51 protein-coding genes, 1 other RNA gene and 1 pseudogene (2 of these 53 running past the window's edge) are annotated in these 55,649 nt (G+C 62.9%); 31 read left to right on the top strand and 22 right to left on the bottom strand.

The features are described 5' to 3' along the window. The 3 genes in view from dapF to ACF8FB_RS05745 are tightly spaced (at most 9 nt apart) and all read right to left on the bottom strand, a layout consistent with a single transcriptional unit that may run on beyond the window. Positions 1-126 carry the beginning of a diaminopimelate epimerase gene (gene dapF, locus ACF8FB_RS05755; RefSeq protein WP_049588339.1) on the bottom strand. Its footprint begins 705 nt before the window's first position, so the window shows 126 of its 831 coding nt (coding positions 1-126); the start codon lies at positions 124-126; its stop codon lies beyond the left edge, outside the window. 4 nt (positions 127-130) lie between these two features. After that, complete coding sequence (gene lysA, locus ACF8FB_RS05750) at positions 131-1,378, bottom strand: diaminopimelate decarboxylase (protein ID WP_392509910.1); 1,248 nt, start codon at positions 1,376-1,378, stop codon at positions 131-133. A 9-nt stretch (positions 1,379-1,387) separates the two neighbouring features. Continuing rightward, positions 1,388-1,606 carry a lipoprotein gene (locus ACF8FB_RS05745; protein WP_010955745.1) on the bottom strand — a complete coding sequence of 73 codons (219 nt, stop codon included), beginning with the start codon at positions 1,604-1,606 and terminating at the stop codon, positions 1,388-1,390. Between the two features lie 239 nt (positions 1,607-1,845). Here ACF8FB_RS05745 and cyaY point away from each other — a divergent pair, with 239 nt between their 5' ends. From cyaY to rnk, 3 genes are all read left to right on the top strand, one after another. Next, complete coding sequence (gene cyaY, locus ACF8FB_RS05740) at positions 1,846-2,178, top strand: iron donor protein CyaY (protein WP_004575827.1); 333 nt, start codon at positions 1,846-1,848, stop codon at positions 2,176-2,178. 1 nt (position 2,179) lies between these two features. Continuing rightward, the gene (locus tag ACF8FB_RS05735) at positions 2,180-2,404 is read left to right on the top strand and encodes a DUF1289 domain-containing protein (protein WP_003253651.1); all 225 of its coding nucleotides are present in this window, start codon (positions 2,180-2,182) and stop codon (positions 2,402-2,404) included. A gap of 146 nt (positions 2,405-2,550) precedes the next feature. Beyond that, a complete protein-coding gene (gene rnk / locus ACF8FB_RS05730; protein ID WP_003253652.1) occupies positions 2,551-2,961 on the top strand; it encodes a nucleoside diphosphate kinase regulator in 411 nt (136 codons plus the stop codon). A 69-nt stretch (positions 2,962-3,030) separates the two neighbouring features. Here the strand turns inward: rnk and ACF8FB_RS05725 are convergent, their stop codons facing one another. Beyond that, the gene (locus ACF8FB_RS05725; RefSeq protein ID WP_104962781.1) at positions 3,031-5,886 is read right to left on the bottom strand and encodes a class I adenylate cyclase; all 2,856 of its coding nucleotides are present in this window, start codon (positions 5,884-5,886) and stop codon (positions 3,031-3,033) included. Between the two features lie 166 nt (positions 5,887-6,052). Here ACF8FB_RS05725 and ACF8FB_RS05720 point away from each other — a divergent pair, with 166 nt between their 5' ends. Next, positions 6,053-6,505, top strand: a complete 453-nt coding sequence (locus ACF8FB_RS05720) for a YaiI/YqxD family protein (RefSeq protein WP_014592810.1) — start codon at positions 6,053-6,055, stop codon at positions 6,503-6,505. A gap of 203 nt (positions 6,506-6,708) precedes the next feature. Here the strand turns inward: ACF8FB_RS05720 and elbB are convergent, their stop codons facing one another. Next, positions 6,709-7,368: an isoprenoid biosynthesis glyoxalase ElbB gene (gene elbB, locus ACF8FB_RS05715; RefSeq protein WP_392509908.1), complete on the bottom strand. Its 660-nt coding sequence runs from the start codon at positions 7,366-7,368 to the stop codon at positions 6,709-6,711. Positions 7,369-7,480: 112 nt separating this feature from the next. On the opposite strand from elbB, the pseudogene ACF8FB_RS05710 reads away from it, so the two are divergent. After that, positions 7,481-8,107 (top strand): annotated as a pseudogene (locus tag ACF8FB_RS05710) (sterol desaturase family protein); the annotation flags it as partial. A 501-nt stretch (positions 8,108-8,608) separates the two neighbouring features. On the opposite strand, the gene ACF8FB_RS05705 reads toward ACF8FB_RS05710, so the two are convergent. Continuing rightward, positions 8,609-9,253, bottom strand: coding sequence for a DedA family protein (locus ACF8FB_RS05705; protein WP_010955740.1), 645 nt, complete (start codon positions 9,251-9,253; stop codon positions 8,609-8,611). Between the two features lie 213 nt (positions 9,254-9,466). On the opposite strand from ACF8FB_RS05705, the gene ppk1 reads away from it, so the two are divergent. Next, on the top strand, positions 9,467-11,710 hold the full coding sequence (gene ppk1, locus ACF8FB_RS05700; RefSeq protein ID WP_049588332.1) for a polyphosphate kinase 1: 2,244 nt from the start codon (positions 9,467-9,469) through the stop codon (positions 11,708-11,710). On the opposite strand, the gene ppx is transcribed toward ppk1, so the two are convergent. Beyond that, on the bottom strand, positions 11,697-13,199 hold the full coding sequence (gene ppx / locus ACF8FB_RS05695) for an exopolyphosphatase (protein ID WP_010955738.1): 1,503 nt from the start codon (positions 13,197-13,199) through the stop codon (positions 11,697-11,699). The two genes, ppk1 and ppx, sit on opposite strands and share 14 nt — an antisense overlap. Before the next feature lie 253 nt (positions 13,200-13,452). On the opposite strand from ppx, the gene trxA reads away from it, so the two are divergent. The 5 genes from trxA to ACF8FB_RS05670 all read left to right on the top strand — a co-directional run bounded on the left by trxA (position 13,453) and on the right by ACF8FB_RS05670 (position 18,807). Further along, complete coding sequence (trxA, locus tag ACF8FB_RS05690; protein ID WP_003253660.1) at positions 13,453-13,782, top strand: thioredoxin TrxA; 330 nt, start codon at positions 13,453-13,455, stop codon at positions 13,780-13,782. A 227-nt stretch (positions 13,783-14,009) separates the two neighbouring features. Next, complete coding sequence (gene rho / locus ACF8FB_RS05685; RefSeq protein WP_003253661.1) at positions 14,010-15,269, top strand: transcription termination factor Rho; 1,260 nt, start codon at positions 14,010-14,012, stop codon at positions 15,267-15,269. Positions 15,270-15,475: 206 nt separating this feature from the next. Beyond that, positions 15,476-16,942, top strand: a complete 1,467-nt coding sequence (gene ubiD, locus ACF8FB_RS05680; RefSeq protein WP_020192776.1) for a 4-hydroxy-3-polyprenylbenzoate decarboxylase — start codon at positions 15,476-15,478, stop codon at positions 16,940-16,942. Further along, on the top strand, positions 16,942-17,910 hold the full coding sequence (locus ACF8FB_RS05675; RefSeq protein WP_010955736.1) for a CDP-6-deoxy-delta-3,4-glucoseen reductase: 969 nt from the start codon (positions 16,942-16,944) through the stop codon (positions 17,908-17,910). The genes ubiD and ACF8FB_RS05675 overlap by 1 nt, the downstream gene beginning before the upstream one ends. 246 nt (positions 17,911-18,156) lie before the next feature. Then, complete coding sequence (locus ACF8FB_RS05670) at positions 18,157-18,807, top strand: gamma-glutamylcyclotransferase (protein WP_020192777.1); 651 nt, start codon at positions 18,157-18,159, stop codon at positions 18,805-18,807. Between the two features lie 84 nt (positions 18,808-18,891). On the opposite strand, the gene ACF8FB_RS05665 is transcribed toward ACF8FB_RS05670, so the two are convergent. Further along, positions 18,892-19,869: an NADPH:quinone oxidoreductase family protein gene (locus ACF8FB_RS05665; protein ID WP_392511107.1), complete on the bottom strand. Its 978-nt coding sequence runs from the start codon at positions 19,867-19,869 to the stop codon at positions 18,892-18,894. A 157-nt stretch (positions 19,870-20,026) separates the two neighbouring features. Here ACF8FB_RS05665 and ACF8FB_RS05660 point away from each other — a divergent pair, with 157 nt between their 5' ends. Further along, the gene (locus ACF8FB_RS05660; RefSeq protein ID WP_003253671.1) at positions 20,027-20,431 is read left to right on the top strand and encodes a flagellar basal body-associated protein FliL; all 405 of its coding nucleotides are present in this window, start codon (positions 20,027-20,029) and stop codon (positions 20,429-20,431) included. 483 nt (positions 20,432-20,914) lie between these two features. On the opposite strand, the gene ACF8FB_RS05655 is transcribed toward ACF8FB_RS05660, so the two are convergent. The 4 genes from ACF8FB_RS05655 to ACF8FB_RS05640 form a co-directional block, all read right to left on the bottom strand. Beyond that, a complete protein-coding gene (locus ACF8FB_RS05655; RefSeq protein ID WP_392509905.1) occupies positions 20,915-22,027 on the bottom strand; it encodes an ABC transporter permease in 1,113 nt (370 codons plus the stop codon). Position 22,028: 1 nt separating this feature from the next. Further along, positions 22,029-24,749, bottom strand: coding sequence for a ribosome-associated ATPase/putative transporter RbbA (gene rbbA, locus ACF8FB_RS05650; RefSeq protein ID WP_392509904.1), 2,721 nt, complete (start codon positions 24,747-24,749; stop codon positions 22,029-22,031). After that, on the bottom strand, positions 24,746-25,705 hold the full coding sequence (locus ACF8FB_RS05645; RefSeq protein WP_350298444.1) for an HlyD family efflux transporter periplasmic adaptor subunit: 960 nt from the start codon (positions 25,703-25,705) through the stop codon (positions 24,746-24,748). The genes rbbA and ACF8FB_RS05645 overlap by 4 nt, the downstream gene beginning before the upstream one ends. A 95-nt stretch (positions 25,706-25,800) precedes the next feature. Continuing rightward, positions 25,801-26,250, bottom strand: a complete 450-nt coding sequence (locus ACF8FB_RS05640; protein WP_392511106.1) for an EVE domain-containing protein — start codon at positions 26,248-26,250, stop codon at positions 25,801-25,803. A 178-nt stretch (positions 26,251-26,428) separates the two neighbouring features. Between ACF8FB_RS05640 and ACF8FB_RS05635 the strand changes: the two genes are divergently transcribed. Then, positions 26,429-26,581: a hypothetical protein gene (locus ACF8FB_RS05635; RefSeq protein ID WP_003253683.1), complete on the top strand. Its 153-nt coding sequence runs from the start codon at positions 26,429-26,431 to the stop codon at positions 26,579-26,581. A gap of 20 nt (positions 26,582-26,601) precedes the next feature. On the opposite strand, the gene ACF8FB_RS05630 is transcribed toward ACF8FB_RS05635, so the two are convergent. From ACF8FB_RS05630 to ACF8FB_RS05615, 4 genes are all read right to left on the bottom strand, one after another. Then, complete coding sequence (locus tag ACF8FB_RS05630) at positions 26,602-27,210, bottom strand: 5-formyltetrahydrofolate cyclo-ligase (RefSeq protein WP_104962771.1); 609 nt, start codon at positions 27,208-27,210, stop codon at positions 26,602-26,604. Between the two features lie 124 nt (positions 27,211-27,334). Then, positions 27,335-27,514, bottom strand: a non-coding RNA gene (ssrS, locus tag ACF8FB_RS05625) — 6S RNA. 17 nt (positions 27,515-27,531) lie between these two features. Next, positions 27,532-27,852, bottom strand: coding sequence for a cell division protein ZapA (locus ACF8FB_RS05620; protein ID WP_010955726.1), 321 nt, complete (start codon positions 27,850-27,852; stop codon positions 27,532-27,534). Then, on the bottom strand, positions 27,849-28,031 hold the full coding sequence (locus ACF8FB_RS05615; protein ID WP_029886233.1) for a TIGR02449 family protein: 183 nt from the start codon (positions 28,029-28,031) through the stop codon (positions 27,849-27,851). Before ACF8FB_RS05615 ends, ACF8FB_RS05620 begins: the two co-directional genes overlap by 4 nt. 181 nt (positions 28,032-28,212) lie before the next feature. On the opposite strand from ACF8FB_RS05615, the gene ACF8FB_RS05610 reads away from it, so the two are divergent. The 10 genes from ACF8FB_RS05610 to gcvP all read left to right on the top strand — a co-directional run bounded on the left by ACF8FB_RS05610 (position 28,213) and on the right by gcvP (position 40,632). Beyond that, positions 28,213-28,767, top strand: coding sequence for a YecA family protein (locus tag ACF8FB_RS05610; protein WP_010955725.1), 555 nt, complete (start codon positions 28,213-28,215; stop codon positions 28,765-28,767). A 21-nt stretch (positions 28,768-28,788) separates the two neighbouring features. After that, positions 28,789-30,123 (top strand): Xaa-Pro aminopeptidase, encoded by a 1,335-nt coding sequence (pepP, locus tag ACF8FB_RS05605; RefSeq protein WP_274143906.1) that lies wholly within the window; start codon positions 28,789-28,791, stop codon positions 30,121-30,123. Continuing rightward, positions 30,120-31,319 carry a 2-octaprenyl-6-methoxyphenyl hydroxylase gene (gene ubiH / locus ACF8FB_RS05600; RefSeq protein WP_010955723.1) on the top strand — a complete coding sequence of 400 codons (1,200 nt, stop codon included), beginning with the start codon at positions 30,120-30,122 and terminating at the stop codon, positions 31,317-31,319. Before pepP ends, ubiH begins: the two co-directional genes overlap by 4 nt. Continuing rightward, entirely contained in the window at positions 31,316-31,798 is a 483-nt protein-coding gene (locus ACF8FB_RS05595; RefSeq protein ID WP_010955722.1) for a DUF4442 domain-containing protein, read from the top strand. The genes ubiH and ACF8FB_RS05595 overlap by 4 nt, the downstream gene beginning before the upstream one ends. Before the next feature lie 9 nt (positions 31,799-31,807). Further along, complete coding sequence (locus tag ACF8FB_RS05590; RefSeq protein ID WP_164721831.1) at positions 31,808-33,025, top strand: 2-octaprenyl-3-methyl-6-methoxy-1,4-benzoquinol hydroxylase; 1,218 nt, start codon at positions 31,808-31,810, stop codon at positions 33,023-33,025. 115 nt (positions 33,026-33,140) lie between these two features. Next, positions 33,141-34,142, top strand: coding sequence for an extracellular solute-binding protein (locus ACF8FB_RS05585; RefSeq protein WP_004575832.1), 1,002 nt, complete (start codon positions 33,141-33,143; stop codon positions 34,140-34,142). A 152-nt stretch (positions 34,143-34,294) separates the two neighbouring features. Beyond that, positions 34,295-35,917, top strand: coding sequence for an iron ABC transporter permease (locus tag ACF8FB_RS05580; RefSeq protein ID WP_274143909.1), 1,623 nt, complete (start codon positions 34,295-34,297; stop codon positions 35,915-35,917). A 127-nt stretch (positions 35,918-36,044) separates the two neighbouring features. Continuing rightward, on the top strand, positions 36,045-37,127 hold the full coding sequence (gcvT, locus tag ACF8FB_RS05575) for a glycine cleavage system aminomethyltransferase GcvT (RefSeq protein ID WP_010955719.1): 1,083 nt from the start codon (positions 36,045-36,047) through the stop codon (positions 37,125-37,127). Between the two features lie 51 nt (positions 37,128-37,178). Continuing rightward, on the top strand, positions 37,179-37,562 hold the full coding sequence (gene gcvH / locus ACF8FB_RS05570; protein ID WP_020191591.1) for a glycine cleavage system protein GcvH: 384 nt from the start codon (positions 37,179-37,181) through the stop codon (positions 37,560-37,562). A 196-nt stretch (positions 37,563-37,758) separates the two neighbouring features. Beyond that, complete coding sequence (gcvP, locus tag ACF8FB_RS05565) at positions 37,759-40,632, top strand: aminomethyl-transferring glycine dehydrogenase (protein ID WP_010955717.1); 2,874 nt, start codon at positions 37,759-37,761, stop codon at positions 40,630-40,632. Between the two features lie 65 nt (positions 40,633-40,697). Here the strand turns inward: gcvP and ACF8FB_RS05560 are convergent, their stop codons facing one another. From ACF8FB_RS05560 to ACF8FB_RS05550, 3 genes are all read right to left on the bottom strand, one after another. Continuing rightward, on the bottom strand, positions 40,698-41,012 hold the full coding sequence (locus tag ACF8FB_RS05560; RefSeq protein ID WP_003253711.1) for a DUF2388 domain-containing protein: 315 nt from the start codon (positions 41,010-41,012) through the stop codon (positions 40,698-40,700). Positions 41,013-41,100: 88 nt separating this feature from the next. Further along, positions 41,101-42,774: a GspE/PulE family protein gene (locus ACF8FB_RS05555; protein ID WP_392511105.1), complete on the bottom strand. Its 1,674-nt coding sequence runs from the start codon at positions 42,772-42,774 to the stop codon at positions 41,101-41,103. Between the two features lie 107 nt (positions 42,775-42,881). After that, entirely contained in the window at positions 42,882-43,187 is a 306-nt protein-coding gene (locus tag ACF8FB_RS05550; RefSeq protein WP_010955715.1) for a hypothetical protein, read from the bottom strand. Between the two features lie 126 nt (positions 43,188-43,313). Between ACF8FB_RS05550 and ACF8FB_RS05545 the strand changes: the two genes are divergently transcribed. Then, positions 43,314-43,784, top strand: coding sequence for an Lrp/AsnC family transcriptional regulator (locus ACF8FB_RS05545; RefSeq protein WP_010955714.1), 471 nt, complete (start codon positions 43,314-43,316; stop codon positions 43,782-43,784). A 94-nt stretch (positions 43,785-43,878) separates the two neighbouring features. Here ACF8FB_RS05545 and ACF8FB_RS05540 read toward each other — a convergent pair whose 3' ends face one another. Next, entirely contained in the window at positions 43,879-45,246 is a 1,368-nt protein-coding gene (locus ACF8FB_RS05540; protein WP_010955713.1) for an inorganic triphosphatase, read from the bottom strand. Between the two features lie 116 nt (positions 45,247-45,362). On the opposite strand from ACF8FB_RS05540, the gene argE reads away from it, so the two are divergent. Further along, the gene (gene argE / locus ACF8FB_RS05535) at positions 45,363-46,505 is read left to right on the top strand and encodes an acetylornithine deacetylase (protein WP_350298452.1); all 1,143 of its coding nucleotides are present in this window, start codon (positions 45,363-45,365) and stop codon (positions 46,503-46,505) included. A gap of 124 nt (positions 46,506-46,629) precedes the next feature. Next, on the top strand, positions 46,630-47,928 hold the full coding sequence (argA, locus tag ACF8FB_RS05530) for an amino-acid N-acetyltransferase (protein ID WP_003253723.1): 1,299 nt from the start codon (positions 46,630-46,632) through the stop codon (positions 47,926-47,928). Positions 47,929-48,080: 152 nt separating this feature from the next. Here the strand turns inward: argA and ACF8FB_RS05525 are convergent, their stop codons facing one another. Both ACF8FB_RS05525 and ACF8FB_RS05520 read right to left on the bottom strand, forming a co-directional pair. Then, positions 48,081-49,457 carry a glutamine synthetase family protein gene (locus tag ACF8FB_RS05525; protein ID WP_010955711.1) on the bottom strand — a complete coding sequence of 459 codons (1,377 nt, stop codon included), beginning with the start codon at positions 49,455-49,457 and terminating at the stop codon, positions 48,081-48,083. Positions 49,458-49,729: 272 nt separating this feature from the next. Continuing rightward, a complete protein-coding gene (locus tag ACF8FB_RS05520) occupies positions 49,730-49,990 on the bottom strand; it encodes a hypothetical protein (RefSeq protein WP_350298453.1) in 261 nt (86 codons plus the stop codon). Between the two features lie 41 nt (positions 49,991-50,031). Between ACF8FB_RS05520 and ACF8FB_RS05515 the strand changes: the two genes are divergently transcribed. The 5 genes from ACF8FB_RS05515 to potA form a co-directional block, all read left to right on the top strand. Beyond that, positions 50,032-51,390: a glutamine synthetase family protein gene (locus ACF8FB_RS05515; protein ID WP_010955710.1), complete on the top strand. Its 1,359-nt coding sequence runs from the start codon at positions 50,032-50,034 to the stop codon at positions 51,388-51,390. 48 nt (positions 51,391-51,438) lie between these two features. Beyond that, a complete protein-coding gene (locus tag ACF8FB_RS05510) occupies positions 51,439-52,800 on the top strand; it encodes an aspartate aminotransferase family protein (protein ID WP_392511104.1) in 1,362 nt (453 codons plus the stop codon). Between the two features lie 168 nt (positions 52,801-52,968). After that, positions 52,969-54,066 (top strand): polyamine ABC transporter substrate-binding protein, encoded by a 1,098-nt coding sequence (locus tag ACF8FB_RS05505; protein ID WP_014592782.1) that lies wholly within the window; start codon positions 52,969-52,971, stop codon positions 54,064-54,066. Positions 54,067-54,222: 156 nt separating this feature from the next. Beyond that, positions 54,223-55,317 (top strand): polyamine ABC transporter substrate-binding protein, encoded by a 1,095-nt coding sequence (locus tag ACF8FB_RS05500; protein WP_010955707.1) that lies wholly within the window; start codon positions 54,223-54,225, stop codon positions 55,315-55,317. Positions 55,318-55,388: 71 nt separating this feature from the next. Continuing rightward, a protein-coding gene (potA, locus tag ACF8FB_RS05495) for a polyamine ABC transporter ATP-binding protein (protein ID WP_010955706.1) crosses the window boundary here: on the top strand, positions 55,389-55,649 show its 5' portion. The gene runs 882 nt beyond the window's last position; only the first 261 of its 1,143 coding nucleotides appear in the window; the start codon lies at positions 55,389-55,391; the stop codon falls past the right edge of the window.

The raw sequence follows: 55,649 nt of genomic DNA, 5'->3' as shown, positions 1-55,649 counted from the left end.
GACACCGGTATGGCGGTCACCCCATTGCTTGGCGTGCTTGGGCTGGATGTGCGCGTGCTGGCTGACCAGGTCCAGGACCATGAAGTCGTTGCCCAGCCCATGCATCTTGGTAAAACGCAGCAGCATGGGCTTACTCCGGCAGCAGGCTTTCGCCAGCATACAGTTCGGCGACGGTCTCGCGGCGGCGTACTTCGAACGCCTGGTCGCCGTCGACCAGGATTTCAGCGCAACGGCCGCGGGTGTTGTAGTTGGAGCTCATGACAAAACCATAGGCGCCCGCGGACTCTACGGCCAGCAGGTCACCTTCGGCCAGGTTGAGGACGCGGTCCTTGCCGAGGAAGTCGCCAGTCTCGCAGATAGGGCCGACCAGGTCGTAGGCACGGCCTTCGCCTGCACGTGGCTTGACCGCACTGACACCCATCCAGGCCTGGTACAGGGCCGGGCGGATCAGGTCGTTCATCGCTGCATCGATGATGGCGAAGTCCTTGTGTTCGGTGTGCTTGAGGTATTCCACGCGGGTCAGCAGCACGCCAGCGTTGGCGACGATGTAGCGGCCTGGTTCGAACACCAGGGCCAGGTCGCGCTCGCCCACGCGCTCGCGGATGGCCTTGATGTAGTCGGCCACCCGTGGTGGCTGTTCGTCGCGGTAGCGCACGCCGACACCGCCACCCAGGTCCAGGTGGCGCAGGTGTATGCCGCACTCGGCCAGGCGGTCGACCAGCACCAGCAGGCGGTCGAGGGCGTCGAGGAATGGCTCGACGGTGGTCAGCTGCGAGCCGATGTGGCAGTCGACACCGACCACTTCCAGGTTCGGTAGCTGTGCGGCGCGTACGTAGATGGCCTCGGCATCGGCAATGGCGATGCCGAACTTGTTTTCTTTAAGGCCGGTGGAGATGTACGGGTGGGTACCGGCATCGACGTCCGGGTTGACCCGCAGCGACACCGGGGCAACCTTGCCCATTTCGGCGGCGACTACTTGCAGGCGCTCCAGCTCGTCGGTGGATTCGACGTTGAAGCAGTGCACGCCAACTTCCAGGGCGCGGCGCATGTCTTCACGGGTTTTGCCGACGCCGGAGAACACCACGCGGTCGGCACGCCCGCCAGCGGCCAGCACACGCTCCAGTTCACCACCGGAGACAATGTCGAAGCCTGCGCCCAGGCGCGCCAGCACGTTCAGCACGCCAAGGTTGGAGTTGGCCTTGACCGCGAAGCACACCAGGTGCTCGGTGCCTTGCAGGGCGTCTGCGTAGCTACGGTACTGGGCCTCGATGTGGGCGCGCGAGTACACGTAGGTGGGGGTGCCGTAATGTTCAGCAATGGCCGACAGGGCCACGCCTTCCGCGAACAGCTCACCGTCGCGGTAGTTGAAAGCGTTCATCTGGTTTCCTTACTGCGCTGGCGACTGCTCGGGCTCGGACTCGGACTGCAGCTCGGGCTGCTGTTCTTGTGCCGGGGCCGGCTTGGCTTTTGGCTGGTGCTGGTGCGACGTGTGCGCTTTGCCGTTATCGCCATCTTCAGGCAGATACAGCGGGCCTTTCTGGCCACAGGCCGAAACGAGGCAGGCAACAGCGACCAGCGCCGCGAAGGAGGAAATCAGGCGCTTCATGGGTGAAATCCTTAGAAAAATGCAGTATTGCGCCCGAGTATACCGAGCGACCGGCGGCTTGCCTATGCAAGGACCGGTCCGCCGGGCGGGCTATGCTTAGCCTCTGCGCAGCCCCCTGTAGGAGCGGGCTTGCCCGCGAAGAGGCCGGTGAAGGCAACGGCTAAACCTTTGCATTCGGCGGCAAGCGCCCGTATCTTGCCCGGCTTGCCTGTAACGCAGCCAATTTCGAGGTTCCTGCAATGAGTTTGAGTGAAGCGCGTTTCCATGATCTGGTCGACGCGACCCAACAGGCCCTGGAAGATCTGTTCGACGAGAGCGGCCTGGACCTGGACATGGAGAACTCCGCCGGTGTCCTGACCGTCAAGTTCGAGGGCGGCGCCCAGCTGATCTTCAGCCGTCAGGAGCCACTGCGCCAGCTGTGGCTTGCCGACCGCTCCGGTGGTTTCCACTTCGATTACGACGAAGACAGCGGCAAGTGGGTGTGCGAAAAGAGCGAAGAGTTGCTGGGGGAAATGCTCGAGCGTATCGTCTGGGAGCGGGCCGGCGAGAAGCTGGACTTCGACGAAATCTGACATGAGTAGCGCCCAGGCCCGGCCGCCCAAGCCGCTTTACAGCAACGTCAGCCCTGCAGTGCCGTCACCGTGCATCAGCGTATGCCGGCTGGACGAACAACGGGTGTGCACCGGTTGCCATCGGCATGTCGAGCACATTCGCGAATGGCGCTCGGCCGATGACGAACGGCGCCGGCAGATCTGCCGCGAGGCCCAGGTCTTGCGCGAGCAGGCTAAGGCACACTGAGCGCAGGGGCTTGAGTATTTGCCCGGCTGTGGTAGTGTCGGGTTCTGCGTCGGTGACGCCAAAGCCTTCTCAAACCCCGCCCTTGGGCGGGGTTTTGCTTTATTTGCACATTGAAAACTGCCTGTTCAAAGGAGTCTGACTGGATCATGAGCACCAAGCCTTCCCTCATCCTCACCCGATTGGACGTACAGCGTCTGGAGCGTCTGATCGACAGCCTCGACGAGAGTACGCCGGGTGTGCTCGCCCTGCAGGACGAGCTTGACCGCGCCGAGCAGGTGGTCGGTCACGAGGAAGTGCCGGCGGGCGTGGTGACCATGAACTCGCGGGTGCACTGCCGTGAGGAAGCCAGCGGCAAGGACTACCACCTGACACTGGTGTACCCCAAGGATGCCGGGCCGGAAGGCAAGGTCTCGATCCTGGCGCCGATTGGCTGCGCCTTGCTCGGGCTGTCGGTGGGCGAGCAGATCGATTGGCCGGCACCGGGGGGCAAGACCCTCAAGCTGAAGCTGCTGGAAGTGGAGTACCAGCCGGAAGCAGCGGGCGATTACGACCTGTAAGGGCCAGGGGGCCGCTTCGCGACCCATTTGCAGCACAAGGCTGTTCCACAGCAGTCTTGTGCTGCGAGTTCAGGCGCCCTGCGCCAAAACCTGTTCCAGCCCCTCATTCAAAGCCTGCTCCAGCACCCGCTTGTAGCTCAGGTAGACCTGCGTTGCCCCCAGCCGGTCATCCAGCAGCTCGGACAAATCCAGGTCGGTGATATAGCACCGGTACCGCTCTGCGCCACGGCGCTGACCGATGATCTGCCGGGCCACCACCGCGTACAGCTGCTCACCATGTTCCAGTTCGGAAAACTCCTGCTGGTCGCAGTACAACGTCACATGCGCCACACCCGCCACACCGGCCTGGATAATCGCCTGTACCTCATAGTAAGGCTGGTCGCTGCCCTCGGCCGGGGCCAGGCGCGGCTCGATGCTGCGTGCCTTGCCTGGGCCGGTGGGCAACAGCTGCGCGAAGTGGATATCCAGCGAGGCGGGCCGCAGGCTATCGAGGGGCAGGCGTGCATCGCGGCGCATCACCACCGAACGCAGAAAGCGTTGCAGTGGCAACAGCAGATGCGCTTCGTCATGCAGCGGCAGGCGTTGTTGCCACAATGCGTTGTATTCATCCAGCACATACACGTCGGCCCAGCCGCCCTGCAGACGGTAGAACACCTGAATGCAGGCTGGCCGGCCTTGCTCCAGCACCAGGCGCAGGTCGTGATCCTGCAGGGCATTGGCATCCAGGTACAGCGGGCTGTAGGCACTGCGTTCTTCGCCCAGGTAGGCCAGCAGCGCCTCATGCTCGGCCAGGGTCGTCAGGCTGACATGCTCGGGCAAAAGCTCCAGCACATGGGTGTGTTGGGCCACTTGTAGCAGGTAGCGGTGGTGGAGCCCTTGGTCCCGCAGCAGCTGCACAGTGTCGAAAATTTCCTCTACGCGCTGGCCGATAGGCTGGGCGCGGCTTTGGCAGAAGCAGCGTACCCGCACCCGTGGCCGGTGGCCGCGCTGCGCCGGGCTGTTGAGGAAGTCGCGCAGGCAGCGCACCAGCGCGTGTTCGCCGTCATAGCGCTGGACCAGCACCTCGTTCCAGCTGTTGACGGTGACCTGGTCCAGGGTCAGCACCAGGTTTTCGCGCACGCCAGCGTAGCTCAACGCGTCGGTGCGCTCTGTGGTCATCAGCACGTTCAGGTCGCGGTGGTGGCGCAGCGGGTCGACGCCGACGTTGACCAGCAACAACACCTCATCGGCAACGCTGGGCTGCAAAAGGCGCACTTCGCTGACGGTCGGCAAGGGCAGGGGGATACTTTGCCGCAGACAGCCCAGCAGGTTGAACAGCTCGAACTCCCCGAGGTCGCTGGCCCCTGGATGCAGTGCCATGCGGGTGCTGCTGTCGATCACCCCGTTGCGATGGGCCCAGGTCAGCAGTTCGAGTAGCTCGCGGCAGCGCTTCATCGGGCTGAAGTGCTGTACCTCATGGGTGCTCAGGTTGCCGCTGTACAGCTCCCAGTGGTAGCTGCCCGGCTCCTTGCGGTTGGGTGCCTGGACCAGCGTCAGGGTGTCTTCGGCGAGGTCAGGGGCGATGCCGGGGTTAATCACTTCGACCTTGCCGGCGCGGCGCTCGAAGGCGGCGTACAGGCGCCGGCCCAGCACATTGAGGTCGCGCTGGTCGGCGCGGCTGCTGGCGTTCTGGGTGCGGGCGAACTGGCTGAGGAAGCGATAACTGAGGTTAAGCTCGGCCACCAGCTCACGCCGCTCGACGGCGACCTGCTGCACTTTCCATTGGCTGCGGCTGTCCAGCAGGGCCAACTGGCGCTGGTCCCAGCCCCATTCGTCGGCCAGGCGCTGCAGCAGCCGACGTTGCCAGCCATGGCTGCGGCCCTGGTCGCTGAGCTTCTTGTTCACCTTCAGGTACAGGCTGCGTCTTACCAGCTCCAGGCGCGCGGTTTCGCCGCGTTGCAGCAGGTAACGTTCGATGCGCCGGTAGACCATCACGTAGGGGTCCAGCTCGTCGAGGTCGAGCTGGTTGGCAAACACTGCCTGCTTGTAGTCCAGGCTCAGGCAGCGCACCGCAGGGTGTTCGCTGGCGTAGGCTTCGGTCAGCAGCAGTTTGAGCAGCGATTTGTAGGGCGAGTCGATGCCTTTGAACAATTGCCACAGGCCAGCGCCGACGAACTCGCCGGGCGGAATGTGCGCCAGGTTGCCGAGGTCAAGGGCTTCCTGGCTGCGGATGAAGCGCTTGGACAGCAACGTCTGGGTGTAGCTGTAATAGTTGTGCTCCTCGTACACCGGTACCAGCCACCACAGCGGCGTGCGCCCGGCCAGCCACAGGGTGGTGCGGTAGAACTCGTCCAGCAGCAGATAATGCTGGGTGGTGCCGCAGTCGTCGGAGCCGAGCTGGCCATCGCGCTGACCTTGGGCGAAGCCCTGTGTGTCGATCAGGAAAAAGTGTGCTTCGGCGCCCAGGCTTGCCGCCCAGGCCTCCAGCAGCTGGCACTTGCGGCGCAGCTCACCCAGCAGCTGTTCGGGCAAGCCGGGTGCATGGCACACCCACAGGTCCATGTCGCTGTGCTCGGCCTGCGCCAGCGAGCCCAGGCTGCCCATCAGGAACAGGCCGTGGATCGGGCGTGGCGGGTTGCCATGCTGGGCCTTGTAGGTGAACGAGCGTGCCAGGCGTTGGGCATCTGCCACCAGCTCGGCGCTTGGCTCGTAAGCCGATACGCCCGCGGGGGTGCTGCCGGAGACGTAACCCGGCAATAGCGGGTGGTTCACGTGAAACAGCAGCGGCAGCAATGACAGTACCTGTTGCTGGCGCGTTGACAGGCCTTCCTTAGCCCGCTGCAGTCGGCCCTGGTTCAGATGCAGGAAGCGCGCACGCAATGTCGCCAGGACCTTGCGGTCGATGCCTTCGTCCAGGTCAGGGCGGATTTCGTGAGGGTGGTTCATTGCGCGCTCGGGCAGGCCATTGAAGCTGTGGCGAGTTTAGCCTGAGTGGCGGGGTCGGATAAGCGGTAATTGAATTTTTGGCGCCATTTTTCCAGCGCTGGCCTGCTCCAGCTTTCGCTGCGCTTCAGGCATGATGGGCGCATTGAGTTCATGTAGAGAGTGTCCAATGCGTGTATGGATCGATGCCGACGCCTGCCCCAAGGCGGCCAAGGATCTGATCGTCAAGTTCGCCCTCAAGCGCAAGTTCGAGGTGGTGATGGTGGCGGGGCAGGCGGTGGCCAAGCCGGCGTTCGCGATCGTGCGCCTGATCGTGGTGCCCAGCGGCATGGATGCGGCCGACGACTACATTGTGGAGCACGCCGTGCCGGGCGAGCTGGTGATCTGCAGTGACGTGCCGCTGGCCGACCGCCTGGTGAAAAAGGGCGTGGCCGCGCTGGACCCGCGTGGGCGCGAGTTCGACGAGCGCAACATGGGCGACCGCCTGGCGGCGCGCAACCTGTTCACCGAGCTGCGTGAGCAGGGCCAGGTGGGGGGCGGGCAGGCGGCCTATGGCGAACGTGAGAAACAGGCGTTTGCCAATGCACTGGACCGGATCATTGCCCGGCTCTCGAAAGGCTGACAGATTCCTGTAGGCGACAGCCCAGGCTGGCGCGGTGGATGGCACCGGCTCTGCCGGTGTTCGCGGGTAAACCCGCTCCTACAAGCGATCGCGCAGTTGCCCCACAGGCTATCGCGCAGTTGCCCCACAGGTACCGCGTGGCCTTGAAGCCTGCGCTGGACCTGTGGGAGCGGGCATGCCCGCGAAGAAGCCAACGCAGTAAGTTACTCGTGCGTCAGCTCCAGCACTCGGTCCACCAGCTTGTAGATCCCGCCCGCCGCCTCGCTGATCGACTTGGCCTCCATGTACGCCGGGGTAGTCACGAGCTTGCGCTGGGTGTCTTCGACAATGTCGTGTACATCGCATTCTTCATGGGTGCCGCCCATCTTTTCGACAGCCGCCGCAGTGCCGGCATCGCGCCCGATGGTGCAGACCACGCCCGGCCCGTAAATCTTCGCCGCCAGCGCCGGCGAGATGCAGATCAGGCCAACGGGTTTGCAGGCGTCGGCAAAGGCTTCGGCCAAGGCCAGCACGTCTGGGTTCACGCTGCAGTTGGCGCCTTCCACGGCAAAGTTGGACAGGTTTTTAGCGACCCCGAAACCGCCCGGCACGATCAGCGCATCGAAGTCTTCGGCCTTGGCCTCACGGATATCCTTGACCTCGCCGCGGGCGATGCGCGCCGACTCCACCAGTACATTGCGCGATTCGGGCATTTCTTTGCCGGTCAGATGGTTGATTACATGCATCTGTGCGATGTTCGGCGCGAAGCACTGCACCTGCGCACCGCGCTGGTCGAGGCGCAGCAGCGTGATCACGCTTTCGTGGATTTCGGCGCCGTCATACACGCCACAGCCGGAAAGAATCACCGCTACTTTTTTTGTCATGCTCATTACTCCAGTGTCGAGGCGCTAAATGTCCTCTAGTTTGGCAGATGTCGCCATAGGGATTCCTGCGGGGGCGGCCTAATCTTGGTGGATAACACCTGAGGTCGCGCCCATGGACCTGATACTGCTGGCCGTGCCGTTCTTTTTTGTGCTGATAGCCGTTGAGCTGGTCGCCGACCGCGTGCGCGGCCAGCACAATTTCACCCTGGCCGACTCGATCAACAGCCTGAGTACCGGCGCACTGTCGACCAGTACCGGCCTGCTGACCAAAGGCGTAGGGCTGGTCACCTATGCTCTGGCCTTCGAGCACCTGGCGCTGCTGCAATTGCCGGCGCAGGCAGGGTGGGTCTGGTTGCTGGCCTTTGTCCTGTACGACTTCTGTTACTACTGGCTGCACCGCCTGGGGCATGAGCGCAACGTGCTGTGGGCTGCGCACTCGGTGCATCACCAGAGCGAGGAGTACAACCTCACCACGGCACTGCGCCAGACCAGTAGCGGGTTCATCTTCTCGTGGCTGTTCTACCTGCCGCTGGCGCTGCTGGGCGTGCCGCCACTGGTGCTCATTACCGTGGCCTCGCTCAACCTGCTGTATCAGTTCTGGGTGCATACCCGGCATATTCCCAAGCTTGGCTGGCTGGAGTGGGTGTTGATCACGCCGTCCAATCATCGCGTCCACCATGCGCAAAACCCTGCTTACTTGGATCGCAATTACGGTGGTGTGTTCATTCTCTGGGACCGTCTGTTCGGCACGTTCAAGGAGGAGGACCCGGCCGAGCCGGTGGTGTTTGGGGTGACCACGCCGCTGGCCAGCTGGAACCCGCTATGGGCCAACCTGCAGTTCTATGCCCAGCTCTGGCACGACGCCCGGCGCACCACCAGCCTGTGGGACAAGCTGCGTATCTGGTTCATGCCTACCGGCTGGCGCCCGGCCGATGTGGCCGCACGCTACCCACAGGCCAAACAGGACTTGGCGCTGTTTCGCAAGTTCGAGATTGCCCTGGGGCGCGGGCAGCAAGCCTATGTGGCGGCGCAGTTCGTGGTTTATGTGGCCTTGGGCAGCTACCTGATGGACGTGGCCGACCGCGTGCCGGCCGCCGCGCTGGTGCTCGGCTGGTCACTGATGGCGTTTGGTCTGTTCGTGCTGGGCGCGTTGCTGGAGAACCGGCCCTGGTCTGCACGCCTGGAGCTGGCGCGGTTGTGTCTGAATGCGCCGGCATTGTACCTGGCCGGCGCCTTGGGCTTAGCGGTGGTCGTGCCGCTGACCTGGCTTCTGCTCGTGGCTTACAGCCTGCTCAGCCTCTGGGGGCTGGGCCTGGCTCGCCGCCCTGCGCTCCGCGCGCAGAGTACGGAAGCGCCGGCGCAGCCACAGCAGGCCGCCCAGCGCCACCAGGCCGCCAAGCACCCATAGCTCGTAACGCTTGACGTTGCCCAGCAAGCCTTCGAGGATGGCGCCGAAGTGGTAGGCGGCGGCGCCCAGGGCCACTGCCCAGACGCCCGCGCCAATACCGTTCAACAGCAGGTAACGGCGTGGCGGGTAACCCGACAGGCCGATGGCCACCGGCATGACCGTGCGTAAACCATAGACAAAGCGGAAGCTCAGCACCCAGATATCGGGGTGGCGGCGGATGTGGTCCAGCGCCCGGTCACCCATTGCCTGCCAGCGCGGCTTGCGCGCCAGGATCCTGCGCCCGTGGCGTCGGCCCATGAAGTACCACAACTGGTCGCCCGCGTAGCTGCCGAAGAAGGCCACCAGGCATACCAGATTGATATCCATGTAACCGCGGAACGCAAGGAATCCCGCAAGCACCAGAATGGTCTCGCCTTCAAAGAAGGTGCCTAGAAAAAGGGCGAAGTAGCCGAAATCCTGCAGGAATTGTTGAAGCATTTTCTGAGGTGCTGGCGAAATGAACGCGCAGCCTACCCCTTCGCGCGCGTTCGTGAAAGTGTCCAAATGTGTCTCGACGTGAACATTTCCAGCGCAGACAATGCCACAAGCCACTTGCCACGGCTTGCCCATGTGTGTAACACGGGCGTCATAATGAGCGCTTATCTTGCCGCTCAATAGATGATAGGGCGTTAACGTCCTCAGGAACGCCAGATGAATAATGAAGTGCTAAGCCCTGTCGCGATCAAGGATGCTCAGGAGCTCCCAGAAGAGATGCTGCAGACCCCGCCAGACCTGCCTCCGGTGGCCGAGCCTGTAGCGGAACAGGTGGTCGAGGCTGTGGCTCCGGTGCCCGCGCCGTCCCCGACCATCGCCGTCCCTGGCCTGGACGACAGCAGCCTGTACATTCATCGCGAACTCTCGCAACTGCAGTTCAATATCCGGGTGCTGGAGCAGGCACTGGACGAGAACTACCCGCTGCTGGAACGCCTCAAGTTCCTGTTGATCTTCTCCAGCAACCTCGACGAGTTCTTTGAGATTCGCGTCGCCGGCCTGAAGAAGCAGATCAACTTCGCCCGTGAACAGGCCGGCGCCGATGGCCTGCAGCCGCACCAGGCGCTGGCGCGTATCAGCGAACTGGTGCACATCGAGGTAGAGCGCCAGTACGCGATCCTCAACGACGTGCTGCTGCCTGAGCTGGAAAAGCACCAGATCCGCTTCATCCGCCGCCGCTACTGGACACCCAAGCTCAAGACCTGGGTACGCCGCTACTTCCGCGACGAAATTGCCCCGATCATTACCCCGATTGGCCTCGACCCGACTCACCCGTTCCCGCTGCTGGTGAACAAGAGCCTCAACTTCATAGTCGAGCTCGAGGGGGTGGACGCCTTCGGTCGCGACTCGGGCCTGGCGATCATCCCGGCACCACGCCTGTTGCCGCGGGTTATTCGCGTGCCGGAAGAGGTGGGCGGCCCGGGCGCAAACTACGTGTTCCTGTCGTCGATGATCCACGCGCATGCCGACGACCTGTTCCAGGGCATGAAGGTGAAGGGCTGCTACCAGTTCCGTCTGACGCGCAACGCCGACCTGGCGCTGGACTCTGAAGAGGTCGACGACCTGGCCCGCGCGCTGCGCGGCGAGCTGTTCTCGCGCCGCTACGGTGACGCCGTGCGCCTGGAAGTGGCCGACACCTGCCCGAAACACCTGTCGGACTACCTGTTGAAGCAGTTCAGCCTCAGCGAAAGCGAGCTGTACCAGGTCAATGGCCCGGTCAACCTCACCCGCCTGTTCAGCATCACCGGCCTGGACAGCCACCCGGAACTGCAATACACACCGTTCACCCCGGCGATCCCCAAGCTGCTGGCGAACGCTGACAACATTTTCAGTGTGATCAGCAAGCAGGACATCCTGCTGATGCACCCGTTCGAGTCCTTCACGCCAGTGGTCGACCTGCTGCGCCAGGCCGCCAAGGACCCGCACGTGCTCGCCGTGCGCCAGACCCTGTACCGCTCGGGGGCTAACTCGGAAATCGTCGACGCCCTGGTGGATGCGGCGCGTAACGGCAAGGAGGTCACTGCGGTGATCGAGTTGCGTGCGCGTTTTGACGAAGAGTCCAACCTGCAGATGGCCAGCCGCCTGCAAGCGGCTGGTGCGGTAGTGATCTACGGTGTGGTTGGCTTCAAGACCCACGCCAAGATGATGCTGATTCTGCGCCGCGAGCAGGGCGAGATCGTGCGTTACGCGCATCTGGGCACCGGCAACTACCACGCCGGCAACGCCCGCCTGTACACCGACTACAGCCTGCTGACTTCTGACGATGCGCTCACCGAAGACGTCGGCAAGCTGTTCAGCCAGCTGATCGGCATGGGCAAGACCCTGCGCATGAAGAAGCTGCTGCATGCGCCGTTCACCCTTAAAAAGGGCATGCTCGACATGATCGCGCGGGAAACCCAGTTTGCCCTCGAAGGCAAACCGGCGCACATCATCGCCAAGTTCAACTCGCTGACCGACGCCAAAGTCATCAAGGCGCTGTACAAGGCCAGCCAGTCGGGCGTGAAAATCGACTTGGTGGTGCGTGGCATGTGCTGCCTGCGCCCGGGCATTCCGGGGGTTTCGCACAACATCCAGGTGCGCTCGATCATTGGCCGCTTCCTCGAGCACACGCGGGTGTTCTACTTCCTCAATGGCGGCGAAGAGCAGATCTACCTGTCCAGCGCCGACTGGATGGAGCGCAACCTCGACAAGCGTGTCGAGACCTGCTTCCCGGTGGAAGGCAAGAAACTGTTGCTGCGGGTGAAGAAGGAGCTGGAAGGCTACCTGACCGACAATACCCACGCCTGGACCTTGCAGCCAGACGGGCGCTACGTGCGCAGCACCCCGACCGGCAACCAGAACCCGCGCAGCGTTCAGGCGACCCTGCTGGAGCGCCTGAGCAACCCGGTCCTCAACGTACGCTGAGGACGAAGCCGACCCGGGCCAGCCACTCCGCCTCGTTGGCGAAGTCGGCCTGGGTCAGCTGGTTCTGCTGCAGCCAACCTTCAGGGAAGGCTACATCCAGGCTGTTGTCCCCGCCGTGCAGTTCTACCGTTGGCATCTGCTGGGTGCCGCGGATGTGGTGGAACAGGATGGCAAAGCGCAGCAATACGCACAGGCGCAGCAGCTTGACCCCTTCATCACCCAGTTCGGCGTAACGGTCCTTGGGGATGTTGCGGCGGTGGCCGCGTACCAGCAGGGCCATCATCTGCTGATCTTCCCGGGAAAAGCCTGCCAGGTCCGAGTGCTCGATCAGATAGGCGCCGTGCTTGTGGTAGTGATAATGGGCAATGTCCAGCCCGATTTCGTGCACTTTCGCGGCCCAGCCCAGTAGATCGCGCCAGTTTCCGTCTTTCAGGTTCCAAGCGTCGGCCACCTGGTCGAATGCGTGCAACGCCTTGCGCTCGACGCGCGCAGCCTGGCCCTGGTCCACGTGATAGCGCTCCATCAGCGAGTTCAGGGTGCGTTCGCGCACGTCTTCGTGGTGGTGGCGGCCAAGCAGATCGAACAGCACACCTTCGCGCAGGGCGCCGTCGCAGTGGTCCATGCGGTTCAGTTCAAGGGCATCGAAGATCGCTTCGAGAATCGCCAAGCCCGCCGGGAAGATAGCGCGGCGGTCTGGTTTGACGCCGTCGAAGTCGATCTTGTCGACTTCGCCCAGCTTGAACAGCTTGCGTTTGACCCAGGCCAGGCCTTCGGCGTTGACCTCGCCATTGCCCAGGCCGCCGGCCTTGATGGCCGCGCCGATGGCGCGAATGGTGCCGGATGAGCCGATAGCCTCATCCCAGGTCAGGCGGTGCAGGGCATTTTCGATGCTCATCAGTTCCAGGCGTGCGGCAGTGTAGGCCTGGGCATAGCGGGCCGGGGTGATCTTGCCGTCGCGGAAATAGCGCTGGGTAAAGCTCACGCAACCCATCTGCAGGCTTTCGCGCAGCAGCGGCTCGAAGCGCTGGCCAATGATGAATTCGGTACTGCCGCCGCCGATGTCGGCCACCAGGCGCTTGCCGGGTGTGTCGGCCAGGGTGTGCGACACGCCCAGGTAGATCAGGCGCGCCTCTTCACGGCCAGAGATGACCTCCACCGGGTGGCCGAGGATGGCTTCGGCGCGCTGGATGAATTCGTTACGGTTGCGCGCTTCGCGCAAGGCGTTGGTACCGACGATACGCACGGCGCCTGCCGGCATGCCGTTGATCAGCTGGGAAAAGCGCTTGAGGCAATCCAGGCCCCTTTCCATTGCCTCTTCACTGAGCATGCGCTCTTCGTCGATGCCGGCGGCCAGTTGAACCTTCTCGCCGAGCCGCTCAAGGATACGGATTTCGGTATGGTGGGCCTTGGCCACGACCATGTGAAAACTGTTGGAGCCAAGGTCGATGGCGGCGATCAGGGACAGGTTCTTCGCGATGGTATGCGGCATGATTTGGTTGTTCTCGGTCGTTAACCTGGCAATCGTGCCACGATAGCAGGCTATCGCCAACGCGTGACACTCAGCCGTTGTACTGGCCTTGATGCAAGGCAATGTGCCATTCGATTCTATGACGGCCGTATGACAGTTTCGATTCGCGGCGTCTTGCGCAACTATAGTTACACTCAATCGTCCGTGGCTTCCTGTCCGGCGTGGGTGCGGCTATCATGGGCCACGTTTTTTGCTTACGACCCTGGAGATATCCATGAGCAGCGATCTGATCAAACATGTCACCGACGCCTCCTTCGAAGCCGATGTCCTGAAGGCCGAAGGCGCGGTACTGGTCGACTACTGGGCTGAATGGTGCGGTCCATGCAAGATGATCGCTCCGGTTCTGGACGACATCGCTTCCACCTACGAGGGCAAACTGACCGTCGCCAAGCTGAACATCGACGAGAACCAGGAAACCCCGGCCAAGCACGGTGTGCGTGGTATCCCGACGCTGATGCTGTTCAAGAACGGCAACGTCGAAGCCACCAAGGTTGGCGCACTGTCCAAATCGCAGCTGGCCGCATTCCTCGACGCCCACCTGTGATGTGAAAAGGCCCCGCAAATGCGGGGCTTTTCTTTTTCAGAGCACTAGACGCAGAAAAAAGCAAGTGTTACATTCGGCCTCGCACTGCTTTTCCAGTGCCCTCTACATGCCGTCGCCGAAGCATCCCTAATTCGAATCAGTACGCGATCCTGTCGCCATCCAGCGGCGCGGCCTCATTAAGCCAGAAGCTTAATTCTCCCTTCTTACATGATTACGTCATTCCCCTTATGAACCTGACTGAACTCAAGCAAAAGCCGATTACCGATCTTTTGGAAATGGCCGAACAGATGGGCATCGAAAACATGGCCCGTTCGCGCAAACAGGACGTGATTTTCGCCCTGCTGAAGAAGCATGCGAAAAGCGGCGAAGAGATCTCGGGTGACGGCGTGCTGGAGATTCTCCAGGATGGTTTCGGTTTCCTGCGTTCGGCTGATGCGTCCTACCTGGCCGGCCCAGACGATATCTATGTCTCGCCCAGCCAGATCCGCCGTTTCAACCTGCGTACCGGCGACACCATCGTCGGCAAGATCCGCCCACCGAAGGAAGGGGAGCGTTACTTCGCCCTGCTGAAGGTCGATACCATCAACTTCGACCGCCCGGAAAACGCGAAGAACAAGATCCTGTTCGAAAACCTGACGCCGCTGTTCCCGAACAAGCGCCTGAAGATGGAGGCCGGTAACGGCTCCACCGAGGACTTGACCGGTCGCGTCATCGACCTGTGCGCCCCGATCGGCAAAGGCCAGCGCGGCCTGATCGTTGCCCCGCCGAAAGCCGGTAAGACGATCATGCTGCAGAACATTGCGGCCAACATCACCCGCAACAACCCCGAGTGCCACCTGATCGTCCTGCTGATCGACGAGCGCCCGGAAGAAGTGACCGAAATGCAGCGCACCGTGCGTGGTGAAGTGGTTGCTTCCACCTTCGACGAGCCGCCTACCCGCCACGTGCAGGTTGCCGAGATGGTGATCGAGAAGGCCAAGCGCCTGGTCGAGCACAAGAAAGATGTGGTTATCCTGCTGGACTCGATCACTCGACTGGCACGTGCCTACAACACCGTGATCCCGAGCTCCGGCAAGGTGCTGACCGGTGGTGTCGACGCCCACGCCCTCGAGAAGCCCAAGCGCTTCTTCGGTGCTGCGCGTAACATTGAGGAAGGCGGTTCGCTGACCATTATCGCCACTGCGCTGGTTGAAACCGGCTCGAAGATGGACGAAGTGATCTACGAAGAGTTCAAGGGCACCGGCAACATGGAGCTGCCGCTGGACCGCCGCATCGCCGAGAAGCGAGTGTTCCCGGCCATCAACATCAACCGTTCCGGTACCCGCCGCGAAGAGTTGCTGACCGCTGACGACGAACTGCAGCGTATGTGGATTCTGCGCAAGCTGCTGCACCCGATGGACGAAATCGCCGCCATCGAGTTCCTGGTCGACAAGCTCAAGCAGACCAAGACCAACGATGAGTTCTTCCTGTCGATGAAGCGCAAGTAAGCGCGCGTTTCAGGCTGGATTGATTGGGGCCGCCTTGCGGCCCTTCGCGGGCAAGCCCGCTCCTGCACAGGTCACTGCGGCCCTTGTAGGAGCGGGCTTGCCCGCGAAGGGGTGCAAGCGGCCCCAATGCATTTTCACCCCCAAACAAGGCCCGAACGGCGCTACACTCTGCACCCCGACCGATACGGCCAACACGAGGCTCCTGCATGCAGTATCGCGACTTGCGCGACTTCATCCGTGGCCTGGAACAGCGCGGCGAGCTCAAGCGCATCCAGGTACCGATCTCCCCCGTCCTGGAAATGACCGAGGTCTGCGACCGCACCCTGCGCGCCAAGGGCCCGGCATTGTTGTTCGAAAAGCCCACCGGCTTCGACATCCCAGTGCTGGGCAACCTGTTCGGTACTCCGGAGCGGGTGGCCATGGGCATGGGCGCCGAGTCGGTCAGCGAACTGCGGGAAATCGGCAAGCTGCTGGCCTTCCTCAAGGAGCCCGAGCCGCCCAAGGGCCTGAAGGACGCCTGGTCGAAGCTGCCGATCTTCAAGAAGGTCGTGTCGATGGCGCCAAAAGTGGTCAAGGACGCGGTGTGCCAGGAAGTGGTGGTCGAGGGGGATGATGTCGACCTTGGCGCACTGCCGATTCAGCACTGCTGGCCTGGCGACGTGGCGCCGCTGATTACCTGGGGCCTCACCGTGACCCGTGGCCCGAACAAGGACCGCCAGAACCTGGGCATCTACCGCCAGCAGGTGATCGGCCGCAACAAGGTGATCATGCGCTGGCTCAGCCACCGTGGCGGCGCCCTCGACTACCGAGAGTGGTGCGAGAAGAACCCCGGCCAGCCGTTTCCGGTCGCCGTGGCGCTGGGCGCTGACCCGGCGACCATTCTCGGCGCCGTGACCCCGGTACCGGACACTCTTTCCGAGTACGCCTTCGCCGGCCTGCTGCGAGGCAACCGCACCGAGCTGGTCAAGTGCCGTGGCAGCAACCTGCAGGTACCGGCAACCGCCGAGATCATCCTGGAAGGGGTGATCCACCCGGGCGAAATGGCTCCGGAAGGCCCGTACGGTGATCACACGGGCTACTACAACGAAGTGGACAGTTTCCCGGTGTTCACCGTCGAGCGCATCACCCACCGGCAAAAACCGATCTACCACAGCACCTACACCGGCCGGCCGCCAGATGAGCCGGCCATTCTCGGCGTGGCGCTGAACGAAGTGTTCGTGCCGATCCTGCAGAAGCAGTTCCCGGAAATCACCGACTTCTACCTGCCGCCGGAAGGCTGCTCGTACCGCATGGCGGTGGTGACCATGAAGAAACAGTACCCCGGCCACGCCAAGCGCGTAATGCTGGGTGTGTGGTCGTTCCTGCGACAGTTCATGTACACCAAGTTCGTTATTGTCACCGATGACGATATCAACGCTCGTGACTGGAACGATGTGATCTGGGCCATTACCACGCGCATGGACCCCAAGCGTGATACGGTAATGATTGACAACACCCCGATCGACTACCTGGACTTTGCGTCACCGGTGTCGGGGCTGGGTTCGAAGATGGGCCTGGACGCTACTCACAAGTGGCCGGGCGAGACTACACGCGAATGGGGCCGGGTCATCGTCAAGGATGAGGCCGTCACCCGCCGTATCGATGAGCTGTGGGATCAGTTGGGAATAGATTGATGCAGGTAACGTTGCAGCCGTCCGGGGCGGTGCTGGCGCTTGAACCCGGGGAAAGGATCCTGGATGGAGCACGGCGGCTGGGCTATGACTGCCCAAACAGCTGCCGCAATGGCAATTGCCATGTTTGCGCCGCGTTGTTGGTTGAAGGGCGGGTTCGCCAGGATGGCGAAGTCCGCGACCATGGCGAGTTGTTCACCTGCATTGCCGAACCGCTGGAGGACTGCGTGTTGCTCTGGGACGGTGTGCTTGCCTTGGGCGAACTGCCAGTGCGCAAGCTGGCGTGCAGCGTCAGTGAGTGCGTCGACGTCGGCGGCGACGTCTGGCGGGTGCGCCTGCGTGCGCCTGCCGGCAAGCCTCTGCGCTACCACGCGGGGCAATACCTGATGATCGAACGTGAGGGCGGCAAGCAGGCAGCCTTCTCGCTGGCGTCCGCGCCACATGCCGGGCGTGAACTGGAGCTGCATGTGCTGGCGCGTGAGCCCAGTGCGGTGCAACTGATCGACCAGCTCAGGCGAGATGGCCTGGCGCGCATCGAAATGCCGTTTGGCGACACCCACCTGGCCGAGCTGCCCGACGGGCCGCTGGTGCTGATTGCCGCTGGCACCGGCATGGGCCAGATGCACAGCCTGGTCGAGCACTGCCGGGCTCAGGGCTTCAAGCACCCGGTTCACCTGTATTGGGGGGTGCGCCGGCCTGAGGATTTCTATCAGATAGAGCACTGGGACGAATGGCAGCGTCTGCCTAACCTGTTCCTGCATCAAGTGGTCAGCGACCTGTGCGGCTGGGAAGGCCGCTGCGGCATGCTGCATGAAGCGGTCTGCGAAGACATTGCCGACCTCAATAGTGTGCATGTGTATGCCAGCGGCTCACCGAACATGATCTATGCCACGCTCGACGCCCTGGTCGAAGCCGGTATGGATGCGCACCGCATGCGTGCCGATGTGTTTGCCTACGCGCCGCGCGGTTAATAACCGAAGTTTGAAAGTATCGGTATAAGGCGGTAATTGTTACCGCCTTGGCCAATAACTTTCACCGCTGCTGAAACAGTACTTCCCAGTCGTCGGAGCCGTGTATGAAACGCGTGCTCAAGGGCTTGAGTATTCCTGCAATTCTGGCCTATGGTTACTGCAAGCGCCCTTGGTAAAGCGGCCTGGGGCCGCAGCGTAATCGAATCTCGCTACATCTGTAGTTCACAGGAATAATGGCGGCAGCTTATGTCGGCACTTGAAAGTATGTCTTGGGAAGTTTCATACCCTCCGGCACTTGATTTCGGTCAGCAACATACTCGCGAACAGTTGTTCAGCTCCATGAAGACAACCATGTCCAGGCACCAGGGCGGGCCTGTGTGGCTGTTTGCCTATGGCTCGTTGATCTGGCGCCCGGAGTGCAATTCGGTGGAGCGCCAGCGCGCGCGGGTACATGGCTATCACCGTGGCTTGTACCTGTGGTCCCATGAACATCGCGGTACCCCGGAAACGCCCGGCCTGGTGTTTGGCCTGGACCGCGGTGGTTCCTGCAGCGGCTTTGCCTACCGGCTGGATGAACGCAACCTGGACGACTCACTGATGGCCCTATGGCAACGCGAGATGCCCTATCCGGCATACCGGCCGCACTGGCTCAACTGCCGCCTGGGTGATGGTAGCAAGGTGCAGGCCTTGGGCTTTGTACTGGAGCGGCATCTGCCGTGCTATGCCGGCAACTTGCCGGATACCTTGCTCAGCCAGATCCTGGCCAGTGCCAAGGGGCGTTATGGCACCACGCGGGAGTATGTCGAGCAGACCTTGAATGCACTGCGCAGTCACCAGATGCCCGATCGCAACCTGGAAGCGCGATTCAGGCGTTGCCACAATCTGCGCGAAGTGTGAGCAACCTGTTCCGGCCTCTTCGCGGGTAAACCCTGCACGGTCGCCTGTAGGAGCGGGTTTACCCGCGAAGAGGCCGCTACTGCCTTACCTGGCCAGCACCACCAACTTACCCACAGCCTGCCGTTGCCCCAGCTTCTCGATAGCAACCCCGGCTTCTCCCAGTGGATAAGTCTGCGACACCAGCGGCTTCAACTTGCCCTCGGCATGCCAGGCAAACAGCTGGTGGAAGTTGGCCGCGTTGTCCTCCGGCTGGCGCTGGGCAAATGCCCCCCAGAACACGCCCAGTACCGCCGCGCCCTTGAGCAGCACCAGGTTGGCCGCCAGCTGTGGAATGCTGCCACTGGCGAAACCCACCACCAGCAGCCTGCCATTCCAGGCCAACCCGCGCACCGCTTGTTCGAACAGCTCGCCACCGACCGGGTCATAGATCACGTCCACGCCCTGGCCACCGGTCAGGCGTTTGATTTCTTCGCGCAGGTTGGCCTGGCTGTAGTCGATCAGCTCATCCGCCCCGGCAGCCTTGGCCACGGCCAGTTTCTCGGCACTGCTGGCCGCCGCGATCACCCGCGCGCCCATGGCCTTGCCGATCTCCACCGCCGCCAGGCCCACCCCGCCGGAAGCGCCCAGTACCAGCAGAGTCTCGCCGGCTTGCAACTGGCCACGCTGGCGCAGGGCATGCATCGAGGTGCCGTAGGTCATGCCGAAGGCCGCTGCGGTGGTGAAGTCCATGCTCGCCGGGATCGGCAGAACGTTATAGAACGGCACCGCCACTTGCTCGGCGAACGCACCCCAGCCGGTGAGCGCCATGACCCGGTCGCCGACCTTGAACGCGCCGGCCTTTTCGCCGACGGCGGCCACCACGCCCGCTGCCTCGCCACCTGGAGAGAACGGCAGCGGCGGCTGGAACTGGTACTTGCCTTCGATGATCAAGGTGTCGGGGAAGTTGACCCCGGCAGCTTGCACGTCCAGCAGGATCTCGTTCTTCTTCGGCAGTGGGCTGGCCACCTCTTCCAGCACCAGGTTGCGCGCCGGACCCAGGGTTTTGCACAACACAGCTTTCATCGGGGCTATTCCTTTGCGGGTAGTGGCCGATAAGTGTAGGAGGGCCGCTTGGCAGGTCAACGAGCATGGCCCGCCCTGATGGGCCGGCATAAGCCCGGGCTTGGGTTTGAGCGGTGTGCTGGGTAAGCTGGCGCCAACTGTATTGAGGAGCGAATTCGTGAAAGCGTGGATCTTGATGGTGCTGGCGCTGCTGCTGCCGGCTGCGGCCATGGCCGAGGAAGCCAAGGAAGGGGTGCCCAAGGTCGCCTACATCAGTCTGAGCCCGCCCTTCGTTGGCAACTATGCGCTCGACGGCAGCCCGCGGCTGCGCGTGTACAAGGCTGACGTGGCCCTGCGCGTGACGGGCGACGAAGCGGCCAAGACGGTGAAGCACCACGAACCGCTGATCCGTAACCAGCTGGTGGCACTGTTCACCCAGCAGACGGTGGACAGCATGAGCAACGTCGAGGCCAAGGAGCATCTTCGCCAAGAGGCGCTGAAACAGGTGCAGCAGGTGCTGGAGGCGGAAGAGGGCAAGCCGATCGTTGAAGACTTGCTGTTCAACAACCTGATCGTGCAGTGACCTGAAACAGGGTGAGGTCCATCACTGGTAAGTCGGATTGAATCCAGGCTTACCCCGTGTGTAGGACCCTTCTGTCTTTCCTGTAAGCCATGCTGGGCCAAGTGCGACATGATCTACACGGTGGCTACCTCCAGATTGGACAGATGTCGGGTCAAATCGCGGCAAGGAAGTGGTCGGGAATACATGACCTTTACAATGCGGCCAGAGCATTTCGCCGCCGTGAGGGCTGCAGTTGGCTTTACGCTGGGTTTCACACATCCAGCAACAGAGCGGTCTGTTGTCAATGTTACGCTCGATGCGTGATGATCAGCCTGTTCCCGCAAGGGGCTTGTAAGACTCTGAGGATCCTGGTTCGACCAGCAATTACAGAGCCGGGCAGGTATATGGCGATGACAAGTCGACCTGTCTGTGAGTAGGGCGCCGAAAGGCGCCCTTTGTCTTTGTGCCAGTTTTCCAATTTTCGGCGGACGCTCGCGCATGCCTTCAAGACGCCAGGCTCCGACGAAACCGTACCAGCGCCACGCTGAAGAACACCAGGCCGATCAGCGTCAGCGCCAGGATATCCGGCCATACCACCGCCCACCCGGCATCCCTGAACAGGATTGCGGCACTCAGGCTGACAAAGTGCGTTGAGGGTGACCCTTGCATCACCCACTGCAGCCACTGCGGCATGCTGTCCAGTGGTGTGCTGCCGCCGGACAGCAACAGCATCGGGATGATCACCGGGATCGCCAGCAGGCCGAACTGCGGCGTCGAGCGCGCCAGGGTGGCGAGGAAAATGCCCAGCGATGTACTGGCGAACAGGTACAGCGCGGTCACGGCCAGGAACAGCCCCATCGAGCCAGACAGCGGTACGCCCAGTGCACCTTTGACGACTACCACCAACGAAATCCAGGTGCAGATCACCACCACCAGCGCGTTGCTGCCGATCTTGGCCAGCATGATCTCCAGCGCGGTCAGCGGCAGCACCAGCAGGTGGTCGAGGGTGCCATGCTCACGCTCGCGCAGCAGCGCGGTGCCAGTGAGGATGATCGCCAGGATGGTGATGTTGTTGACGATCTGGATCACGGCCAGAAACCAGCCCCCCTCCAGGTTGGGGTTGAACAGCGCCTTGGGGTTGATCAGCACCGGGCTTTGCTCGTTACCACGCTGGCTGTAGTCGAGCAGCTCGCGCTCGAAGATGCGGCCGATGTAGCCGGCGCCCATGAACGCTTGGCTCATGGCCGTAGCATCGACGTTGATCTGCAGCTCCGGCGAGCGCCCGGCCAGCAGGTCGCTCTGGAAGTTAACCGGCACGTTGATGACGAAGGTGTACTGGCCGCTGTCCATGGCCTGGTCCAGGCGCTGCGGAGGCAGCGGCACGGCTGGCTGGAACTCGGGCGGTTGCAGGGCTTCGCTGAGCTTGCGCGAGAGCAGGCTATGGTCTTCATCCACCACCGCCACGCTGGCGTTGTGTACGCCGATCACCGAGCCGGCTGCCGGCATGTAGATCGCCACGCTGAAGGCATATAGCAGGAACAGCAGCAGGACGCTGTCATGGCGCAGGCTGGTCAGTTCTTTCAGGCCCAGGCGCAGGGTGTGGTTCATGCGCGACATGTCAGGCCTCCTGCTTTTTCAGCATTGCCAGGCTCAGGCCGGTGAATGCGGCAAAGAAGCTCAGCAGGATCAGGCACTGCGGCCACAACTCGCGCAGGCCTAAGGCCTTGGTGAAGGTGCCGACTGCGATGTCGAGGAAGTAGCCCGCCGGGAACAACTGGCCCATCACCGCTGCCGCGCCGTCCAGCGACGAGCGTGGCACGATCAGCCCGGAAAACTGGATGGTCGGCAGGCTGGTAATGATCATGGTGCCGAGAATGGCGGCGATCTGGGTGCGGGTGAATGCCGAAATCAGCAGGCCCAGGCTGGTGGTTGCCAGCAGGTAGGCCACGCCGCCACATGCCAAAGCCAGTACGCTGCCCTTGAGCGGTACGGCGAACAGCCAGCGGTTCATCGCCACCAGCAGCGCCAGGTTGACCAGGCTCACAGCCAGGTAGGGCATCTGCTTGCCAAGCAGGAATTCCAGGCGGGTGAGGGGTGTGGCGTAGAAGTTGGTGATGGAGCCGAGCTCCTTCTCGCGCACGATGCCCAGTGCCGTGAGCATGGCCGGAATGAAGGCCAGTATCAGTGCCATCACGCCCGGGCCGATGGCGTTCACGCTGACCACATCCTGGTTGTAGCGGAAACGCGTTTCCAGGCGCACCGGGTCCTGGCGTGGCTGCGGTTGTGGGCTGGCCTTTGCCAGTTGCTCCAGGTTGGCCTGGTGCACGGCTTCCACGTAGTTGCGGCTGGTTTCGGCGCGGAACGGCATGCCACCGTCGAGCCAGGCAGCCACCACCGGCTGGCGTCCTGCGTACAGGTCGCGACCAAAGCCGGGCGGAATTTCCAGTGCCAGTTTGATTTCCGAGCGTTGCAGGCGCTGGTGCAGCTCGCTGCTGTCGCGGATCGGCGCCTGTTCGGCGAAGTAGCGTGAGCCACGGAAGGCTTCGAGGTAGGCACGACTTTGCGGGCTCTGGTCCTGATCGTGCACGGCGAAGGCGAGGTTTTCCACATCCAGTGAAATGCCGTAGCCGAAGATCACCATCATGAACACTGCGCCCAGTAAGGCGAAGGCCAGGCGCACCTTGTCGCGCAGCAACTCCTTGCCCTCACGGACGGCCACTGCCAGCAGGCGGCGCAGGCTGAAGCCCCGGCGTAGCGGTAGGGTGGGGGTGGACGCCTGTTCCAGCACGTTGCTGTCGGTGGCGGCTGGCGCCAGTTCCTGGGCCTGTTCCAGGCAGCGGACGAACGCGTCTTCCAGCGTGTCGCCCTGGTACTGGTGCTGCAGGGCATCGGGCGTGTCGCAGGCCAGCACCCGCCCGGCGTGCATCAGCGAAATACGATCGCAGCGCTGGGCTTCGTTCATGAAGTGGGTGGAGAGGAAAATGGTCACGCCCTGCTCGCGGGACAGTTCTACCAGCAGGCGCCAGAAGTCGTCGCGGGCGGCCGGGTCGACGCCGGAGGTCGGTTCGTCGAGGATCAAGACTTCCGGGCGATGCAGAACCGCCACTGCCAGCGACAGGCGCTGGCGCAAACCAAGGGGCAGGGCGCCAGACGGTTGGTCGGCGATAGCGGCGAGGTCGAAGCGCTCGATCAGCTCATCGATGCGCTGGGCGCTCTCGGCTTTGGGCAAGTCGAACAGGCGGGCATGCAGGGCCAGGTTCTGCCGGGTGCTGAGCTCGCCATACAGAGAGAAACTCTGCGACATGAAGCCGACCCGCTTGCGTGTAGCCAGGTCGCTGGCGTCCACCGGGCGACCCAGCAGGCTGGCGCTGCCCTCGCTGGCCGGCATCAGGCCGGTGAGCACTTTCATGGTGGTGGTCTTGCCGCAACCGTTGGAACCCAGGAAGCCGAAGATCTCCCCGCGGCCAATGGCGAAACTGACCTTGTTCACCGCTGTGAAGTCGCCAAAGCGCAGGGTCAGGTCGTGTGCCTCGATGGCGACCGGGCCGTCCGTGGCTTGGCGCGGCGGGATTGCCAGTGGTTGATGCTGCGCCTTGCCCGCGCCCTGGTAATGGGTAAAGGCATCATCCAGTTTGCCGCTCGGGGTGACTGCAGCCAGTTCGTGGCTAGGGCCGGCGGCCAGCAGCCGGCCGCCATCGAGCATCAGGCAATGCTCGAACTGTTCGGCTTCTTCCATGTAGGCGGTAGCCACCAGCAGGGTCAGTTGCGGGCGTTGTGCGCGAACCTGTTCAACCAGCTCCCAGAAGCGCCGCCGCGACAGTGGGTCAACGCCGGTGGTCGGCTCGTCCAGGATAAGCAGGTCTGGCTCGTGGATCAGCGCGCAGCAAAGGCCCAGCTTCTGCTTCATGCCACCCGACAGCTTGCCGGCCGGGCGCTGGGCAAAGCGCTGCAGGTCGGTGGCCTGCAACAGATTGGCCATGCGCTGTTCACACTCGCGGCGGCCCAGCCCGAACAGGGTGGCGAAAAAACGGATGTTCTCGCTGATCGACAGTTCCGGGTACAGGTTGTTGCCCAGCCCCTGCGGCATGAACGCCACTTTGGGGTAGAGCGCCGTGCGATGGCGGCGTTGGCGGATCGAGCCACCCAGCACCTGCAGCTCTCCCTGCTGTAGGCGTTTCACGCCGGCGATCAGCCCCAGCAGGGTCGATTTGCCAGCCCCGTCAGGGCCGATCAGCGCGCATCGGGTACCCACAGGAAGGCTGAAGCCTAGTGGGTGGAGGGCTATCAGGTCGCCGTAACGGTGGCTGATGCCTTCGGCCAGCAGTGCCGGGGCGTTCATTGCAGGTTGGCCGGCCAGTCCACCTCAGCCGTGCGTACATAGCCGGCGCCTGGCATGCCTGGTTTGGCTTGCGGCACGGCGCCTGGGTCGCTCAGGCGCAGTTTGACCCGGAACACCAGCTTTTGCCGTTCGTCGCGGGTTTCCACCTGTTTGGGGGTGAACTGGGCCTTGGCTGCGACAAAGGCCACCTTGGCCGGCAGCGCGCGCTCGGGCAGGGCGTCGAGCACGATGCGCGCCTGGTCGCCTACGGTCAGCCGGCCGCTGGTGGACGCCGGCAGGTACAGGTTCATGTACTGGTCGCTGGGGTCGATCAGCATCAGCACACGGCCGCCGGCACCCAGCACTTCACCGGGTTCGGCCAGGCGCAGCTGGATGATGCCGTTGATGGGCGCACGCAGGCTGCTGTCGTCGATTTCGCTGGTGAGCTGCGCCACTTGGGCTTCGGCGGCGCCAATGGCGGCCTTGATCGCTGCCAGTTGGGCGCGGGCAGCGACTACTGCTGCGTTGGCCGTGTCAAAGCGCGCCTGCTGTTGGTCGAGCAACTGCTGGCTGGCGAACTTGCGCTGGAAGATTTCGCGTACGCGCTTGAGCTCCTGGCTGGCCAACAGCAGTTCACTCTGGCGCAGTTGCACGGTGGCCTGGGCGGCGGCGTAGTTTTCCCGGGCGCGCAGCACTTCGGCTTCGGCCTGGCTGCGCTGGGCTTCCATGGTGCGGGTGTCGATGCGCGCCAGTAGCTGGCCACGGATCACGTTGTCGCCTTCATCGACCAGTACTTCGGCCAGGCGACCGGGGATCTTGCTGGCGATCTGCACTTCGGTGGCTTCCAGGCGCCCGTTGCCCATGCTCAGGCCTTCGGGCAACTGGTCGTGGAGCGACTTCCAGTACCCCAGCCCGCCGGCTGCAGCGAGCAGTGCGATCAGTGCAGTGGCGAAGATTCTAGGGGCATATCGGTTCATCGTTCTGCATCCTTGCGGTCATGCACGGTACATCATGCCTGGCGGCCATGTGTGGCGTGTTGATGTCGGTCAAGCCCTTGACCTTAGCTGCCTATTCAGCGCAATGCGACAATCACCGCCCATTGCTCGGGCGTTACCGGCATGACCGACAGGCGGCTGCCTTTTTGCACCAGCGGCAACTCGACCAGACCGGCCTGCTGTTTCAGTCGCCCCAGTTCCAGCACCCTTGGAAAGGTTTGTACGTGGGCCACATCCACCGCGCTCCACGGGTTCTTGTCGGTCGTGGCCTTGGCATCGTGATAATGGCTTTCAGGGTCCAGCGCGGTCGGGTCGGGGTAGGCCGCGCGGGTGATTCTGGCAATGCCGGCTATGCCGGGTTGCGGGCAGCTGGAGTGGTAGAAGAAGAATTCGTCACCCACGCTCATGGCCCGCAGAAAATTACGCGCCTGATAGTTGCGCACGCCGTCCCAGCGCGCTTCACCCAAGCGTGCAAGGGCCTCGATGGAGAGATCGTCGGGCTCGGATTTCATCAGCCAGTAAGCCATGAATGCTGCTCCTGAAAAGGTTTGAAATAACCTGTTGCACGAAACCGACAGCCGGTTGGCGTCAAGGTTTGCGTGCGGACGCATGTTGTCGGAAAATGCGCCCCGTTTAAAGCGCGTGCGCCGGCGGTACCCAGAATATCGCCGAGTACTGAACAGTTTGCCTGGGGGGCAATCTTCGATGAATCAACGTAAAAAGCCGGATCTGCTGTGGATCCTGGTGTTCATTTTCGGCCTGGGTGTGGTCACTACCGGTTATGCGCAAGGCTTCTGGGAGCGCAAGCTGGACAACGCCTATCAGATGCCGGTCGACGCCAGCCAGCCACAACGTTGATACCCCCCCGCTGGCGCCGCTCAACGTGGCGCCAGGTACCAGCCACGGTCCGAGACCGTGCCCTGCAGCGGAACATCCCAACTGGCCTGCGCCAGCCGCTCGACCTTCTGGCATTCATGCGCCAGCCCCAGCAGCAAGGGTTTTTTCCAGGTTTGCCGACGCGCCTGGTAGGCCAGGCTGCGATCATAGAAGCCACCGCCCATACCCAGGCGGCCGCCCACTTCGTCAAACCCGACCAGCGGTAGCAGAATCAGATCCAGCGCCCAGATCGGCCGCTGGCGTTTGCGATCGATAATCGGCTCTGGAATACGGAAGCGGTTGGGCTTGAGCTTCTCACCCTGCTCAAAACGCTGGAACACCATGCGCGTGCGCGGCCAGGCGTGCAGCACCGGCAGGTAGGTGCACTTGCCGCGACGCTGGGCTTCGCGCATCAGCAGGCGAGGGTCGATTTCGCCGTCGTTGGGCAGGTACAGGGCGATGTGGCGGGCGCGGCGGAACAAGGGGTGTTGCGCCAGTTGGCGGTACAGGCCGAGGGTGGCCTGGCGTTGCTGGGCAGGGGTAAGGGCGCGGCGGGCATTGCGAAGCAGGCGACGAAGCTGGGGGCGGGTGAGCGGCACGTTTTCGGTCATGGCACGGGCAATCCCAGATGTGCTGGCTTGGTACGAACAGTGCCTGCGCGGTGGATCGTCGTACAAAGCTTGAATAAAGTCGGCCAAAACGAATTGCCCGCCTTGGGGGCGGGCAAGAAAATTCAGGCTCCCCGATAAGACCGCTATCGGTGTAGCCCTTGAACCCGAAAGTTCAAGGTGGAGATTGCAGGGGGCGTTAAGGCTTTCCGTCGGGCGGACATGCACACCGGCCCCAGCGTGCAACCCCCGTGGTTGTGCGTATCGGCTCAGGGACATAACCGACTGGCGCATCCCCCAGGGAGTGGCGCCAGTATACCAATCTCAGCCGATTTTGGTATCCGTGTCGTCGGACAAAGCCTTATCCACCCGATCCAGCAGGTCGCGCACCTGTTCGCGGTTCGTGCCGGTGACCGGCGCATCGTTGCGGTCTTCCTGGCGGTGCAGCATTTCGTGGGTAATGTTCAACGCCGCCATGACCGCGATGCGGTCTGCACCGATCACCTTGCCGCTGCTGCGAATCTCGCGCATCTTGCCGTCCAGGTAGCGCGCAGCGCTGACCAGGTTGTTGCGCTCTTCCGGCGGGCAGATGATCGAGTATTCCTTGTCGAGGATCTGCACGGTGACGCTATTGCTTGAACTCATGAGTCTTGCTCCAGAGCCTTGAGGCGTAAAATCATCGACTCGACTTTGCGCTTGGCGATCTCGTTCTTTTCGATGAGGTGGGCGCGCTCTTCGCGCCAGGATTTTTCCTGAGCTACTAGGAGTGCATTTTGCCGTTTTAGTTGCTCGACGCGTTCGATCAGCAACTCGAATCGGCTCATCAGTGCCTGCAGGTCGTTCTCTTGCGTGGGTTGCACTCGATTCGCTCCGTCGTTGACTCACCTGGCGATGATGCCTCTCCCTGGGCGGCAACGGCCAGTGCCGATGGTCTTGGCGCGCCTGCCGGTGCTAGGATACAAGGTCTTCATTCTAGACATTGCGCCGTCTGGCGCCTAGCTGCCCATGCCCAATACTCAATCGCCCTACAACGCTTTCGCCATGCTGCTCTCGAGCAATGGCCATCCTGTCACCCCGGCCGAACTGCACGGCCTGCTGATTGGCCGCAGCTGCGCCGGCGCCGGCTTCGATGCCGATGCCTGGTTGGCCGATGCCGCCCAACTGCTGGAAATCGAGCCTGGTGACAGTGTCCGCAATGCCTTGGTCGGCTTGCAGGAAATGGTCAAGGGCGAGCTGACCAGCGACGACATGGCGATCGTCCTGCTGCTGCCTACCGATGATGCTGCACTGAGCGACCGCGCCACCGCGCTGGGCCAGTGGTGCCAAGGCTTCGTGACCGGTTTCGGCCTGAACGCTGGCGGGAAGGACTTGTCCGACGAGGCCAAGGAAGTGCTGCAGGACCTGGTGGCCATTTCGCAGGTCCAGGAAGCGCTCGAAGAGTCCGAAGACGGCGAGAGCGACTACATGGAAGTCATGGAATACCTGCGCGTGGCGCCCCTGCTGCTGTTCTCCGAACTGGCCAAGCCGGCCGCACCCGCGCCCAAGCCCTCGCTGCACTGATCAACCAAGGGTAGTCTGCCCATGAGCCACATTCCCAAGGCCGAGTATGCCCGTCGGCGCAAGGCGCTGATGGCGCAGATGGTCCCCAACAGCATCGCCATTCTGCCCGCCGCTGCGGTTGCCATCCGCAACCGCGACGTCGAGCACGTGTACCGCCAGGACAGCGATTTCCAGTACCTCAGCGGCTTCCCGGAGCCCGAGGCGGTGATTGCGTTGATTCCAGGGCGCGAGCATGGCGAGTACGTGCTGTTCTGCCGTGAACGCAACCCTGAGCGCGAGCTGTGGGACGGCCTGCGGGCCGGCCAGGAAGGGGCGGTGCGTGATTTCGGCGCCGACGATGCCTTCCCCATCACGGATATCGACGAGATCCTGCCTGGCCTGATCGAAGGCCGCGAGCGTGTCTACAGCGCCATGGGCAGCAACCCGGAGTTCGACCGCCGGCTGATGGACTGGATCAACGTGATCCGCTCCAAGGCACGCCTGGGCGCCCAGCCACCGAACGAGTTCGTTGCGCTGGATCATCTGCTGCACGATATGCGCCTGTATAAATCGGCGGCGGAAGTAAAGGTGATGCGTGCTGCCGCGGACATTTCTGCGCGGGCCCATGTGCGGGCCATGCAGGCCTGCCGCGCCGGGCTGCACGAGTACAGCCTGGAAGCCGAGCTGGACTACGAATTCCGCAAGGGTGGGGCGAAGATGCCGGCCTACGGCTCGATCGTTGCGGCCGGGCGCAATGGCTGCATCCTGCACTATCAACAGAACGACGCGCCGCTCAAGGATGGCGACCTGGTGCTGATCGACGCTGGCTGCGAAATCGACTGCTATGCCAGCGACATCACCCGCACCTTCCCGGTCAGTGGGCGGTTTTCGCCCGAGCAGAAGGCCATCTACGAGCTGGTGCTAAAGGCACAGGCGGCGGCGTTTGCCGAAATAGCCCCCGGCAAGCACTGGAACCACGCCCATGAGGCGACCGTGCGGGTCATCACCGCGGGCCTGGTGGAGCTGGGCTTGCTCGAAGGTGATGTGCAGGCGCTGATCGAAAGCGAAGCCTATCGCGCCTTCTACATGCACCGCGCCGGGCACTGGCTGGGCATGGATGTGCACGACGTGGGCGAGTACAAGGTGGGCGGCGAGTGGCGGGTACTGGAACCCGGCATGGCGCTGACCGTGGAGCCGGGTATCTACATTGGCGCCGACAATCAGGCCGTGGCCAAAAAGTGGCGCGGCATTGGGGTAAGGATCGAGGACGACGTGGTAGTGACCAGGCAAGGTTGTGAAATCCTGACTTCGGGCGTGCCGCGTACGGTCGCCGAGATCGAGGCGCTGATGCAGGCTGCCCGCAAGGCCGTGGCATGAGCCGGGTAAACCTGGCGATCATCGGCGGTGGCCTGGTTGGCGCAAGCCTGGCGTTGGCCCTGCAGGCCGGCGCCAGGGCGCGCGGCTGGAAGATCCTGCTGATCGAGCCGTTCGCCCCCGGTGACAGCTACCAGCCCAGCTATGATGCGCGCTCTTCGGCATTGTCATTCGGCACCCAGCAGATTTATCAGCAACTGGGCCTGTGGCAGGCCATCGGCCGCCGCGCCGAGCCTATTCGCCAGATTCACGTGTCCGACCGTGGTCGTTTTGGCGCCACCCGCCTGGATGCCCTGGAAGAGGGCGTGCCGGCGCTGGGTTACGTGGTGGAAAACGCCTGGCTCGGCCAGTGCCTGTGGCAAGGGTTGGACAGCGAGGTGGTGAGCTGGCGCTGCCCGGCCGAAGTGACCTCGATGCAGGCCATCGAACGCGGTTACCGCCTGCGGCTGAACGACGACACCCAGCTGGAATGTGACCTGGCGGTACTGGCCGATGGTGGCCGCTCTGGCCTGCGCGAGCAGTTGGGTATCCATGTACGCCACACGCCTTACCAGCAGAGCGCGTTGATCGCCAACATTACCCCGGGTGAGGCCCACGGCGGCCAGGCTTTCGAGCGCTTCACCGAAGAGGGCCCCATGGCCTTGCTGCCGTTGCCGGAAAACCGCTGCGCACTGGTGTGGACCCGTCAGGGCATGGATGCGCGGCGCCTGGCCGACATCGACGAGCGTAGCTTCCTGCGCGAACTGCAGGGCGTGTTCGGCTACCGCCTGGGCGCGCTGCGCCAAGTTGGCGCACGGCACCTCTACCCGCTGTCCTTGATCGAGGCCCAGGAGCAGGTGCGGCCGCACCTGGTGGTGCTGGGCAACGCAGCACACAGCCTGCACCCCATCGCGGGCCAGGGTTTCAATCTGTCGTTGCGTGATGTGCAGGCCCTGGCCGAAGCGCTGCTGGCGGGCCCACAGCAGCCTGGCGACCTGACCACGCTGCAGGCCTATCACCAGCGCCAGCGCCTGGACCAGGCTATGACCATCGGCTTCTCCGACCAGGTCACCCGCCTGTTCGGCAGCAATCAGCCGTTGCTGACGGCCGGGCGCAACCTTGGCCTGCTCGGGCTCGACCTGTTGCCACCGGCAAAAAGCTGGTTCGCCCGCCAGGCGATGGGCCTGGGCACCCGCCCTGATCCGCGGGGCCAGGCATGAGCAACCCGCGTAAACTGGCGCGCCGGGCGCGCATGCTGCGCTGGATGCTGAACCTCTACCCACCGTACCTGGGTGCCGGTATCCGTGTGCAGCACATCAGCCCGGACCTGCGTAGCGTCAAGGTGGCGATGAAACTGACTCGCTGGAACCGCAATTACGTCGGTACCCAGTTCGGTGGCAGCCTGTATGCCATGGTCGACCCGTTCTACATGCTGCTGCTGATCGAGCAGCTGGGGCGCGACTACATCGTCTGGGACAAGGCCGCCAGCATCGATTTCATCTCGCCGGGCAAAGGCCCGGTTTATGCCGAATTCCACGTCGATGATGCGCTGCTGGACGAAATCCGCCAGCAGGCCGCCACCGGCAAGAAATGCCTGCCGCGTTTGCAGGTCGATATCCGCGATGGCGCCGGCGAGTTGGTGGCGCGGGTCGATAAAACCCTATACGTGCGGCTCAAGCCGCAAGCGAGGCAGGCGTAAGGCATGGAAATGCGCGCAGATCTGTTGATTGTCGGTGCCGGTATGGTGGGCAGCGCCCTGGCCTTGGCGTTGCGCCACAGTGGCCTGCAAATTTTGTTGCTCGATGGTGGCCCGCTGACGGTCGTACCCTTCGATGCCCAGGCCCCGTTCGAGCCGCGTGTCAGCGCGCTATCGGCGGCCAGCCAGCGCATCCTCGAGCGCCTTGGCGCCTGGGACGGCATTGCCCAGCGGCGCGCCACGCCGTATTCCGACATGCATGTGTGGGATGGCAGCGGCACCGGGCAGATTCACTTCTCGGCGGCCAGTGTGCATGCCCAGGTGCTCGGCCATATCGTCGAGAACCGGGTGGTGCAGGACGGCCTGCTGGAGCGCCTGCACGACAGCGACATCGGCCTGCTGGCCAATGCGAGGCTGGAGCAATTGCGTCGCTCGGGCGATGAGTGGCTGCTGACCCTGGCGGATGGCCGGCAACTGCGGGCACCGTTGGTGATCGCTGCCGACGGTGCCAATTCGGCGGTGCGGCGTCTGGCCGGCTGCGAAACCCGCGAGTGGGATTACCTGCACCATGCCATTGTCACCAGCGTGCGTTGCAGCGCCGGGCACCAGGCCACGGCCTGGCAGCGCTTCACTGACGAAGGTCCGCTGGCGTTCCTGCCGTTGACCCGCGATGGCCAGCAGGACTGGTGCTCGATCGTCTGGTCGACCACCCCGGAGCATGCCGAGCAGTTGATGGCGATGGATGAAGCGGCCTTCCTGCAGGCCCTGGAGCGGGCCTTCGAAGGGCGTCTGGGCGAGGTGCTTCAGGCCGACCCACGGGTGTGCGTGCCGCTGCGCCAGCGACACGCCAAGCGCTACGTGGATGAAGGCCTGGTCTTGATCGGTGATGCTGCACACACCATTCACCCACTGGCCGGGCAGGGTGTGAACCTCGGCTTCCTCGACGCGGCGGTGCTGGCTGAGGTGCTGGTCAATGCTTGCGAGCGCGGTGAGAGGCTGGCCGATGTGAAGGTGCTGAGCCGTTACGAGCGCCGGCGTATGCCACACAACCTGGCGTTGATGGCGGCGATGGAGGGCTTCGAGAGGTTGTTCCAGGCCGATCCGCTGCCGTTGCGCTGGTTGCGCAACAGCGGGTTGAAGCTGGTGGAGCAGATGCCGGAGGCCAAGGCGCTGTTTGTGCGCCAGGCGTTGGGTTTGAGTGGTGACCTGCCAGATCTGGCCAAGGCTTGAGCGTGGCGGGGCTGCGTAGCAGTCCTTTGCAACATCCGGTAACGCCTAGGTAGGTGAGCCAGAAAATGGGATTCACTACCATTCGCACCTCTCATACGATCGAGGAGTGCTTAAAATGTTGCCACGCAAGCCCCTACTGGCCGCCTTGGCCCTGACCCTGTTCGGCGGCACTGCCCAGGCAGCGGACGAAGTGGTGGTGTACTCCTCGCGCATCGACGAGCTGATCAAGCCGGTGTTCGATGCCTATACCGCCAAGACCGGGGTCAAGATCAAGTTCATCACCGACAAGGAAGCCCCGCTGATGCAGCGCATCAAGGCCGAGGGCGATAACGGCGTGGCCGACCTGCTGCTGACCGTCGATGCAGGCAACCTGTGGCAGGCCGAGCAGATGGGCATTCTGCAGCCGATCGAGTCCGACGTCATCGACCAGAACATCCCGGCGCAGTACCGCGCCTCGTCCCATGACTGGACCGGCCTGAGCCTGCGCGCCCGCACCATCATCTACTCCACCGAGCGGGTCAAACCCGAGGAGTTGAGCACCTACGAAGCCCTGGCTGACAAACAGTGGGAAGGCCGTCTGTGCCTGCGCACGGCCAAGAAGGTGTACAACCAGTCGCTGACCGCCACCCTGATCGAAACCCACGGTGAGGCCAAGACCGAGCAAATCGTCAAAGGGTGGGTCAACAACCTGTCCACCGATGTGTTCTCCGACGACAACGCGGTGATCCAGGCCATCGAGGCCGGGCAATGTGATGTGGGCGTGGTCAACACCTACTACTACGGCCGTCTGCACAAGCAGAACCCGAACCTGCCGGTGAAGATCTTCTGGCCCAACCAGGGTGACCGTGGCGTGCACGTGAACCTGTCGGGCATCGGCCTGACCAAGCATGCGCCACACCCGGAAGCCGCGAAGAAACTGGTGGAATGGATGACCGGCGAAGAAGCGCAAAAGCTGTTTGCTGATATCAACCAGGAGTTCCCGGCCAACCCGAAGGTGAAACCATCGGAGGAAGTGGCGGCGTGGGGCAGCTTCAAGGCCGACAGCATTCCGGTGGAAATTGCCGGCAAGCGCCAGGCTGAAGCCATTCGCCTGATGGATCGGGCTGGCTACAACTAAGCGCCAGGCTTTATCCTCTTTGGGCCCGTTAGGGCCCTTTCGCGGGTAAACCCGCTCCTACAGGATCTGCACTGCCTTGCGCGGTCCCCGTAGGAGCGGGTTTACCCGCGAACGACCGCGCAGCGGTCGCCATCGCACTCGAGATTTCAGCCTTGCCCCACACCCCCCAACGCCGCTGGTACCTCCCGGTCTCCCTGATCGCCGCCTTGGTGCTGCTGCCCCTGAGCGTGCTGCTGTTGTCCTGGCAATCCATCGACCTGCAGATCTGGTCTCATCTGCTCGACACCCAGATGGGGCGCCTGCTTGGCAATACCCTGACCCTGGTGGTGGGCGTGGGCATTGGTGTCACCGTGCTGGGCGTCAGCCTGGCCTGGCTTACCAGCCTCTGCGACTTCCCCGGTCGGCGCTGGCTGGACTGGGCGCTGATGTTACCGTTCGCCATCCCGGCCTACGTGCTGGCGTTCGTCTTCGTCGGCCTGCTGGACTTTGCCGGCCCGGTGCAAAGCGCCCTGCGCGAGGTGTTCGGGCCAATGCGCCTGCCTCGGGTGCGTTCCACCGGTGGGGTAATCACCGTCCTGGTGCTGGTCTTCTATCCCTATGTCTACTTGTTGGCGCGCACGGCTTTCCTGGCTCAGGGCAAGGGCCTGATGGAGGCGGCGCGGGTACTTGGGTTATCGCCCCTGCAGGCGTTCTGGCGGGTGGCCTTACCCATGGCTCGGCCGGCGATCGGTGCCGGTATCGCCCTGGCGCTGATGGAAACCCTGGCCGACTTCGGTGCAGTGGCCGTATTCAACTTCGACACCTTCACCACGGCCATCTACAAGACCTGGTACGGCTTTTTCAGCTTGTCCAGTGCGGCCCAGTTGGCCAGCCTGCTGCTGCTGGCGGTGATGCTGGTGCTGTACGGCGAGCGCCGCGCCCGCGGTGCCAGCCGGAGCGGCAACGAACGGCCGCGCGCGCAGGCGCTGTATCACCTGCGCGGCCTCAAGGCGCTGTTGGCCAGTGGCTGGTGCCTGCTGGTGTTCGCCTGCGCTTTCGTCATCCCGCTGCTGCAGTTGCTGGTGTGGTTCTGGCAACGCGGTCGGCATGACCTGGATGAGCGTTATATCGGCCTGGTGCTGCACACCCTGTACCTGGGCAGCATGGCGGCGCTGGTCACGGTATGCGTGGCGCTGCTGCTGGCCTTTGCCCGGCGCCAGGCACCGACGGGCGGTATCCGCGCCGGGGTTGGCCTGGCCAATCTGGGGTATGCCCTGCCCGGTTCGGTGTTGGCGGTATCGATCATGCTGGCCTTCAGTTACCTCGACAACCACCTGGTCATCCCGTTGTCCAGTTGGCTGGGCGGCGCCGGCAAGCCGCTGCTGCTAGGTAGCCTCTCGGCGTTGCTGCTGGCCTACCTGGTGCGCTTCATCGCGGTGGCCTACGGGCCGCTGGAGAGCAGCCTGGAGCGCATCCGCCCTTCACTCCCTGAAGCCTCGCGCAGCCTGGGTGTTGGCGGCGCAAGATTGTTTTTCAAGGTGTATCTGCCGCTGCTGGTGCCGGGGGCGCTTGGCGCCGCGCTGCTGGTGTTCGTCGATGTGCTCAAGGAAATGCCCGCCACGTTGCTGATGCGGCCGTTCGGCTGGGATACCCTCGCCGTGCGGGTGTTCGAGATGACCAGCGAGGGCGAGTGGGCGCGCGCCTCGCTGCCGGCACTGACCTTGGTATTGGTGGGCCTGCTGCCGGTCATCGGCCTGATTCGCCGTTCGGCCCGTCGACCCGGTCACAGTCACTGAGGATGTCAGTTTGCGACCTTGCGGCTACAATGCGCGGCATTCGCGCGGCGGGTGTGAGTAACAAGAAAAGCTGACGACCCAACGTCATCGACCGCCGCCGCTTCGCCACGCCCGGAAGGAGAAACCCATGGGACAGCGCACGCTTTTGTATGACCTGCACCTGGCGCTAGGCGCCAAGACGGTCGATTTCGGTGGCTGGGACATGCCCCTGCACTATGGCTCGCAGGTCGAGGAGCACCATCAGGTGCGCAGCGATTGCGGCGTCTTCGATGTTTCTCATATGACCGTGATCGATGTCGACGGCACTGATGCCACAGTTTGGCTGCAGCGCCTGCTGGCCAACGACGTGGCCCGCCTCGACGACCCCGGCAAGGCGCTGTATAGCCCGCTGCTGAACGAACAGGGCGGGGTGATCGATGATCTGATTGTCTACCGCACTGAAACCGGCTATCGCCTGGTCACCAATGCCGCCACCCGTGCCAAGGTGCTCGATTGGCTGCAATTGCAACGCGCCGGTTTTTCCGTGGACTTCCAGGTCCGCCCTGATCTGGCCATCCTTGCCATCCAGGGGCCGCGTGCCCGCGAAAAGGTGGCGGCCCTGCTCAGCCCCGCGCGCGCTGCACTCATCCGCGAACTGCGCCCGTTCGAGGGCGTTGCCGACGGCGACTGGTTCATTGCCCGCACCGGGTATACCGGTGAGGACGGCCTGGAGATCATCTTCCCGGGCGATCAGGCGGTGGCCTTCTTCAACGACCTGGTCGGCGCCGGTATCGCCCCAAGCGGCCTGGGCGCCCGCGATACCCTGCGCCTGGAAGCCGGCATGAACCTGTACGGCCAGGACATCGACGAAAACCACACCCCGCTCACCTCCAACCTGGGCTGGAGCATCGCCTGGGAACCGGCCGAGCGCAACTTCATCGGCCGTGTCGGCCTGCTTGCGGAAATCGAGCACGGCGTGCAGGAAAAGCTGGTGGGTCTGGTGCTGGAAGAGCGCGGTGTACTGCGCGCCCATCAGGTCGTGCGTGTAGCCGGCATTGGCGAAGGGGAGATCACCAGTGGTAGTTTCTCGCCTACGCTGAGCAAGTCCATTGCGTTGGCGCGTGTGCCTATGGCTACCGGGGATCGGGCCGAGGTGGAAATTCGCGGCAAGTGGTACCCGGTGCGGGTGGTCAAACCGACCTTCGTGCGCCACGGCAAGATTCTGATCTGAACAATTTATAACCGGCGGGCGTACCGCTGAGCCAATCGAGGAATTCAAGACATGAGCAATATCCCCGCCGAACTGCGTTTTGCCGAAAGCCATGAGTGGGCTCGCCTGGAAGCCGACGGCAGTGTGACCGTGGGTATCAGCGATCACGCCCAGCAAGCCTTGGGTGATGTGGTATTCGTCGAGCTGGCTGAAGTCGGCAAAGTGTTTGGCGCTGGCGACGCTGCGGGTGTGGTCGAGTCGGTCAAGGCCGCTTCGGACATCTATGCCCCGGTCGGTGGCGAAGTGATTGCGGTCAACGAAGAGCTGGCCGATAGCCCGGAACTGCTGAACGAAGAGCCTTACGGTTCGTGGATCTTCAAATTGAAGCCAAGCAACCCGGCCGAGCTGGACAAGTTGCTGGATGCGGCTGGCTACCAGGCGCTGATTGGCGAGTAAGACCGCGTTGCTTGCTTCGCGGCTAAAGCCGCTCCTACACAGGTACAGCACTGCATTCGAGACGGGTGCAGCCCCTGTAGGAGCGGCTTTAGCCGCGAAGAGGCCGGGCCTGCAAACAAGTTTCCCCGCACAATCGGCAATCCCTTCCTAGACTTGTAAGTTTCCATGAGGCCTGGTCTAGGAAGAGAGCGTCGTCATGTCCCAGTCGCCATCCCTGCATCAACTGCAAGAGCTCAACCCGTTTCTGCGTCGCCACCTGGGCCCCGATGCCACAGAGCAGCAGGCCATGCTCAACGCGCTGGGTATCGCCAGCCGCAACGAGCTGATCGAGCAGACCGTTCCGCCAGACATCCGCCTCAATCGCCCCCTCGACCTCCCAGCGGCACTGGACGAGCAAGCCGCCCTGGCCAAGCTCGCCGGTTACGCCGAACAGAACCAGGTCTGGACCAGCCTCATCGGCATGGGCTACCACGGCACCATCACCCCCACGGTCATCCTGCGCAACGTGCTGGAAAACCCTGGCTGGTACACCGCCTACACGCCCTACCAACCCGAAATTGCCCAAGGCCGGCTGGAGGCGCTGCTGAACTTCCAGCAAATGGTCATCGACCTCACCGGCCTGCCTCTGGCCAATGCCTCGCTGCTCGATGAAGCCACCGCTGCCGCCGAAGCCATGGCCCTGGCCAAGCGGGTGGCACGCAACAAGAGCAACGCCTTCTTTGCCGACGAGCACTGCCATCCGCAGACCCTATCGGTACTCAAGACCCGCGCCGAAGGCTTCGGCTTCGAGCTGATCGTCGATTCTGTGGATAACCTTGCCAAGCACTCGGTGTTCGGCGCCTTGCTGCAGTACCCGGACACCCACGGCGAAGTGCGCGATTTGCGCCCGCTGATCGACCAGTTGCACAGCCAGCAGGCCCTGGCCTGCGTAGCCGCTGACCTGCTGAGCCTGGTGGTGCTGGCACCGCCCGGAGAGCTCGGCGCCGATGTGGTGCTGGGCTCGACCCAGCGCTTTGGTGTGCCGATGGGCTACGGCGGGCCTCACGCGGCCTATTTCGCCTGTCGCGACGACTACAAGCGAGCCATGCCGGGGCGCATCATCGGCGTATCGCGCGATGCCCGTGGCAACACCGCATTACGGATGGCCCTGCAAACCCGCGAGCAGCATATTCGCCGCGAAAAGGCCAACTCCAACATCTGCACGGCCCAGGTGCTGTTGGCCAACATTGCCGGCTTCTACGCGGTGTACCACGGCCCGGAAGGCCTGCAACGCATCGCGCAGCGTGTGCACCGGTTGACCTTCATCCTGGCAGCCGGCCTTGAGGCCAAAGGCATCAAACGCCTCAATCAGCACTTCTTCGACACCCTTACCCTGAATGTTGGCGGTGCCCAGGCGGCCATCATTGAAAGCGCCGAGGCCGCGCACATCAATTTGCGCATTCTCGGTCGCGGGCACCTGGGGGTGAGCCTGGACGAAACCTGCACCGAACAGACGGTGCTGCGCCTGCTCGACATCTTCCTGGGGGTGGATCATGGCCTGGAAATCACCGCCCTCGATCAGCTGGCCCTGCCTGAAGGCATCCCCGCCAGCCTGGTGCGACGCACGCCATTCCTCGCCCATCCGGTGTTCAACCTGCATCACAGCGAAACAGAGATGCTGCGCTACCTCAAGCAGCTAGAGAACAAGGACCTGGCGCTGAACCAGTCGATGATACCGTTGGGCTCGTGCACCATGAAGCTCAACGCCACCAGTGAGATGATCCCCATCACCTGGCCCGGTTTTGCCCAGCTGCACCCGTTCGCCCCGGCGGCCCAGGCAGCGGGCTACAAGGCGATGATCGACGAACTGGAAAGCTGGCTGTGCGCGATCACCGGCTTCGATGCGATCTGCATGCAGCCCAACTCCGGTGCTCAGGGTGAATACGCCGGCCTGATGGCCATTACCCGCTATCACTGCAGCCGCCACCAGCCGATGCGCACGTTGTGCCTGATCCCGTCGTCGGCCCACGGCACCAACCCGGCGTCGGCACAGATGGCCGGCATGGAAGTGGTGATCGTCGATTGCGACAACGATGGCAACGTCGACCTGGCTGACCTCAAAGCCAAGGCGCATGCGGCCGGGGAGCGTCTGTCGTGCCTGATGATCACCTACCCATCGACCCACGGCGTGTACGAAGAGGGGATACGCGAAATCTGCGATGTGGTGCACCAGTACGGCGGCCAGGTTTACATGGACGGTGCCAACCTCAACGCCCAGGTGGGCCTGGCGCGCCCCGCAGACATTGGGGCCGACGTTTCACACATGAACCTGCACAAGACGTTCTGCATTCCCCACGGCGGCGGCGGCCCGGGTATGGGGCCGATCGGTATCCGCGCGCACCTCAAGCCGTTCGTCGCCAGCCATCCGGTGGTGCCGGTGCCTGGGTTGGACCCGAACAACAGCGCGGTCAGCGCCGCGCCCTGGGGCAGCGCAAGCATCTTGCCGATCAGCTGGATGTACATCGCCATGATGGGCCCGCAGCTGGCCGACGCCAGCGAGGTGGCTATCCTTTCGGCCAACTACCTGGCCAGCCAGTTGGGCGCGGCGTTCCCGGTGCTCTACCGCGGGCGCAACCAGCGCGTGGCGCATGAATGCATCCTCGACCTGCGGCCGTTGAAAGCGCTGACAGGCATCAGCGAAGAGGACGTGGCCAAGCGCCTGATGGACTATGGCTTCCACGCACCGACCATGTCGTTCCCGGTGCCGGGCACGTTGATGGTGGAGCCGACCGAGAGTGAATCGAAGGCCGAGCTGGATCGGTTCGTCGAGGCGATGCTGGCAATTCGGGCGGAAATTGACGAAGTACAGCAGGGCAACTGGCCAGCGGAGAACAACCCGCTGAAACATGCACCGCATACCTTGGCTGATGTCTTGGGGGTATGGGACAGACCGTATAGCCTGGAGCAGGCGGTGGCCCCCAGTGCTCACGTGCGCCAGCACAAATACTGGCCGGCGGTGAACCGGGTAGACAACGTGTATGGGGACAGGAACCTGTTCTGTGCGTGTGTGCCGGTGGAGGCTTATCGCTGAGGTTGGTGTTGGATGCTTCGCGGGTGCCTGTAGGAGCGGGTTCACCCGCGAAGCAGGCGACGCAGTTACTCGGCTACCGCATTCTTGGCCAGGATGGCATTGGCCAACTCCATGTCGGAAGCCTGCATCCCTGGGTTCTCTGCCCGTGCCTCGCGCATGGCCGCTTCCAGGAACGGCCCGCGGATCGCGCCTTCGCTGGCGACGAAGCTGCTGGCGTCATCCTGCGCGGCCACTACCAGCTTGTGATCCCGCGAGGTCAGGTAGCTCGACGCCGTGGTAGCACCGGAAGTCATCACGTTACGCCAGAAGGTATCGGCCATGGCCGAGCCAAGAGGCAGCGAAAGCAAGGTAGCGGCGGCAATGGCGGTTTTGAGACGCATGTTGAAACACCTCGAAGGGTGATGGTTGAAGATGCGCGCTTGGATCTTTTCGGGCAAGGCAAGTTCCTTGAATACAAAGGACTTTTCGTCAGTTGCAGACGCGCAGCACTTCCTCGGCACGGGTCTGCCCAGCGGCCACCTTGGCCTCGCCGCAACGGCGCAGGTCAACCAGGCCATCGGCCAGCGCCTGGCGCCGCAAACAGGTCAGGTCGGCATCAGGGCCGATCAATGCGCGCAAGGTGTCGCTGGGCTCGAGCAGTTCGAATAATCCCGTGCGCCCCTGAAAACCGGTGCCGCGGCAGGCTCGGCAGGTGGCTGATGAACCTGTCTGGCAGTCGGTGCAGACGGTTCGCACCAGGCGCTGGGCCATCACCCCGATAAGCGTCGCCTTGATCAGGTAGTCGGCCACACCCAGCTCTTGCAAACGGGTGATTGCTGCGCAGGCGTCGTTGGTATGCAGGGTCGATAGCACCAGGTGCCCGGTCAGCGCTGCCTGCACCGCCACCAGAGCGGTTTCGCGGTCGCGGATTTCGCCGATCATGATGATGTCGGGGTCTTGGCGCAGCATGGCCCTGACCGCGTTGGCAAACCCCAGGTCCAGCGCGGGCTGCACCTGCAACTGGTTGAAGGCTGGCTCCAGGCGCTCGATCGGGTCTTCGATGGTGCACAGGTTGACCTGTGGTGTGGCCAGCAGTTTGAGGCTGGTGTACAGCGTGCTGGTCTTGCCGGAGCCGGTGGGGCCGGTGACCAGGATGATGCCTTGGCGCTGACGAAGCAGGCGCTGCCATTGGGCCAGTTGCTGGCCGTGCAGGCCAAGGCGGTCGAAGCCCTCTTGCAACTGGTGCGGGTCGAACAGGCGCAACACCAGTTTCTCGCCAAATGGGGTGGGCAGGGTCGAAAGCCGCAGCTCCACTTCGCCACCACCGGGTAGGCGGCTTTGCAGCCGGCCGTCCTGCGGCCGGCGCTTCTCTGCAACGTCCATGCGGCCCAGGTGTTTCAGGCGGCTGACGAGGGCCAGGGTGACCCCGGCGGGGAAGGCGTAGACGGTGTGCAGCAGGCCATCGATACGGTAGCGCAGCTGGCCCTGTTCGCGGCGTGGTTCCAGGTGGATATCGCTGGCGCGTTGCTCGATGGCGTACTGCAACAGCCAGTCGACGATATGCACGATATGCGCGTCGTCTGCGCTGGCCTCGGTCTGGCGTTTGCCCAGCTCAAGCAATTGCTCAAGTTCCCCCAGGCTCGCCGACTGCTGGTATTGCGCGCCTTTTACCGACTGGGCCAGGCGGTGGAACGACTGCGCTGACTGACGGATCTGCTGCGGGCTGGCCAGTACGCGACGGATCGACCGGCCGAGGCTGCGGGCCAGGTCGGCCTGCCAGTCATCCTGGAAAGGCTGGGCGCTGGCGACGGTGACGCTGGAGGCATCGGCCGCGACGATGAGGATGCCGTGGCGCTGGGCGAAGGCTGGGGAGATCAGGCTGGTGACCTGGGGCAGGTCGAGTTGCATGGGGTCGATGCGCAGGTAGGGTTGGCCGACCTTGTCGGCCAGCCACTGGCAAAGGTGCTCCAAGTCCAGGGGCTGGCCGGGGTGCTGGCGGCTTTCCAGGCTGCAGGCGGCGATGTGCTCCAGCGGGTGGCTAGCGGGGTGGGCAGCGGCGTGTTCGAGTACTTGCAGGGTATCGCTGGCGTGCAGGTGCTGGTCAGCGAGCAGGGCCTGGAGCACGCGCTTGAGGTCGAGTGCGGGGTTGTCGGGGGTGTGCATGGTTGGCGTCCGTGCCTGATCGGGTAGTGCTGATCAAGGCTAGCCGGGCGGCGAAAAGCGATCGGAGCTGAAGGGTTTCGGGATTTTGCTGCGTCGGTGCCGGACGCTCAGACCACTGCCAACGCCACTCGCTGCAAGTTGGTCAGGCTCACCTCACCCACACACACCAGGTTACGCAGTTTCTGTGCAATGACCTCGGCCCGGTGCCAGCTCAACCCGCCAATGCCGATTTCGATATCCAGCCAGTCATCCTGCTGGCTGACCTGCACGCTATGCGGGGTCAGGAACTGCAAGGCGAACAGGTTGAGCACCCGGCACAGGCTATCGGGCTCGGCCTCGGCCTGCAGGCGATAGTGCACGGTGCTGTGGGCGTTGTTGGCGGCCCAGGCGTCGGTACGGGGCTGTGCGTTCATACTGGTCTCCGCAAATGAGGGAGAAATTCTTGCACGTTGCTGGCGGTATTTTTTCGCTATGATTGGGTGATTTCGCTCACTTGGCGAATTTTTTTATTCAAGAAAATATGGTGTGGAGAATAAATAATGCACAGCGAGCTGGACGCCTACGACCGTCGCATCCTCGAGCTGCTGCAGGAGGACGCTTCGCTGTCCAGTGCACAGATCGCAGAGCGCGTCGGGCTGTCGCAATCGCCGTGCTGGCGGCGCATTCAGCGCTTGAAGGAAGAGGGGGTGATTCGTGGGCAGGTGACCTTGCTGGACCGCAAGAAGGTCGGCCTGAACACGCAGATTTTCGCCGAAGTGAAACTGAACGCCCATGGGCGCTCCAACTTTACCGAGTTCACCGAGGCGATCCGCGGGTTCCCTGAGGTGCTGGAGTGTTATGTGCTGATGGGGGCCGTGGACTTTCTGCTGCGAATCGTCACGTCGGACATCGAGGCCTACGAGCGGTTCTTCTTCGAAAAACTGTCGAACGTGCCGGGGATTCAGGAGGTGAACTCGATTGTGGCGCTTTCCGAGATCAAGTCCACCACTAGCCTGCCGCTACCGCGGTGAGGCCATTCGCGGGTAAACCCGCGCCTACACCGGCCTCACGCCTGGCGCGAACCTTTGTAGGAGCGGGTTTACCCGCGAAGCAGGCGACGCGGTATCACGCCTTGAGCAGGTGCTTCCAGCCGCGGCTCTGGTCCACCGCCCGAGCCTGTTCGATACGCGCTTCCAGCACTTCATCGCTGATGGGCTGCTCGGCCAGCTCGTGCAGCTTTTTCAGGTCGCCGTACAAGCGGTCCATTTGCGGCGCTTCCAGCACCTGGCGGGCGTGGTGCAGCCAGGCCAGAAGTTGCTCGATACGTGGCAGCTGCTCGGCCAGGTCTTCCGGGCGCTGGGTGTACAGCGGCAGCTTCAGCGCGCGGCCTTCCTCGCCCAGCAGGTGCCCCAGCCAGCTGGCCAGTTGCGCCTTGCCCTGGCGTTCGCCGCGGCCCTTGCGCTCTGCGGTCCAGGTCCGGGCCATCAGCCAGCGTGAGGTTTCCAGCGAGAACTGGCCCCAGCGTACGTCTTCCAGCTCTTCGGCAAACTGCTCGGGCGCGGCGCGACGGATGTCTTCGTCATCGTTGCCGGCCTGCACCAGCGGGCGCCAGTCCTCAAGCAAGGCATCAAGGCTGGCGCGCAGGTCGCGGGTGGTGGCGCGCGGTGCTGCCTGGCCCAGGCTGGCGGTGAGCGCGCGCAGCTCGCTCAGGCACTCGACCCAGTCCTGGAGCAGGCGCCAGTGGCCGTTGTGGCGGTACTGCTCGGCCAGGCGCTGGCTGCTGCCCAGCAGCTGCCAGGCGAGGGCGGCATAGGCGTCGTCCAGGGCCATTTCGGCGTCCAGCGCGGTGTGCGGCAGGTCCAGCTCGTAGCTGTCCGGTTCCAGCAGGCGGTAACCGCGCTCAGCCTTGCTGATGTCGCACGGCATCAGTGGCAGGCTGGCGGCCAGTTCTGCAGCCAGTTCCAGCAGTGCTTGCGGTTCACCTTCACGCAGCTCCAGCTCCAGCTCGCAGATCTCTTCCTTGCGCTTGCCGGCGATCACGAAGCCTTGGTCCAGTGCAGCCTCGATCACCACCTTGCTCTTGCCACGGCCCCAGGCGATTTCAGCGTATTCACGGCTGAAGTCGGTGGTGAACAGCGGCTTGATGGTTTTCTTGTCCAGGTTGGCCAGTTGCTCGGGCCAGCAGGTGGCGTCCAGCTTCTTCAGGTCGAGCTTGACCTTGTCCAGGTTCCATTCGTACTCGTTGCGCTCTGACAGGCCAGCCACGCTCTGGCCGCGGCACTTGAGGGTTTGGATGACAGCGTCGCCATCGCGGCGCAGGCGCAGGGCGACACGGGCGGCGGACAGCTCACGCTCGGGGGTGTCGAAGTACTGGTTGAGCAGTTCACGGGTCTGCCAGCCGGACTTGTTGCGCTTTTTCAGCAGAGGGTGCTCGCGCAGGGCGGCAAGGGTCTCGCGGCTGGCGCGGAGCTTCAGTTCGGTTTCTTTGTGCATCACAGACTCGAAAGAGGGGGCGTGGTTGGCAGAGAGTCTACAGCAGTCAGCCCTCAACGGTTTATTCCAGACAGCGGATAGTCCTATGATGGGCAACGTTTCCGAGGAGTACGCGCATGCCGTTGCCGACGCTGAAAGACCAGTTTGCCGCCTTGATCGCCGCGCCTTCGGTCAGCTGTACCCAACCTGCGCTGGACCAGTCCAACCGCCAGGTTATCGACCTGCTGGCCGGTTGGCTGGGCGACCTGGGTTTCAAGTGCGATATCCAGCAGGTCAGCCCCGGCAAGTTCAACCTGCTGGCCAGCCGTGGCACCGGCCCGGGAGGGCTGGTGCTGGCCGGGCACAGCGATACCGTGCCCTATGACGAACAGCTGTGGGCCAGCGACCCGCTGAAGCTGACCGAGACCGATGGCCGTTGGGTCGGCCTGGGCAGCTGCGACATGAAGGGCTTCTTCGCCCTGGTCATCGAAGCGGTCATCCCGCTGCTGGAGCACGACTTCAAGGAGCCGCTGCTGATCCTTGCCACCTGCGACGAAGAAAGCTCCATGTCCGGCGCCCGTGCCCTGGCCGAGGCCGGCCAGCCACTGGGCCGTGCAGCGATCATCGGTGAGCCTACCGGGCTGCGGCCGATCCGCATGCACAAGGGCATCCTCATGGACCGCATCGACATCCTCGGTCGCAGCGGCCATTCGTCGGACCCAAGCCTGGGCCGCAGCGCCATGGAGGCCATGCATGCGGTCATGGGCGAGCTGATGGTCCTGCGCCAGCAGTGGCAACAAACCTATAGCAACCCGCAATTCACCGTGCCGACCCCGACCATGAACTTCGGCTGCATCCACGGCGGTGACAACCCCAACCGTATCTGCGGCCAGTGCGCCCTGGAGTTCGACCTGCGGCCGCTGCCGGGCATGGACGTGGACCAGCTGCGCGCGGCCATTCGCGAAAAGCTGGTACCCGTGGCCGAGCGCCATGAGGTGCGCATCGACTATGCGCCGCTGTTCCCGGAGGTGCCGCCGTTCGAGCAGGCAGCCGATGTCGAACTGGTACAGGTCGCGGAGCGCCTGACTGGCCATCGCGCTGAAGCGGTGGCGTTCGGCACCGAAGCACCTTATCTTCAGCAACTGGGCTGCCAGACCATCGTGCTGGGCCCTGGCGACATTGCCTGTGCCCACCAGCCCGGCGAATACCTTGAAATGTCACGAATCGAGCCTACCGTGCGTCTATTGCGTGACCTGATCCGGCACTATTGCCTGCACTAAACGTCAATCGAACTGATTCGTTCCTGCCTAGAGGAGACCGCGCGTGACCGCAAGCCTGTTCCGACGATGATCCTGAACGCCCCCTGCATCGCCGTTCTCCGTCCACTTATCCACAGGCCCTGTCATGCCCGATTACGTCAACTGGCTGCGTCATGCATCCCCCTATATCAATGCCCATCGCGACTGCACCTTCGTGGTCATGCTCCCTGGCGATGGGGTGGAACACCCTAATTTCGGCAATATCGTCCACGACCTGGTGCTGCTGCACAGCCTCGGCGTGCGGCTGGTGCTGGTGCATGGCTCGCGCCCGCAGATCGAAAGCCGGCTGGCCGATCGCGGCCTGACCCCGCACTACCACCGGGGCATGCGTATTACTGATGCGGCCACCCTGGACTGCGTGATCGATGCCGTCGGCGCCCTGCGCCTGGCCATTGAAGCGCGGCTGTCGATGGACATCGCCGCTTCGCCGATGCAGGGCTCGCGCCTGCGCGTGGCCTCCGGCAACCTGGTCACCGCGCGGCCGATCGGCGTGCTCGAAGGCGTGGACTACCACCACACTGGCGAAGTACGCCGGGTCGACCGCAAGGGCATCAGCCGCCTGCTCGACGAGCGTTCCATCGTGCTGTTGTCGCCCTTGGGCTACTCGCCTACCGGGGAAATCTTCAACCTGGCCTGCGAAGACGTGGCTACCCGCGCGGCCATCGAACTGGGCGCCGACAAGTTGCTGCTGTTCGGCGCCGAGCCGGGCCTGTTGGACGCTGACGGTAGGCTGGTGCGCGAACTGCGCCCGCAGCAGGTTGCTCCGCATCTGCAGCGTCTAGGCAGCGATTACCAGGGCGAACTGCTGGATGCTGCGGCCGAGGCTTGCAAAGGCGGTGTGGCGCGCAGCCATATCGTCAGCTATGCCGAGGACGGCGCGCTGCTCACCGAGCTGTTCACACGGGGCGGTGGCGGTACGCTGGTGTCGCAGGAGCAGTTCGAAGTGGTGCGCGAGGCGACCATCGAGGACGTCGGTGGCCTGCTGGAATTGATCAGCCCGCTGGAAGAGCAGGGCATCCTGGTGCGCCGCTCGCGCGAAGTGCTGGAGCGAGAGATCGAGCAGTTCAGCGTGGTCGAGCGCGAGGGCATGATCATCGCCTGTGCGGCGCTGTACCCGATTGCCGATTCCGAAGCAGGGGAGCTGGCTTGCCTGGCTGTGAACCCGGAGTACCGCCATGGCGGGCGTGGCGATGAGCTGCTGGAACGCATCGAAAGCCGGGCACGGCAGATGGGCTTGAGTACTTTGTTCGTGCTGACTACGCGCACTGCGCACTGGTTCCGCGAGCGCGGCTTTGCGCCGAGTGGCGTGGAGCGGCTGCCGGCGGCGCGGGCTTCGCTGTACAACTACCAGCGCAATTCGAAGATTTTCGAGAAGCCCCTGTAAGCCTGGGCCGCCCTCTTCGCGCGCACGCCCGCTCCCACAGGTAAGTCACAGGCTTCAGCCTTCGAAATTACCCTGCGGGAGCGGGCGTGCCCGCGAAGAGGGCGACACCGGTCTCAAACAAAAACGCCGCCCTTGAGGGGCGGCGTTTTCGTTTACACGGTATGCAGGTACCAGTTGTACTCGAGGTCGGAGATCGAGTGCTCGAACTCTTCCAGCTCGCTTTCCTTGCACGCGACGAAGATGTCGATGTACTTCGGATCGATGTACTTGTTCAGGATCTCGCTGTCGTCCAGCTCGCGCAGGGCATCGCGCAGGTTGTTCGGCAGGCTCTGCTCCAGCTGCTCGTACGAGTTGCCTTCGATCGGCGCGCCTGGCTCGATCTTGTTGGTCAGGCCATGGTGCACGCCAGCCAGTACGGCAGCCATCATCAGGTACGGGTTGGCGTCGGCACCGGCGACGCGGTGCTCGATGCGCACGGCATCGGCCGAGCCGGTCGGTACGCGCAGCGCTACGGTGCGGTTGTCCAGGCCCCAGCTTGGCGCGTTCGGCACGTAGAACTGCGCGCCAAAGCGGCGGTACGAGTTGACGTTCGGGCAAAGGAAGGCCATGGACGCGGGCAGGGTCTCGAGCACACCGCCGACAGCGTGACGTAGCGCGGCGTTCTGCTCGGGATCCTCGCTGGTGAAGATGTTGTTGCCATCTTTGTCCAGCACGGAAATGTGCACGTGCAGGCCGTTGCCTGCCTGGCCCGGATAGGGCTTGGCCATGAAGGTGGTGTCCATTTCATGGTCGTAGGCGATGTTCTTGATCAACCGCTTGAGCAGTACCGCGTAGTCGCAGGCCTTGAGCGGGTCGGCCACGTGGTGCAGGTTGACTTCGAACTGCGCCGGGGCGCTTTCCTTGACGATGGCGTCGGCCGGGATGCCTTGTTCTTTCGCGCCTTCGAGGATGTCCTGCAGGCAGTCGGCATATTCGTCGAGGTCGTCGATCAGGTACACCTGGGTCGACTGCGGGCGTTTGCCCGAAATTGGCGAGCGTGGTGGCTGCGGGCGGCCGTTCACGTTCTCCTGGTCGATCAGGTAGAACTCCAGCTCGAATGCGGCGCAGATAGTCAGGCCCAGTTCGTCGAACTTGGTCACCACCTGACGCAGCACTTCGCGCGGGTCGGCGAAGAACGGCTCGCCTTCCAGCTCGTGCATGGTCATCAGCAGCTGGGCGGTGGGGCGCTTTTGCCATGGCTCGTTACAGAGCGTGTCGGGGATTGGATAGCAGATGCGGTCAGCATCGCCGATGTCCAGGCCCAGCCCGGTGCTTTCGACGGTGGAACCGTTGATGTCCAGGGCAAAGAGGGAGGCCGGCAGATTGATGCCTTTCTCGTAAACCTTGTGGAGGCTGGTGCGCTCTATGCGCTTGCCACGCACCACACCATTCATATCTGCAATCAGAAGGTCAACGTAGAGAACCTCAGGATGTTCCTTAAGGAACGCGTTCGCTTCGTTAAGCTGAACGGCACGCGGGGGTACCGACATGATGCAACACCTTTGTTGTTAAAAATATCAATCAAGGGGGGCTTGCAAGACCAGTCAATCGAAAAGAGATACTGATGTCAAGCCGACCCCATGATGCCCTGAAATGGCACATCTACGGCAGATTTGCTGCATATCGGGGCAATCCATTATCCGCTATTTCCCGGGTAAAGGGCTATCTCCGGTGCGCCGTGTTTTATTTTTTACGGAGGTGTTGTGTAAAAAAATGAACAAGGCTAAGCTCGGTTTCAACCCAAAACACAATAATACGAGGGTCACATGGTCCGCTTGCCGCGACCTGAAAGCATTGCCTGCGCAGTGCCATCGGGTACCTCCGTCGTTTTTGCAAGCTTCGTCAATGGCGTGGTCGCCCTGGCCGCAATAATTGACGTTTCGCGTTCCCGGACCGGTCCTCGCAGCGGCTTGCCGCCTTTCGCTTCACCTTCCTGCCTTTTGAACTCATTACGGACACAGCTGATTTCAGTGTATCCACTGTGGCTCTGCGCGTGGGTTTTTGCTTTAGCAATCGACTCCATCCAGAATCAAGTCGCGGACCACCTTACCTCCTGAGGTATTTATGAGTAACAACCTCGACCAGCTCACCGATTGGTTGAAAGAGCACAAGATCACCGAAGTCGAATGCATGATCAGCGACCTGACCGGCATCACGCGCGGCAAGATTTCGCCAACCAACAAATTCATCGCTGAAAAAGGCATGCGGCTGCCCGAGAGCGTGCTGCTGCAGACCGTGACCGGCGACTACGTCGACGACGACATCTATTACGAACTGCTCGACCCGGCAGACATCGACATGATCTGCCGCCCTGATGAGAACGCTGTGTTCCTCGTGCCGTGGGCCATCGAGCCGACCGCACAGGTCATCCACGACACCTACGACAAGAAGGGCAACCCGGTCGAACTGTCGCCGCGCAACGTGCTGAAGAAAGTGCTCAAGCTATACGCCGACAAGGGCTGGCAGCCGATCGTCGCCCCCGAGATGGAGTTCTACCTGACCAAGCGCAGCGAAGACCCGGACTTTCCGCTGCAGCCCCCGGTAGGCCGTTCCGGTCGCCCGGAAACCGGTCGTCAGTCGTTCTCGATCGAAGCTGCCAACGAATTCGACCCGCTGTTCGAAGACGTCTACGACTGGTGCGAGCTGCAGCAGCTGGACCTCGACACGCTGATCCACGAAGACGGCACGGCGCAGATGGAAATCAACTTCCGTCACGGCGACGCCCTGCACCTGGCCGACCAGATCCTGGTGTTCAAGCGCACCATGCGCGAGGCGGCGCTCAAGCACAACGTGGCTGCCACCTTCATGGCCAAACCGATGACCGGCGAGCCGGGCAGTGCCATGCACCTGCACCAGAGTGTGGTCGACGTGGCCACCGGCAAGAACATCTTCAGCAATGAAGACGGCAGCATGAGCGCGCTGTTCCTCAACCACATCGGCGGCCTGCAGAAGTTCATCCCCGAGGCGCTGCCGCTGTTCGCGCCCAACGTCAACTCGTTCCGCCGCTTCCTGCCCGACACTTCGGCGCCGGTGAACGTGGAGTGGGGCGAAGAAAACCGCACCGTCGGCCTGCGCGTACCGGATGCCGGCCCGCAAAGCCGGCGCGTCGAGAACCGCCTGCCGGGCGCCGACGCCAACCCGTACCTGGCCATCGCCGCCAGCCTGCTGTGTGGCTACATCGGCATGGTCGAAGGTATCGAGGCCAGCGCGCCAGTGCAGGGCCGTGGCTACGAACGCCGCAACCTGCGCCTGCCCCTGACCATCGAGGACGCCTTGGAACGCATGGAAAACAGCCGTGCGCTGGTGCAGTACCTGGGCAAGAAATTCATCACCGGGTATGTCGCTACCAAGCGCGCCGAGCATGAAAACTTCAAGCGCGTCATCAGTTCGTGGGAGCGTGAGTTCCTGCTGTTCGCTGTCTGATCAACCCTGGTGCCGCAGGAGCGCGGCGGTCCAATAACGGAGAAGCACATGAGCGTCAACAACCCGCAAACCCGTGAATGGCAAACCCTGAGCGGGGAGCATCACCTCGCACCTTTCAGTGACTACAAGCAGCTGAAGGAGAAGGGGCCGCGCATCATCACCAAGGCCCAGGGTGTGCATTTGTGGGATAGCGAGGGGCACAAGATCCTCGACGGCATGGCCGGTCTATGGTGCGTGGCGGTCGGCTACGGACGTGAAGAGCTGGTGCAGGCGGCGAAAAAACAGATGCGCGAGCTGCCGTACTACAACCTGTTCTTCCAGACCGCTCACCCGCCTGCGCTCGAGCTGGCCAAGGCGATCACCGACGTGGCGCCGAAAGGTATGACCCATGTGTTCTTCACCGGCTCCGGCTCCGAAGGCAACGACACTGTGCTGCGCATGGTGCGTCACTACTGGGCGCTGAAGGGCAAACCGCACAAGCAGACCATCATCGGCCGCATCAACGGTTACCACGGCTCCACCTTCGCCGGTGCATGCCTGGGCGGTATGAGCGGCATGCACGAGCAGGGTGGCCTGCCGATCCCGGGCATCGTGCACATCCCTCAGCCGTACTGGTTCGGCGAGGGAGGCGACATGACCCCTGACGAATTCGGTGTCTGGGCCGCCGAGCAGTTGGAGAAGAAGATCCTCGAAGTCGGCGAAGACAACGTCGCGGCCTTCATCGCCGAGCCGATCCAGGGCGCTGGTGGCGTGATCATCCCGCCGGAAACCTACTGGCCGAAGGTGAAGGAGATCCTCGCCAGGTACGACATCCTGTTCGTCGCCGACGAGGTGATCTGCGGCTTCGGCCGTACCGGCGAGTGGTTCGGCTCGGACTACTACGACCTCAAGCCCGACCTGATGACCATCGCGAAAGGCCTGACCTCCGGTTACATCCCCATGGGCGGTGTGATCGTGCGTGACACCGTGGCCAAGGTGATCAGCGAAGGCGGCGACTTCAACCACGGTTTCACCTACTCCGGCCACCCGGTGGCGGCCGCGGTGGGCTTGGAAAACCTGCGCATTCTGCGTGACGAGAAAATTGTCGAGAAGGCGCGCACGGAAGCGGCACCGTATTTGCAAAAGCGTTTGCGCGAGCTGCAAGACCATCCACTGGTGGGTGAAGTGCGCGGCCTGGGCATGCTGGGAGCGATCGAGCTGGTCAAGGACAAGGCAACCCGCAGCCGTTACGAGGGCAATGGCGTTGGCATGATCTGTCGCACCTTCTGCTTCGAGAACGGCCTGATCATGCGTGCGGTGGGTGACACCATGATCATCGCGCCGCCGCTGGTAATCAGCCATGCGGAGATCGACGAACTGGTGGAAAAGGCGCGCAAGTGCCTGGACCTGACCCTTGAGGCGATTCAATAAGCGTTTGCTAGGCTAGCGTTGTGACATTAAGTCGTTACATGGCCCTGCTTTCCTTGATACAGGGCCTTGTAACTTGCCAGACTAGCGACTGTTTCAGTCGCCGCGCGCTCTGCACCGTGGGTTCTGGCTGCTGGACAGTTGCTAAATAAAAATTCTGGAGCATTACGCATGAATAAAATGGGCAAGACGTTGCTGGCCGCCGCCCTGATGGGTGCCATGGCCTCCGCTGTTCAGGCTGAAGACAAAGTGTTGAACGTCTATAACTGGTCGGACTACATCGCTCCGGACACCATCGCCAAGTTCGAGAAGCAGACAGGGATCAAGGTCAAGTACGACGTCTTCGACAGCAACGAAACCCTGGAAGCCAAGCTGCTGGCAGGCAAGTCGGGCTATGACATCGTCGTGCCTTCGAACAATTTCCTGGCCAAGCAGATCAAGGCGGGCGTGTACGAGGAGCTGGACCGTTCCAAGCTGCCGAACTGGAAGAACCTCGATCCTGACCTGCTCAAGGCCGTTGGCGATGCCAGCGACAAGGACAACAAGCATGCCTTCCCTTATATGTGGGGCTCGATCGGCATCGGCTACAACCCGGAGAAGGTCAAGGCTGCGCTGGGCGTGGACAAGATCGATTCGTGGGACGTGGTGTTCAAGCCTGAGAACATCGCCAAGCTCAAGAGCTGCGGCGTGAGCTTCCTCGACGCCCCGACCGAAATGCTCCCGGCTGCGCTGCACTACCTCGGCAAGCCGACCGACAGCACCAAGAAAGAAGACCTGAAGGCCGCCGAGGACCTGTTCCTCAAGATCCGTCCTTCGATCACCTACTTCCACTCGTCCAAGTACATCGGCGACATGGCCAACGGCAACATCTGTGTAGCCGTCGGTTACTCGGGTGACCTGGAGCAGTCCAAGGCCCGTGCCCATGAAGCGGGCGACAAGGTCAAAGTGGACTACGTCATTCCGAAGGAAGGTGCCGGTACTTTCTACGACATGGTCGCCATCCCGAAAGATGCCGAACATAAAGACGCTGCCTACCAGTTCATGAACTTCCTGATGCAGCCGGAAATCATGGCTGAAATCACCAACGCCGTGCGCTTCCCGAACGGTAACGCTGCTGCCACCCCGTTCGTGGACAAAGACATCACCAGCGACCCAAGCATCTACCCGCCTGCCGAAGTGAAGAAGCAGCTGTACGCGATCGCTGCGCCTGACGCTTCTGTGCAGCGAGTGATCACCCGCAGCTGGACGAAGATCAAGTCGGGCAAGTAAGCCCGATGCGACAGCTCTGGGCCGGGTTTTTCGGCCCAGAGCCATTGAAAGGTAATTGATGATTGCGGCATCGAAGCTGCGAAGTTAAGTTGCGCGCCGGTTTTGCGTGTGCGGCAGCATTGTCGCTACCCAGGCACTGATTGTGAGGACCCCCACTTGTCTATTTCTGTATTCCGCAAGGCCTTGATGGCTGGCGCGGGCCTGACGCTGGCATGCAGCGTCCAAGCGGCGCCGACGGTGCACTTCTATAACTGGTCCGACTACATCGGCCCCACCACACTCGCGGACTTCGAGAAAGCCACGGGCATCAAGCCTGTGCAAGATGTGTTCGACTCCAACGAAACCCTGGAAGGCAAGCTGCTGGCCGGTAACACCGGCTATGACGTGGTGGTGCCGTCCAACCATTTCCTCGGCAAGCAGATCAAGGCGGGCGCCTTCCAGAAGCTCGACAAGAACCTGCTGCCCAACTATTCCAATCTCGACCCGGCGTTGATGAAGCGCCTGGAAAAGAACGACCCGGGCAACCAGTACGCGGTGCCTTACCTGTGGGGTACCAACGGCATCGGTTACAACGTCGACAAGGTCAAGGCCGCGCTGGGCGTGGACACCATCGACTCCTGGGCCGTGCTGTTCGAACCCGAAAACATGAAGAAGCTCTCCAAGTGCGGTGTGGCCTTCCTCGACTCGGCGGACGAAATGCTGCCAGCGGTGCTCAACTACATGGGCCTCAACCCGAACAGCACCGACCCCAAGGATTACGCCAAGGCCGAGCAGAAGCTGCTGGCCGTGCGCCCGTACGTGACCTACTTCCACTCGTCCAAGTACATCACCGACCTGGCCAATGGCGACATCTGCGTCGCGGCAGGTTTCTCGGGTGATGTATTCCAGGCCAAGGCCCGCGCTGAAGAAGCGAAGAAGGGTGTGAACCTGGCCTACGCCATTCCCAAGGAAGGCGGCAACCTCTGGTTCGACGTGCTGGCGATCCCCAAGGACGCCAAGAACGTCAAAGAGGCGCATGCCTTCATCAACTATTTGCTGAAACCTGAGGTTATCGCCCAGGTCAGTGATTACGTCGGTTACGCCAACCCGAACCCCAAGGCTGGCGCCCTGATGGACCAGGCCGTAAGGACTGACGCCGCGGTTTACCCACCGCAGGAAGTGCTGGACAAGATGTTCGTGAACTCAGAGTTGCCACCCAAGGTGCAACGGCTGATGACCCGCAGCTGGACCAAGGTCAAGTCGGGCAAGTAAAAAATCCAGACCCGCGACGGCGCCGTAGAACAGGCCACGCGGGCACAAAAATCTTGTTGGGAGTTTCACTCATGGCAGTTGCCTCCGGTGCCTATAAAAAAGCCCTCGAGGGTGGCCAGCAACCCAAGCAGGTGCTGGTCAAGATCGACCGGGTCACGAAAAAGTTCGACGAAACGGTAGCCGTGGACGATGTGTCCCTGGAAATCCGCAAGGGTGAGATCTTCGCCCTGCTGGGCGGCTCCGGTTCCGGCAAGTCCACCTTGCTGCGCATGCTGGCCGGCTTCGAGCGCCCGTCCGAAGGGCGGATCTTCCTCGATGGCGTCGACATCACC

Origin of the sequence: Pseudomonas sp. yb_2, from assembly GCF_043103905.1 — a bacterium.
Classification (GTDB): domain Bacteria; phylum Pseudomonadota; class Gammaproteobacteria; order Pseudomonadales; family Pseudomonadaceae; genus Aquipseudomonas; species Aquipseudomonas alloputida.
The sequence above is the reverse complement of the archived record's forward strand: the minus strand, read 5'-3'. Positions and strand labels throughout refer to the sequence as shown.

What these genes read in the sequence shown, in the direction of transcription:
- lysA (WP_392509910.1), bottom strand. Translation starts at nt 1,378, where the DNA reads ATGAACGCTTTCAACTACCGCGACGGTGAGCTGTTCGCGGAAGGCGTG.
- ACF8FB_RS05745 (WP_010955745.1), bottom strand. Translation starts at nt 1,606, where the DNA reads ATGAAGCGCCTGATTTCCTCCTTCGCGGCGCTGGTCGCTGTTGCCTGC.
- cyaY (WP_004575827.1), top strand. Translation starts at nt 1,846, where the DNA reads ATGAGTTTGAGTGAAGCGCGTTTCCATGATCTGGTCGACGCGACCCAA.
- ACF8FB_RS05735 (WP_003253651.1), top strand. Translation starts at nt 2,180, where the DNA reads ATGAGTAGCGCCCAGGCCCGGCCGCCCAAGCCGCTTTACAGCAACGTC.
- rnk (WP_003253652.1), top strand. Translation starts at nt 2,551, where the DNA reads ATGAGCACCAAGCCTTCCCTCATCCTCACCCGATTGGACGTACAGCGT.
- ACF8FB_RS05725 (WP_104962781.1), bottom strand. Translation starts at nt 5,886, where the DNA reads ATGAACCACCCTCACGAAATCCGCCCTGACCTGGACGAAGGCATCGAC.
- ACF8FB_RS05720 (WP_014592810.1), top strand. Translation starts at nt 6,053, where the DNA reads ATGCGTGTATGGATCGATGCCGACGCCTGCCCCAAGGCGGCCAAGGAT.
- elbB (WP_392509908.1), bottom strand. Translation starts at nt 7,368, where the DNA reads ATGACAAAAAAAGTAGCGGTGATTCTTTCCGGCTGTGGCGTGTATGAC.
- ACF8FB_RS05705 (WP_010955740.1), bottom strand. Translation starts at nt 9,253, where the DNA reads ATGCTTCAACAATTCCTGCAGGATTTCGGCTACTTCGCCCTTTTTCTA.
- ppk1 (WP_049588332.1), top strand. Translation starts at nt 9,467, where the DNA reads ATGAATAATGAAGTGCTAAGCCCTGTCGCGATCAAGGATGCTCAGGAG.
- ppx (WP_010955738.1), bottom strand. Translation starts at nt 13,199, where the DNA reads ATGCCGCATACCATCGCGAAGAACCTGTCCCTGATCGCCGCCATCGAC.
- trxA (WP_003253660.1), top strand. Translation starts at nt 13,453, where the DNA reads ATGAGCAGCGATCTGATCAAACATGTCACCGACGCCTCCTTCGAAGCC.
- rho (WP_003253661.1), top strand. Translation starts at nt 14,010, where the DNA reads ATGAACCTGACTGAACTCAAGCAAAAGCCGATTACCGATCTTTTGGAA.
- ubiD (WP_020192776.1), top strand. Translation starts at nt 15,476, where the DNA reads ATGCAGTATCGCGACTTGCGCGACTTCATCCGTGGCCTGGAACAGCGC.
- ACF8FB_RS05675 (WP_010955736.1), top strand. Translation starts at nt 16,942, where the DNA reads ATGCAGGTAACGTTGCAGCCGTCCGGGGCGGTGCTGGCGCTTGAACCC.
- ACF8FB_RS05670 (WP_020192777.1), top strand. Translation starts at nt 18,157, where the DNA reads ATGTCGGCACTTGAAAGTATGTCTTGGGAAGTTTCATACCCTCCGGCA.
- ACF8FB_RS05665 (WP_392511107.1), bottom strand. Translation starts at nt 19,869, where the DNA reads ATGAAAGCTGTGTTGTGCAAAACCCTGGGTCCGGCGCGCAACCTGGTG.
- ACF8FB_RS05655 (WP_392509905.1), bottom strand. Translation starts at nt 22,027, where the DNA reads ATGTCGCGCATGAACCACACCCTGCGCCTGGGCCTGAAAGAACTGACC.
- rbbA (WP_392509904.1), bottom strand. Translation starts at nt 24,749, where the DNA reads ATGAACGCCCCGGCACTGCTGGCCGAAGGCATCAGCCACCGTTACGGC.
- ACF8FB_RS05645 (WP_350298444.1), bottom strand. Translation starts at nt 25,705, where the DNA reads ATGAACCGATATGCCCCTAGAATCTTCGCCACTGCACTGATCGCACTG.
- ACF8FB_RS05640 (WP_392511106.1), bottom strand. Translation starts at nt 26,250, where the DNA reads ATGGCTTACTGGCTGATGAAATCCGAGCCCGACGATCTCTCCATCGAG.
- ACF8FB_RS05635 (WP_003253683.1), top strand. Translation starts at nt 26,429, where the DNA reads ATGAATCAACGTAAAAAGCCGGATCTGCTGTGGATCCTGGTGTTCATT.
- ACF8FB_RS05630 (WP_104962771.1), bottom strand. Translation starts at nt 27,210, where the DNA reads ATGACCGAAAACGTGCCGCTCACCCGCCCCCAGCTTCGTCGCCTGCTT.
- ACF8FB_RS05620 (WP_010955726.1), bottom strand. Translation starts at nt 27,852, where the DNA reads ATGAGTTCAAGCAATAGCGTCACCGTGCAGATCCTCGACAAGGAATAC.
- ACF8FB_RS05615 (WP_029886233.1), bottom strand. Translation starts at nt 28,031, where the DNA reads ATGAGCCGATTCGAGTTGCTGATCGAACGCGTCGAGCAACTAAAACGG.
- ACF8FB_RS05610 (WP_010955725.1), top strand. Translation starts at nt 28,213, where the DNA reads ATGCCCAATACTCAATCGCCCTACAACGCTTTCGCCATGCTGCTCTCG.
- pepP (WP_274143906.1), top strand. Translation starts at nt 28,789, where the DNA reads ATGAGCCACATTCCCAAGGCCGAGTATGCCCGTCGGCGCAAGGCGCTG.
- ubiH (WP_010955723.1), top strand. Translation starts at nt 30,120, where the DNA reads ATGAGCCGGGTAAACCTGGCGATCATCGGCGGTGGCCTGGTTGGCGCA.
- ACF8FB_RS05595 (WP_010955722.1), top strand. Translation starts at nt 31,316, where the DNA reads ATGAGCAACCCGCGTAAACTGGCGCGCCGGGCGCGCATGCTGCGCTGG.
- ACF8FB_RS05590 (WP_164721831.1), top strand. Translation starts at nt 31,808, where the DNA reads ATGCGCGCAGATCTGTTGATTGTCGGTGCCGGTATGGTGGGCAGCGCC.
- ACF8FB_RS05585 (WP_004575832.1), top strand. Translation starts at nt 33,141, where the DNA reads ATGTTGCCACGCAAGCCCCTACTGGCCGCCTTGGCCCTGACCCTGTTC.
- gcvT (WP_010955719.1), top strand. Translation starts at nt 36,045, where the DNA reads ATGGGACAGCGCACGCTTTTGTATGACCTGCACCTGGCGCTAGGCGCC.
- gcvH (WP_020191591.1), top strand. Translation starts at nt 37,179, where the DNA reads ATGAGCAATATCCCCGCCGAACTGCGTTTTGCCGAAAGCCATGAGTGG.
- gcvP (WP_010955717.1), top strand. Translation starts at nt 37,759, where the DNA reads ATGTCCCAGTCGCCATCCCTGCATCAACTGCAAGAGCTCAACCCGTTT.
- ACF8FB_RS05560 (WP_003253711.1), bottom strand. Translation starts at nt 41,012, where the DNA reads ATGCGTCTCAAAACCGCCATTGCCGCCGCTACCTTGCTTTCGCTGCCT.
- ACF8FB_RS05555 (WP_392511105.1), bottom strand. Translation starts at nt 42,774, where the DNA reads ATGCACACCCCCGACAACCCCGCACTCGACCTCAAGCGCGTGCTCCAG.
- ACF8FB_RS05550 (WP_010955715.1), bottom strand. Translation starts at nt 43,187, where the DNA reads ATGAACGCACAGCCCCGTACCGACGCCTGGGCCGCCAACAACGCCCAC.
- ACF8FB_RS05545 (WP_010955714.1), top strand. Translation starts at nt 43,314, where the DNA reads ATGCACAGCGAGCTGGACGCCTACGACCGTCGCATCCTCGAGCTGCTG.
- ACF8FB_RS05540 (WP_010955713.1), bottom strand. Translation starts at nt 45,246, where the DNA reads ATGCACAAAGAAACCGAACTGAAGCTCCGCGCCAGCCGCGAGACCCTT.
- argE (WP_350298452.1), top strand. Translation starts at nt 45,363, where the DNA reads ATGCCGTTGCCGACGCTGAAAGACCAGTTTGCCGCCTTGATCGCCGCG.
- argA (WP_003253723.1), top strand. Translation starts at nt 46,630, where the DNA reads ATGCCCGATTACGTCAACTGGCTGCGTCATGCATCCCCCTATATCAAT.
- ACF8FB_RS05525 (WP_010955711.1), bottom strand. Translation starts at nt 49,457, where the DNA reads ATGTCGGTACCCCCGCGTGCCGTTCAGCTTAACGAAGCGAACGCGTTC.
- ACF8FB_RS05520 (WP_350298453.1), bottom strand. Translation starts at nt 49,990, where the DNA reads ATGGAGTCGATTGCTAAAGCAAAAACCCACGCGCAGAGCCACAGTGGA.
- ACF8FB_RS05515 (WP_010955710.1), top strand. Translation starts at nt 50,032, where the DNA reads ATGAGTAACAACCTCGACCAGCTCACCGATTGGTTGAAAGAGCACAAG.
- ACF8FB_RS05510 (WP_392511104.1), top strand. Translation starts at nt 51,439, where the DNA reads ATGAGCGTCAACAACCCGCAAACCCGTGAATGGCAAACCCTGAGCGGG.
- ACF8FB_RS05505 (WP_014592782.1), top strand. Translation starts at nt 52,969, where the DNA reads ATGAATAAAATGGGCAAGACGTTGCTGGCCGCCGCCCTGATGGGTGCC.